At 59.5% G+C, this 57,256-nt stretch carries 54 protein-coding genes and 1 pseudogene (2 of these 55 only partly in view); 29 read left to right on the forward strand and 26 right to left on the reverse strand.

Annotated features, from left to right (window positions below):
- Window positions 1–648, forward strand: the 3' portion of a protein-coding gene (locus IP81_RS04745; protein ID WP_054106836.1) for an amidohydrolase family protein. Its footprint begins 1,101 nt before the window's first position; only the last 648 of its 1,749 coding nucleotides appear in the window; its start codon lies beyond the left edge, outside the window; its stop codon occupies window positions 646–648.
- An 88-nt stretch (window positions 649–736) separates the two neighbouring features.
- Here the strand turns inward: IP81_RS04745 and IP81_RS04750 are convergent, their stop codons facing one another.
- The 3 genes from IP81_RS04750 to IP81_RS04760 all read right to left on the reverse strand — a co-directional run bounded on the left by IP81_RS04750 (window position 737) and on the right by IP81_RS04760 (window position 2,318).
- On the reverse strand, window positions 737–1,240 hold the full coding sequence (locus IP81_RS04750) for a nuclear transport factor 2 family protein (RefSeq protein ID WP_054106837.1): 504 nt from the start codon (window positions 1,238–1,240) through the stop codon (window positions 737–739).
- Window positions 1,241–1,347: 107 nt separating this feature from the next.
- Window positions 1,348–1,839, reverse strand: coding sequence for an Lrp/AsnC family transcriptional regulator (locus IP81_RS04755; RefSeq protein WP_054106838.1), 492 nt, complete (start codon window positions 1,837–1,839; stop codon window positions 1,348–1,350).
- A gap of 5 nt (window positions 1,840–1,844) precedes the next feature.
- Complete coding sequence (locus IP81_RS04760; protein WP_054106839.1) at window positions 1,845–2,318, reverse strand: Lrp/AsnC family transcriptional regulator; 474 nt, start codon at window positions 2,316–2,318, stop codon at window positions 1,845–1,847.
- Between the two features lie 483 nt (window positions 2,319–2,801).
- Between IP81_RS04760 and IP81_RS04765 the strand changes: the two genes are divergently transcribed.
- The 7 genes from IP81_RS04765 to IP81_RS04795 all read left to right on the forward strand — a co-directional run bounded on the left by IP81_RS04765 (window position 2,802) and on the right by IP81_RS04795 (window position 10,684).
- Window positions 2,802–4,286, forward strand: a complete 1,485-nt coding sequence (locus IP81_RS04765; protein WP_054106840.1) for an NAD(P)/FAD-dependent oxidoreductase — start codon at window positions 2,802–2,804, stop codon at window positions 4,284–4,286.
- Window positions 4,283–4,756 carry a nuclear transport factor 2 family protein gene (locus IP81_RS04770; protein ID WP_054106841.1) on the forward strand — a complete coding sequence of 158 codons (474 nt, stop codon included), beginning with the start codon at window positions 4,283–4,285 and terminating at the stop codon, window positions 4,754–4,756. Before IP81_RS04765 ends, IP81_RS04770 begins: the two co-directional genes overlap by 4 nt.
- A gap of 34 nt (window positions 4,757–4,790) precedes the next feature.
- Window positions 4,791–5,357, forward strand: a complete 567-nt coding sequence (locus IP81_RS04775; protein ID WP_054106842.1) for a carboxymuconolactone decarboxylase family protein — start codon at window positions 4,791–4,793, stop codon at window positions 5,355–5,357.
- Window positions 5,354–6,130, forward strand: coding sequence for an SDR family NAD(P)-dependent oxidoreductase (locus tag IP81_RS04780; RefSeq protein WP_054106843.1), 777 nt, complete (start codon window positions 5,354–5,356; stop codon window positions 6,128–6,130). Before IP81_RS04775 ends, IP81_RS04780 begins: the two co-directional genes overlap by 4 nt.
- Window positions 6,131–6,372: 242 nt before the next feature.
- Complete coding sequence (locus IP81_RS04785) at window positions 6,373–8,739, forward strand: TonB-dependent receptor (RefSeq protein WP_054106844.1); 2,367 nt, start codon at window positions 6,373–6,375, stop codon at window positions 8,737–8,739.
- 80 nt (window positions 8,740–8,819) lie between these two features.
- Window positions 8,820–9,560, forward strand: coding sequence for an SDR family NAD(P)-dependent oxidoreductase (locus IP81_RS04790; protein WP_054106845.1), 741 nt, complete (start codon window positions 8,820–8,822; stop codon window positions 9,558–9,560).
- A gap of 38 nt (window positions 9,561–9,598) precedes the next feature.
- Window positions 9,599–10,684, forward strand: coding sequence for a DUF1214 domain-containing protein (locus tag IP81_RS04795; RefSeq protein WP_054106846.1), 1,086 nt, complete (start codon window positions 9,599–9,601; stop codon window positions 10,682–10,684).
- On the opposite strand, the gene IP81_RS04800 is transcribed toward IP81_RS04795, so the two are convergent.
- The 7 genes from IP81_RS04800 to IP81_RS04830 form a co-directional block, all read right to left on the reverse strand.
- A complete protein-coding gene (locus IP81_RS04800) occupies window positions 10,681–11,214 on the reverse strand; it encodes an Lrp/AsnC family transcriptional regulator (protein WP_054106847.1) in 534 nt (177 codons plus the stop codon). The two genes, IP81_RS04795 and IP81_RS04800, sit on opposite strands and share 4 nt — an antisense overlap.
- 13 nt (window positions 11,215–11,227) lie before the next feature.
- Window positions 11,228–11,719, reverse strand: coding sequence for an Lrp/AsnC family transcriptional regulator (locus tag IP81_RS04805; protein WP_054106848.1), 492 nt, complete (start codon window positions 11,717–11,719; stop codon window positions 11,228–11,230).
- Between the two features lie 91 nt (window positions 11,720–11,810).
- Window positions 11,811–12,983, reverse strand: a complete 1,173-nt coding sequence (locus IP81_RS04810) for an acyl-CoA dehydrogenase family protein (protein ID WP_054106849.1) — start codon at window positions 12,981–12,983, stop codon at window positions 11,811–11,813.
- Window positions 12,984–12,989: 6 nt separating this feature from the next.
- Entirely contained in the window at window positions 12,990–13,778 is a 789-nt protein-coding gene (locus IP81_RS04815; RefSeq protein ID WP_054106900.1) for an SDR family NAD(P)-dependent oxidoreductase, read from the reverse strand.
- 118 nt (window positions 13,779–13,896) lie between these two features.
- Complete coding sequence (locus IP81_RS04820; RefSeq protein ID WP_054106850.1) at window positions 13,897–14,712, reverse strand: SDR family NAD(P)-dependent oxidoreductase; 816 nt, start codon at window positions 14,710–14,712, stop codon at window positions 13,897–13,899.
- 13 nt (window positions 14,713–14,725) lie between these two features.
- Window positions 14,726–15,799 (reverse strand): alkene reductase, encoded by a 1,074-nt coding sequence (locus IP81_RS04825; RefSeq protein WP_054106851.1) that lies wholly within the window; start codon window positions 15,797–15,799, stop codon window positions 14,726–14,728.
- 5 nt (window positions 15,800–15,804) lie between these two features.
- Entirely contained in the window at window positions 15,805–16,437 is a 633-nt protein-coding gene (locus tag IP81_RS04830) for a nuclear transport factor 2 family protein (protein ID WP_054106852.1), read from the reverse strand.
- 63 nt (window positions 16,438–16,500) lie between these two features.
- On the opposite strand from IP81_RS04830, the gene IP81_RS04835 reads away from it, so the two are divergent.
- From IP81_RS04835 to IP81_RS04855, 5 genes are all read left to right on the forward strand, one after another.
- Window positions 16,501–16,755: a hypothetical protein gene (locus IP81_RS04835; RefSeq protein ID WP_157573084.1), complete on the forward strand. Its 255-nt coding sequence runs from the start codon at window positions 16,501–16,503 to the stop codon at window positions 16,753–16,755.
- Window positions 16,755–18,455 (forward strand): class I adenylate-forming enzyme family protein, encoded by a 1,701-nt coding sequence (locus IP81_RS04840; RefSeq protein ID WP_054106854.1) that lies wholly within the window; start codon window positions 16,755–16,757, stop codon window positions 18,453–18,455. The genes IP81_RS04835 and IP81_RS04840 overlap by 1 nt, the downstream gene beginning before the upstream one ends.
- A 1-nt stretch (window position 18,456) precedes the next feature.
- Window positions 18,457–19,323: an amidohydrolase family protein gene (locus IP81_RS04845; protein ID WP_054106855.1), complete on the forward strand. Its 867-nt coding sequence runs from the start codon at window positions 18,457–18,459 to the stop codon at window positions 19,321–19,323.
- A 118-nt stretch (window positions 19,324–19,441) separates the two neighbouring features.
- Window positions 19,442–20,524: a Rieske 2Fe-2S domain-containing protein gene (locus IP81_RS04850; RefSeq protein ID WP_054106856.1), complete on the forward strand. Its 1,083-nt coding sequence runs from the start codon at window positions 19,442–19,444 to the stop codon at window positions 20,522–20,524.
- Window positions 20,521–22,038, forward strand: coding sequence for an amidase (locus IP81_RS04855; RefSeq protein ID WP_054106857.1), 1,518 nt, complete (start codon window positions 20,521–20,523; stop codon window positions 22,036–22,038). Before IP81_RS04850 ends, IP81_RS04855 begins: the two co-directional genes overlap by 4 nt.
- A 363-nt stretch (window positions 22,039–22,401) precedes the next feature.
- Here the strand turns inward: IP81_RS04855 and IP81_RS04860 are convergent, their stop codons facing one another.
- The 6 genes from IP81_RS04860 to IP81_RS04885 all read right to left on the reverse strand — a co-directional run bounded on the left by IP81_RS04860 (window position 22,402) and on the right by IP81_RS04885 (window position 30,772).
- A complete protein-coding gene (locus IP81_RS04860) occupies window positions 22,402–23,613 on the reverse strand; it encodes a cytochrome P450 (protein WP_054106858.1) in 1,212 nt (403 codons plus the stop codon).
- A gap of 190 nt (window positions 23,614–23,803) precedes the next feature.
- Window positions 23,804–25,189: an MFS transporter gene (locus IP81_RS04865; protein WP_054106859.1), complete on the reverse strand. Its 1,386-nt coding sequence runs from the start codon at window positions 25,187–25,189 to the stop codon at window positions 23,804–23,806.
- A gap of 66 nt (window positions 25,190–25,255) precedes the next feature.
- Window positions 25,256–26,185, reverse strand: a complete 930-nt coding sequence (locus IP81_RS04870) for a LysR family transcriptional regulator (RefSeq protein ID WP_054106860.1) — start codon at window positions 26,183–26,185, stop codon at window positions 25,256–25,258.
- Between the two features lie 188 nt (window positions 26,186–26,373).
- Window positions 26,374–27,198 (reverse strand): SDR family NAD(P)-dependent oxidoreductase, encoded by an 825-nt coding sequence (locus tag IP81_RS04875; RefSeq protein ID WP_054106861.1) that lies wholly within the window; start codon window positions 27,196–27,198, stop codon window positions 26,374–26,376.
- A 64-nt stretch (window positions 27,199–27,262) separates the two neighbouring features.
- Window positions 27,263–29,641: a TonB-dependent receptor gene (locus IP81_RS04880; RefSeq protein WP_054106862.1), complete on the reverse strand. Its 2,379-nt coding sequence runs from the start codon at window positions 29,639–29,641 to the stop codon at window positions 27,263–27,265.
- An 81-nt stretch (window positions 29,642–29,722) separates the two neighbouring features.
- A complete protein-coding gene (locus tag IP81_RS04885) occupies window positions 29,723–30,772 on the reverse strand; it encodes an aromatic ring-hydroxylating dioxygenase subunit alpha (protein WP_054106863.1) in 1,050 nt (349 codons plus the stop codon).
- A 559-nt stretch (window positions 30,773–31,331) separates the two neighbouring features.
- Here IP81_RS04885 and IP81_RS04890 point away from each other — a divergent pair.
- The 7 genes from IP81_RS04890 to IP81_RS04920 all read left to right on the forward strand — a co-directional run bounded on the left by IP81_RS04890 (window position 31,332) and on the right by IP81_RS04920 (window position 36,944).
- Window positions 31,332–32,333, forward strand: a complete 1,002-nt coding sequence (locus tag IP81_RS04890; protein ID WP_054106864.1) for a thiamine pyrophosphate-dependent dehydrogenase E1 component subunit alpha — start codon at window positions 31,332–31,334, stop codon at window positions 32,331–32,333.
- A gap of 3 nt (window positions 32,334–32,336) precedes the next feature.
- Entirely contained in the window at window positions 32,337–33,317 is a 981-nt protein-coding gene (locus IP81_RS04895) for an alpha-ketoacid dehydrogenase subunit beta (RefSeq protein WP_054106865.1), read from the forward strand.
- On the forward strand, window positions 33,314–33,562 hold the full coding sequence (locus tag IP81_RS04900; RefSeq protein ID WP_054106866.1) for a lipoyl domain-containing protein: 249 nt from the start codon (window positions 33,314–33,316) through the stop codon (window positions 33,560–33,562). The genes IP81_RS04895 and IP81_RS04900 overlap by 4 nt, the downstream gene beginning before the upstream one ends.
- Window positions 33,559–34,002, forward strand: a complete 444-nt coding sequence (locus tag IP81_RS04905; RefSeq protein ID WP_054106867.1) for a VOC family protein — start codon at window positions 33,559–33,561, stop codon at window positions 34,000–34,002. The genes IP81_RS04900 and IP81_RS04905 overlap by 4 nt, the downstream gene beginning before the upstream one ends.
- Before the next feature lie 68 nt (window positions 34,003–34,070).
- The gene (locus tag IP81_RS04910; protein ID WP_054106868.1) at window positions 34,071–34,859 is read left to right on the forward strand and encodes a glucose 1-dehydrogenase; all 789 of its coding nucleotides are present in this window, start codon (window positions 34,071–34,073) and stop codon (window positions 34,857–34,859) included.
- A 36-nt stretch (window positions 34,860–34,895) separates the two neighbouring features.
- A complete protein-coding gene (locus IP81_RS04915) occupies window positions 34,896–35,927 on the forward strand; it encodes a zinc-binding dehydrogenase (protein ID WP_082355981.1) in 1,032 nt (343 codons plus the stop codon).
- Between the two features lie 84 nt (window positions 35,928–36,011).
- Window positions 36,012–36,944, forward strand: coding sequence for a helix-turn-helix domain-containing protein (locus IP81_RS04920; RefSeq protein WP_054106869.1), 933 nt, complete (start codon window positions 36,012–36,014; stop codon window positions 36,942–36,944).
- Window positions 36,945–37,830: 886 nt separating this feature from the next.
- On the opposite strand, the gene IP81_RS20835 is transcribed toward IP81_RS04920, so the two are convergent.
- Window positions 37,831–38,106, reverse strand: coding sequence for a hypothetical protein (locus tag IP81_RS20835; RefSeq protein WP_197274517.1), 276 nt, complete (start codon window positions 38,104–38,106; stop codon window positions 37,831–37,833).
- Window positions 38,107–38,163: 57 nt separating this feature from the next.
- On the opposite strand from IP81_RS20835, the gene IP81_RS04925 reads away from it, so the two are divergent.
- Genes IP81_RS04925 through IP81_RS04950 form a run of 6 tightly spaced genes read left to right on the forward strand, consistent with a single transcriptional unit; the run spans window position 38,164 to window position 43,941 of the window.
- Window positions 38,164–39,342, forward strand: coding sequence for an amidohydrolase family protein (locus tag IP81_RS04925; protein ID WP_197274518.1), 1,179 nt, complete (start codon window positions 38,164–38,166; stop codon window positions 39,340–39,342).
- Complete coding sequence (locus IP81_RS04930) at window positions 39,339–40,559, forward strand: cytochrome P450 (protein WP_054106871.1); 1,221 nt, start codon at window positions 39,339–39,341, stop codon at window positions 40,557–40,559. Before IP81_RS04925 ends, IP81_RS04930 begins: the two co-directional genes overlap by 4 nt.
- On the forward strand, window positions 40,556–41,752 hold the full coding sequence (locus IP81_RS04935) for a cytochrome P450 (RefSeq protein WP_054106872.1): 1,197 nt from the start codon (window positions 40,556–40,558) through the stop codon (window positions 41,750–41,752). The genes IP81_RS04930 and IP81_RS04935 overlap by 4 nt, the downstream gene beginning before the upstream one ends.
- 2 nt (window positions 41,753–41,754) lie before the next feature.
- On the forward strand, window positions 41,755–42,498 hold the full coding sequence (locus IP81_RS04940) for an SDR family NAD(P)-dependent oxidoreductase (protein ID WP_054106873.1): 744 nt from the start codon (window positions 41,755–41,757) through the stop codon (window positions 42,496–42,498).
- A complete protein-coding gene (locus tag IP81_RS04945; protein WP_054106874.1) occupies window positions 42,495–43,196 on the forward strand; it encodes a ThuA domain-containing protein in 702 nt (233 codons plus the stop codon). Before IP81_RS04940 ends, IP81_RS04945 begins: the two co-directional genes overlap by 4 nt.
- Window positions 43,183–43,941: an SDR family NAD(P)-dependent oxidoreductase gene (locus IP81_RS04950; protein WP_054106875.1), complete on the forward strand. Its 759-nt coding sequence runs from the start codon at window positions 43,183–43,185 to the stop codon at window positions 43,939–43,941. Before IP81_RS04945 ends, IP81_RS04950 begins: the two co-directional genes overlap by 14 nt.
- Before the next feature lie 9 nt (window positions 43,942–43,950).
- Here the strand turns inward: IP81_RS04950 and IP81_RS04955 are convergent, their stop codons facing one another.
- Genes IP81_RS04955 through IP81_RS04965 form a run of 3 tightly spaced genes read right to left on the reverse strand, consistent with a single transcriptional unit; the run spans window position 43,951 to window position 46,102 of the window.
- Window positions 43,951–44,943 carry an amidohydrolase family protein gene (locus IP81_RS04955; protein ID WP_054106876.1) on the reverse strand — a complete coding sequence of 331 codons (993 nt, stop codon included), beginning with the start codon at window positions 44,941–44,943 and terminating at the stop codon, window positions 43,951–43,953.
- Window positions 44,940–45,716, reverse strand: a complete 777-nt coding sequence (locus tag IP81_RS04960; protein WP_054106902.1) for an SDR family oxidoreductase — start codon at window positions 45,714–45,716, stop codon at window positions 44,940–44,942. Before IP81_RS04960 ends, IP81_RS04955 begins: the two co-directional genes overlap by 4 nt.
- Window positions 45,713–46,102, reverse strand: coding sequence for a limonene-1,2-epoxide hydrolase family protein (locus tag IP81_RS04965; RefSeq protein WP_082355982.1), 390 nt, complete (start codon window positions 46,100–46,102; stop codon window positions 45,713–45,715). Before IP81_RS04965 ends, IP81_RS04960 begins: the two co-directional genes overlap by 4 nt.
- Before the next feature lie 198 nt (window positions 46,103–46,300).
- Between IP81_RS04965 and IP81_RS04970 the strand changes: the two genes are divergently transcribed.
- Window positions 46,301–46,570: a hypothetical protein gene (locus IP81_RS04970; RefSeq protein WP_054106878.1), complete on the forward strand. Its 270-nt coding sequence runs from the start codon at window positions 46,301–46,303 to the stop codon at window positions 46,568–46,570.
- A gap of 182 nt (window positions 46,571–46,752) precedes the next feature.
- Here IP81_RS04970 and IP81_RS04975 read toward each other — a convergent pair whose 3' ends face one another.
- The 5 genes from IP81_RS04975 to IP81_RS04995 form a co-directional block, all read right to left on the reverse strand.
- Window positions 46,753–47,214 (reverse strand): CoxG family protein, encoded by a 462-nt coding sequence (locus IP81_RS04975; RefSeq protein WP_054106879.1) that lies wholly within the window; start codon window positions 47,212–47,214, stop codon window positions 46,753–46,755.
- A 15-nt stretch (window positions 47,215–47,229) separates the two neighbouring features.
- A complete protein-coding gene (locus IP81_RS04980) occupies window positions 47,230–48,027 on the reverse strand; it encodes a xanthine dehydrogenase family protein subunit M (protein WP_054106903.1) in 798 nt (265 codons plus the stop codon).
- A complete protein-coding gene (locus tag IP81_RS04985) occupies window positions 48,027–50,405 on the reverse strand; it encodes a xanthine dehydrogenase family protein molybdopterin-binding subunit (RefSeq protein WP_197274519.1) in 2,379 nt (792 codons plus the stop codon). Before IP81_RS04985 ends, IP81_RS04980 begins: the two co-directional genes overlap by 1 nt.
- A complete protein-coding gene (locus IP81_RS04990; protein WP_054106880.1) occupies window positions 50,402–50,872 on the reverse strand; it encodes a (2Fe-2S)-binding protein in 471 nt (156 codons plus the stop codon). The genes IP81_RS04985 and IP81_RS04990 overlap by 4 nt, the downstream gene beginning before the upstream one ends.
- 61 nt (window positions 50,873–50,933) lie before the next feature.
- Window positions 50,934–53,255, reverse strand: coding sequence for a TonB-dependent receptor (locus IP81_RS04995; protein ID WP_197274520.1), 2,322 nt, complete (start codon window positions 53,253–53,255; stop codon window positions 50,934–50,936).
- Between the two features lie 279 nt (window positions 53,256–53,534).
- Between IP81_RS04995 and IP81_RS05000 the strand changes: the two genes are divergently transcribed.
- Window positions 53,535–54,008, forward strand: a complete 474-nt coding sequence (locus IP81_RS05000) for a MarR family winged helix-turn-helix transcriptional regulator (RefSeq protein WP_197274521.1) — start codon at window positions 53,535–53,537, stop codon at window positions 54,006–54,008.
- A gap of 39 nt (window positions 54,009–54,047) precedes the next feature.
- Here the strand turns inward: IP81_RS05000 and IP81_RS05005 are convergent.
- Window positions 54,048–55,174, reverse strand: a pseudogene (locus IP81_RS05005) (IS3 family transposase).
- Window positions 55,175–55,528: 354 nt separating this feature from the next.
- Here IP81_RS05005 and IP81_RS05015 point away from each other — a divergent pair.
- A protein-coding gene (locus tag IP81_RS05015) for a hypothetical protein (protein ID WP_157573087.1) crosses the window boundary here: on the forward strand, window positions 55,529–57,256 show its 5' portion. It continues 21 nt past the right edge of the window; 1,728 of the gene's 1,749 nt are visible here — the first part of the coding sequence; its start codon is at window positions 55,529–55,531; its stop codon lies off the right edge, out of view.

Here is a 57,256-nt window from a genome sequence, read left to right on the forward strand (position 1 = left end):
ACGCGGATCTGGGACTGGATGTTCCCGTTTGGCGATCCGCCGCAGTATGAACCCGCTGCCGACCAGAGCATTGGTGCGTTGGCAAAGGCACAAGGGCGAACACCTGAAGAGGTGGCCTATGATGTGCTGATGGAGCGTGATGGCACGGGCATGATATTAAATACGCTGGGCAATTTCCATGATGGCAAGCTGGATGCGCTGCTGGGCCTGATGCGGCGCGAAGATACGGTGATCGGTCTGGGCGATGGCGGCGCGCATTACGCCGCGATTTGTGATGCCAGCTATCCCACCTTCATGCTGACATACTGGGTGCGCGACCGCACCGGAGAGCGCATGACGCTGGCCGAGGCGGTGCATATGCTGAGTGCCAAACCTGCGCGCGTTGTTGGCTTGGCGGATCGCGGGATTTTGCGCGAGGGATACAAGGCCGATATCAATGTGATCGACCTGGACGGACTGACCTTGCACGCGCCGGTGATCCGCCACGACCTGCCCGGCGGCGGGCGCAGGTTGGACCAGAGTGCGACCGGATATGCCGCCACAATCGTGAGCGGACAGATTATTCGCCGCGACGATCAGGCAACGCCTGCACGTCCCGGGCAGGTGGTGCGGGGTATGCAGGTTGCGCCAGCGGTGGAGTTTGCCTAAGGTTTGGTGAGAAGTCCCCCTCCGTCAGCGCTGCGCGCTGCGACCTCCCCGTTTGTGCTTCGCAAAAACGGGGAGGAAATAGGGGGCTTCAGGCTGCTGGGGGTTCGGCCAGAGCTAGGACGGTGATGGTGCCGTCTTCCGCGACCTGTTCGGTCAGCATCGAGGTGACGCAGCTTACGGTTTCGACGATCCACCAGCGGCCATCGCGGCGGGCGTAGACATCCTGGTATTCCACAGCCAGACGCACGATCTGGCGGGGGCCGGTAAGGATGGTGCGGAAGTTGAGCGACCACTTTCCTGTGGCCGTATCCGCGCCGGTCAGCGCGATTTCCCAGTTGGTTGCATGGTGCAGATCATAGACGCCGCCGCTGCAGGCCATCTGTTCATAGATGGCGACGAAGGCATCGCGATCGGTGAATTCGGGGAAGTTTTCATAGGCGATGCGGATGGGGCCGGGGGCGAAGCAATCGCGCACGTCTTCGACATGTTTGAGATCACAGGCGCGCAAATAGCGGGCTTTGAGCGCGCGGATTTCTTCCTTGTCCTCCAACGCGGCAAGGCGTGCGGCAATATCCTTTAACGTGGCGGTCATAACGCTCTCCCGAGTGATTCGTCTTTCACTTGGTATAAACATCCGCAAATCGATAGCAAATGGCGCTATGGCTTTGTGAACGCGCAGAGTGTTATGGCATTTAGGCCTTAATCTTCATCATCAGGCACGACTTCGGGCTTGGTGATCTTGGCCATGCGCGCATTGTATTTGATGGTTTTGACCGCAATCGAGGTTTCGACGTGGTGAACCCCGTTGATCGAAAGGATCTGGTCAGAGGCAAGTTCGACCAGCACATCGAGATCATCGATCAGGCACATGGCGGTGATATTGAACTGGCCCATGGTAATGAGCACCGCATTGACGCCGGGAATATCGGCGATGACTTGTGCCACTTCGCGAACGCGATCAACATCGGCCTGCACGTTGATGAAGGCCAATCTGGCGCGGTGGCCAAGCTGGAAGCCGGTGATGGCGGTGAACGCAATCAGGCCATCTTGTTGCAAGCGTTTGATTCGGCCGCGAACGGTACCTTCGGTGACGCCGAGTTCGGCGGCGATGCGGCGGTTGGATACGCGCGCATCACGCGCGAGCATATCAACAAGTTGCGTGTCGAGCGTATCAAGTTGCGGGGAGGCCATGGCGGTTACGCCTTTCCTTCGATGGGTGCGACATCGAACTGGTATTTGATGATATCGACCACGATGGCGGGCGTTAACGTGCGAATGCCGCGCACGCCCGAGAGTTTATCCAGCAGGAATTCTGACAGATCATCGAAATCGTGAAGAGCCACGAGCATATCGATATCGTAGCCGCCGGTGACCATGTGGGCCGCAACCACTTCAGGCAGAGCGCCAAGTTCGTTGGCGACTTCGGATGCGGGGCGGCCATCGACCGATACTGAAATGCGCAAAAGCACATTGAAACCATGTGCCGAAAAATCGGAAACGGCGACAACGCGCAATTGATCGGCATCTTCCATGCGGCGGATGCGTGTGGACACTGTAGTGGCGGTCAATCCCAGCTTTTCAGCGATTTGCTGATTGTTTGCGCGACCGTTGGCGCGCAGTTCGCGAATAATCGCAACATCTGTTGCATCGAAGCTGAAAACTTGGCTCATTCCACTTGGGACCACTTTGCTGGTTTGGCATGATTGCTGCCGCACCTGCCGTTTGCGCAGCCTATTGCCCCTCGTCAACCGCTATAGGTGGAAATTGTGCCAATGTGCCGGAAGAAAACGCAAAAAAGGTTTGCGCGGTAGCGGGTTTGGTGTCGCGCCGGGTTGAGCAGGTTTCACGCAGAGACGCGGAGAAGAAGTGGAGGCGCAGAGGGGGCGGGGATGACGGCAAAGCTGCCTTTCCATCCTGACTGGGTTGTTTTCTCCATGGCTTGGTTTTGGGAGGCCTTGCGGCCGGAGCCAACGCCTCCGCGTCTCTGCTTTCTGCTCTGCGCCTCTGCGTGAACCTGTTGCGGCAGGCTCTGCTTGGTGGAGGGGATTACGCTTTAATACCTTCGGGTGATGTGCGGAATTGTCCGGCATGCGATCAGGGCGTGACGCACATCGGCCAGCAGATGCCGGGGCGGCCCGAGAGGATAGCGATCCATGACATCATCGACCACGCGCGCTTTGCGCTATGCCATTGTTGGCGCAGGCATGGCGGGCGTTCTGGCCGCGATCAAGCTGAAGGAGCGCGGCGAGGACTTTACGGTTTTTGAAAAGGCGGGCAAAATTGGCGGAACATGGCGCGAGAACCGCTATCCCGGCCTTTCATGCGACGTGCCTGCCCACGCCTATACTTATACGTTCGAACCTTATCCCGAATGGAAGGCCTATTACGCAATCGGGCCTGAAGTTCAGGAATACTTCGAGTTTGTGACCGATAAGTATGGAATCGCGCCGTTTATCCGCTTTCATACCGAAGTGACGGCGCTGGATTGGGATGAGGACGCGAGCCAGTGGACGGTAACGCTGGGCGATGGCAGCGCCGAGGTTTTTGATGTGGTGATCGCCGCATCGGGCGTGCTGCATTATCCCAATGTTCCTGTGATCGAAGGGCTGGAGACGTTCGACGGCCCGGCCTTTCACACCGCGCGCTGGGATGACGATGCGCCGATTGAGGGTGCAAAAGTGGGCCTGATCGGTTCAGGATCGACCGGCATCCAGATTGTGACCGCGATCAACAAGAAGGTTGAAAAGCTGGTCCATTTCCAGCGTTCGCCGCAATGGGTGATGCCGGTGCCGTACTTCCTTTACAGCGAGGAGGAGCGCGAAGCATTTCGCCGCGATCCGGCGCTGATCGACGCGATCCGCTTTGCCGACGAATATATCGGCAATGTGCGGCGGTTTACCGATGCGATTACCGATATCGATGGTCCGCAGATGAAGATGATCGAGGATATTTGCCGCGATCATTTTGAACAATCGATCCGCGATCCCGAACTGAAGGAGAAGCTGCGGCCCAATTATCGCGCGGCGTGCAAGCGGTTGATCTATTCGTGGTGCTATTACGAGGAAGTGCAGCATCCTGCGGTGTTTGTGGAAACCGGCAAGATCGCGCGCGTGGAGCCCAAGGGCGTGCGCATGGCCGATGGCACGTTCCATGAACTGGACACGCTGATCCTTGCCACCGGGTTCCAGGCCGACAAGTTTATCCGCCCCGCCGGTGTTACCGGGCAAGGCGGCATGACGCTGGATGCATTCTGGGCAGAGCGGCCCACCGCGCACTATGCGGTGACGCTGCCGCATTTCCCCAACCTGTTCATGCTGAACGGGCCGACCGGGCCGGTGGGCAACTTCTCGCTGATCGACATTGCCGAGCGGCAGTGGGATTATATCGACCAGTTGATCGACCTGCTGCGCGTGGGCGAGGGGGTGTCGGTGATGCCCACGGTCGAGGCGCATGCAGCGTATGAAGTGCGGCGCGTAGCGGCTGCCAAAACCACGATTTTCGGATCGGGCTGCACAAGCTGGTATCTGGACCGGACCGGTGTGCCGGCAAGCTGGCCGTGGAGCTATGATGCTTTTGCCGATGCGATGGCGCGGCCGGTGCTGGCTGAATATGCGATCAAGGCACCTGTTGCGGCATGATGGATTTGCAGGAGATATCCGACCGGCTGGAGATCCAGGATCTGTTTGCGCGCTACAGCTTTGCCATTGATGAGCGCGATTGGGATGCACTCGATACGATTTTTACGCCCGATGCGCAGATCGACTATACCGAGACGGGCGGGGCGAAGGGATCGCTTGCGCAGATCAAGGCGTGGTTACCAAAGGCGCTGGCACAGTTTCCCAGCTTTCAGCACATGGTGGCAACGACCAAGCTGACTCTGATGGGGGACGAGGCGACGAGCCGCACGATCCTGTTCAACCCGATGGTCCACCGCAATGAAGCCGGTGGTGAAACGACGTTCTTTATCGGATTGTGGTATCGTGACAGACTGTTACGCACAGCCGATGGCTGGCGGATTGCCGAGCGCCATGAGGAAATGGCCTATACCCACAATGTGCCGCCCATCGCGCCCGTGCCAGACATTGGCCCAGACATTGGCGATACCTGAAGAACCATAAGCAAGAAAGCGAGAGGAACTCCTGATGCTCAAGATCACCATTCCGGATGAACAAGCCCACGATCCATTCGGCTTTGCCTCGCGCAATTATGCGACGGGGATCATGGCAGCGGCTGGCGGGTTTTCGCGCGCGGTCTATTGTGAATCGCAATTGTCCTTGCGCGAGTTCGAAGCCGCGCGGATGCGCACGGCGCAGTTGAACGGTTGCGCGATTTGCCAGGACTTTCGCAGCGAACGCGATGCCAAGCCGATGTATTCGGTGAACGGCGAGACACCGGCGCAGATGGTGACCGGCAACGGACCTGCGCCCGACGAGGCGTTTTTCGCAAGCATTGCCGACTGGCAAACGGCAACGGTGTTTTCGGCGCGCGAACGGCTGTCCATCGAATTTGCCGAACGCTTTGCCACAGAGCCCAAAGTGCTAAGCGCGGACGCGGAGTTCTGGGTGCGGATGCATGAGAACTTCAGCGATGGCGAGATTGTTGATCTGGCGCATTGTACGGCGGCATGGATGGGCCTTGGCCGGGTGGCGCATGTGCTGGGCTTTGATAGCGTGTGCCTGTTCCTGCCAGCGCAAGAGGCTGCGGAATGAGCGGGTACGCGCCGCAACCGGGCACCCCCGGAACGCCGGTGGTTATCACTGGCGGGGCTTCCGGCATCGGCCTTGCTAGTGCGCACGCACTGGCGGCGGTGGGGCGTCCGGTTGCGGTGTGGGATATCAACGCGAGCGGGGCCGAGGCGGCGGCCGCGCAAATTGCGGCGCAACACGGGGTGAAAACCATCGGGCTTGGCACCGACTTGCGCGATGCGCAGGCGGTGCTGCCCGCCGCTTTGGCAACGCGCGCGGCGCTGGGCGGCGTGGGCGGGATTGTGCATTGTGCGGGCACGGCAGAGCCAACCGGGATCATCGGCGCGACGCCCGATGTGTTTGATGCCAGCATGGCCTTGCATGTGCGCGCGCTGCTGGGCTTGGCGCAGGCCTTTGCCGATGATCTCAAGGCCAATCCGGGCAGCGCGATTGTGGCGGTTTCATCGATCAATGCCTGGTTCGGCAACGGGATGATCCCGATTTATACCGCCGCCAAGGGTGCCGTGATTTCGTTGGTTCGCGCGATGGCGGATGAACTGGGGTGCGATGGCATCCGCATCAATGCGATCAGCCCGGGCATGATAGATACGCCGATTCTGGGCGAGATGCGCGACGGCATGGTACAGCTTTACGGGCCGCGCACTTTTGCCGGTCGGTTTGGCCAGCCTGAGGAAATCGGCAGGGTGGTGCGGTTCCTGCTATCGGATGAGGCCAGTTACATTACCGCAGCTGAAATCGTGGTGGATGGTGGGCTGCGGCATTCGCAGCGGCCCTGAACCGGCGCTTTGCGCCGCGTATTGCATGATCCCCGTAATGATCCGGAACAAGCCGACAGCGCGGTTGGCCTGGCGATGGGGGCTGCCGTTTTGCGACTGGTGCATTTTTCCCACATTTGCGTAAGTTTTATGGAAAATTGCTACGGTTTAGGCAAACAACTTGTCAATTTCTCTAAGAAACAATATGAAACAGGTGATAATGAAATACGCGATAGCGTAATCACGCTCTGGAGGGAGATGTCATGAGGAATTTGCTTGTTGCCACGGCTACGATCGCGCTGGCCTTTGCAGGTGCATCAGCACACGCACAGGAAGCCGCCCAGGGTTCTGCCGATAACGGATCGGGCATTGGCGAAATTGTCGTCACCGCGCAGAAGCGGTCGGAAAACATCCAGGACGTGCCAATCGCGATTTCTGCCGTGGGCAGCCAGTTTCTGGAATCGCGCGGGATCACTTCGATTGACGCGCTTGGTTCGATTGCGCCGAACGTAAAGTTTGAACGCGCCCCTTCGAACAAGACCATTTCACAGATCGCTATTCGCGGATCTGTGACGATCAATCCGGCGGTGACGTGGGAGCCTGCGGTCGGCCTTTACCTGAACGGTGTTTATATCGCCAAGGCGCAAGGTTCGATCTTTGACGTGGCCGATCTGGAGCGCGTGGAAATCCTGCGTGGTCCGCAAGGCACGCTCTATGGCCGCAACGCATTGGCGGGTGCAGTCAACCTCGTGCCCAAAATGCCGAGCGGCGAATTGGGCTTCCGGGGTGAAGTGTCCTATGGCAACTTTGATCAGCGCCGCGTGCGCGCATCGCTGGATTTGCCATCGTTCGGGCCTTTCTCGCTCAAGCTTTCGGGCCAGATCCAGAAGCGTGACGGGTTTATCAAGCTGACGCCCAACCCGTTCCCGCAAGCCGTTGCGGCTGGTCCCGCTCTGGCCGGGCGCACCAACGATGTGGATGGCAAGAGCGGCATGGTGCAGTTGCGCTTCAAGCCTGAAGGCAGCAACTTTACCGCCGATTACATGTTCGATTATTCGAAGTTTGATCAGCGTCCTGACTATGCGCAATTGGTGCGCGTCAACCGCAATGGCCGGTTTGAGGATATCTTCGACCCCAATTCGCCCGGCTATGCCTTTGGCGGCGCGTTCTTCCCGCTGAACCTGTATGAAAACGCCGCGCGCCAATCGACCGGTTCGCTTGACGCCAATCCGCTGTACGAGCGTTCGCGAACCTATGGCCATGCCTTGACGATGGCGCTTGATCTGGGATCGGCGACGATCAAATCGATCACCGCCTATCGCAATCTGAAGTGGCAGGATTCGCTCGATCTGGACGGATCGCCGTTGCCGGTGGCATTGACGCAGCGCGACACCGATTTCCATAGCTGGAGCCAGGAGCTGCAAGTCAGCGGGAACGCGCTGAGCGACCGTCTGAATTATGTGGCGGGCGTGTTCTACTACAAGGAAAAGGCCGAAACGCTGGGGCCACAAAGCTTCTTTGGTGGCGGGGCTTCCTATCAATCGGATTACGGTTCGAACACCGAGGCCTTTGCCGCGTTCGCGCAGCTTGATTACAAGTTTACCGACGCGCTGACGCTGACGCTGGGCGGACGCTATACCCACGAGCGCAAGGATATCCGCCGCTTCTTCCGCATCAATTTCGATGCAGCCAATGGCGTGTTTGCGCCGTTTGTCGTGGCCAATATCCCTTATGGCGGCGTGCCTGATGCAACTTTCAACAAGTTCAACCCGGCGGTAACGCTGGCCTATCAGGCATCGGAAGGTATCAACGTATACGCGCGCTTTGCCCAAGGCTTCAAATCGGGCGGCTTCAACGGTGAAACCAACGATTTCCGTGCGCCCACCGCGGCATGCCCGACCGGCGCTGTGGAATTGTGCAATCCCTATCGTCCTGAAGAAGTGAACAGCTATGAAATGGGCCTGAAAACCCGTTTTGCCGATGGCCGGGTGATCTTCAACGTGGCCGCGTTCTGGAACGAGCACAAGGACATCCAGCTTTCGGTGTTCACGGCAGGAGCCGGTGCTTCGTCGATTGTCCGGAATGCGGCACAAGCACGCATTCGCGGGATCGAGTTCGAGACCGTGTTGCGTCCGGTTGATGCGTTGACGATCAATGCATCGCTGGCCTTCCTTGATCCCAAGTACAAGCGCTATATCGAAGCGGTGAACGGGGTTGATACCGATGTTTCGGCCAACCGCGCCTTCCCGCACACGCCCAAGACAACTGCTGCGCTGGGTGTGGATTATCGGGTGGCCGAAGGCGATTGGGGCCGCTTCAACGTGGGCGGTGATTTCAACTATGTTTCGGGTTACTTCACGTTCCCCTATGCACTAACCACGCCCAACCGGTCTGCCCAGAACGCCAACAACACGCGTTCACCGGGCCGCAGCATCGTGAACCTGCGGGCAGGGGTGGCCGAAGTGCCATTGGCCGGAGCGAAGGCGGAATTTTCGTTGTGGGTGCGCAACCTGACCAAGGAAAGCGATCCTTCCAACTTCATCGACTTTGGCCCCGGGTTCGGCGGTTTGACGGTGGGGTATTTCCCCGATCCGCGCACTTATGGTCTGACGGCTGCGGTGAAGTTTTGATGACAACGGGCGGGCAGCAATGTCCGCCCCTTTTTTGACATGGTAATCGCAAAAAGCGGCCGGACCCTTGGGAGAATGACATGCTGTTTGAAGGCAAACGCGGGCTGATAACGGGCGCTGCTTCGGGGATTGGCCGGGCGACGGCGATCAAGTTCGCCGCCGAAGGCGCGCAACTGACGATCGGGGATCGCAATCTGGCAGGGTTGGAAGAGACTGCTGCGATGATGGCGATCAAGCCGGTGATCCAAGCCTATGACGCGACCAATTTCGATACGTGCCGTGCGCTGGTGGATACGGCGGCACAGGGCGGTTTGGACTTTGTGTGCAACATTGCCGGGATGCTGAAGTGGGGGCCTTCCGATGCGTTCAGCGCGCAGGATTTTGATCTGCTGATGACGGTCAACGCGACCAGTGTTTATGTGATCTGTCAGGCCGCGATGCCGTACCTGATTGCAAGCCGTGGCGCGATTGTGAACACCGCGTCTACTGCCGCTTTGCAAGGCCAGCCTTATAACATCGCCTATTCGGCATCGAAACATGCCGTGGCGGCGATTACCAAAGGTCTGGCGATTGAATATGCGGCGCAAGGTGTGCGGATCAATGCGATTTGCCCGGGGCTTGTACTGACCCCGATGACGCGCGATACGCCGCCGCCCGAGGGTGTGGATTGGGCGCTGATGATGCGCAATGCGCCCAAGCTGCTGGACGGCGCGTGCGAGCCCGAAGACATCGCCGAGATGTTTGCATTTTTGGCCAGCGATAAATCGCGCAAGGCCACCGGCGCGCTGTTTACAGTGGATGGCGGCCAGATGGCGGGCTGAGTGCCCGATTCCTCAAGCAAACCTCAAGGAGTGATGCGATGCCTGATCCTGCCGGTGATGTGGGGGCGCTTGACCATGTGTGGCGTAATTTCTGCGCGCAATTGGCCGAGGCTGGTGAGGTGCTGGCGCGGCCATCGGCCCCCGCCACGGCGCTGGAGCAGGCAGAGGGGCTGCGCTATCTGAGCCGCCTGGCGCGCACGGCGCTGAACATGCTGGTGGATAGTGCCGATCCGGACTTTCCGCGCTTGTTCATGCTGTGTGATGACAAGATCAAGATTGGCGCGGACAATCCCGACAACATCTACCAGCAATGCCTGGTGCGCGCCGACCAGACATACCGTGTGACAGGCAAGCGCAATTCTGTGCCCTATTTCTCGATCGGCAGCAAAGCCAACCGCTATGCCATTGACGGGACGATGGCATCGACCGGCGAGATCGAGTTTTCCGATATGACATTCGGTCCTGACGGTAGCTTCGAGCTGATCGTCAGCAAGCGGCCGCATCCGGGCAATTGGTTGCCGCTGGCCGATGACAGCACTTTGCTGATCGTGCGCCAGACGTTTGATGACAAAGCGAGGCAAACGCCCGCTGATATCCGCGTTGAGCGGATCGGGGCAGGGCCGCAGGTTCCGGTCCTGTTGACGCCTGCGGTGATCGAACAGCAATTGATGGCAGCAGCGGCATGGACGCGCGGCACGGCCAATACTTTTGCCAATTGGTCAGAATGGTTCAAAACGCAGCCCAACCGGATCTATGACGGCGATCAGAGCGTATTCCAGAAGGCGGGCGGCGATCCCAATATCTGGTACGGGCACTTCTACTATGATCTCAAACCCGGCGAGGCTTTGGTGATTGAATCGCCGGTGCCCGATTGCCGGATGTGGAACGTGCAGATTGATAACTGGTGGATGGAATCACTTGATCACGTGCATCAGAAAGTGTGGTTGAACAATTCGATGGCCAAGCTGGAAAGCGATGGCAGCGTGGTGGCGTTGTGCGCCGATGCCGATCCCGGCTTTGGCAACTGGATCGATTTGGGGGGGCATCGTTCGGGCACCGGCCTGTGGCGCTGGTTTAATGCAGACCGCGTGGTAGTGCCGCAAATGCGGGTGATAAAGCTCTAATCGCTACTTTGCAGTGCAAGGTCTTCGAGTGTGGCGATGGGGCCTACGGCGGCGTTGTATTTGACCGATTGCAGGACCAATTCGCTTTCGGCTTCGCGGATGCCATCAAGCGCTAGGATCTGGTTCATTACTTCGGCAGCGTGATCCAGGCTGGGCAAGATGCACACCGCGACAAGGCGCGGGGTGGCGTTGGCATCATAAAGCGCGCTGACTTGGGGGATGGCAAGCAGCGCCTCGCGCACATGATCGAGCCTGCCATTGGCACAGCGCACGGTGATGAACATCATGTGCGGACCGTTGCCCTGGCTTATGGCTGCTGCATCTGTTGGGCGATCAATGCCGATGATCGGCACAAGTTTGAGCAGGCCTGCGCTTTGCAGCCGTTTGACCCGTCCGCGCACGGTGCCCTCTGTTACGCCAAGGTCAGCTGCGATTTTGCGGAACGACTGCCGCGCATCTTGCGCCAGCATGACGGCGATATCGCGATCAAGCTGATCGGTTGAGGGATATTCGGGCGCTTCTGCGGGCATCAGCGGTTCTCCATCACGTGCCCAGCGGCCCGACGGCAGGGATATAGCGGTAGATGTTGTTGACGAGTTCGACGTCGACATCCTCAACCCCCGGGATATCCGCCGAGGCATTGCGCACCGCTTCGAGCATTTCGCGCGCATTGTGGAAGGCATAGAGGCACGACACGGGATAGCGGCCCGAGGTGATGTGGACCGAGAGCACATCATCGCGTTTGGCCATTTCGCGCGCGACCTCGATTGGCGCGCGGCCTGTCACTTGCAGACGGATGCGTGCGACCATGCGATAGCCGTGGATACGATAATCGGCGACGGCGACCACCCGCATCAGGCCGCCTGCATCCATCGCGCGGATGCGATTGGCCACCAGATTGCCCGAGAGGCCCAGTTCCTCGCCGATGGTGGTGCTTTGTGCGCGGCCATCACGGGTGAGCACTTCGATGATGCGGAGATCGGTTTCATCCAGCGCGGTGGCGCGCAGGCGGCGTTGTGGCTTGTCTTCGCTCAAGTCCGACCCCTCCTTTATACCCCGCGACCGGTACCGCATTCCGCAACCGAGTTACGGGGACTGGCCACCGAGGGCAAGGGGGCGAGGCGTATCATCCCCGTGGTTCGCGCGGCAAGGCCAGACCGCGTTCGGCGATCAGGTTGCGCTGGATCTGGTTGGTGCCGCCATAGATCGTATCGGCGCGCGAATAGAGATAGAGATTGGGCAGAACATCCCATTTATAGGCATCGCCAGCGGCCACTTCGGCAGATTGGCCCAGAATGTCCATCGCCAGTTCGCCCAGCGCGCGGCGCCATGTGGCCCACTGGATTTTGTAGGTGAGGGCCGCGCCATCAATCGCCGAATGATCGGTGTTGGAAAGCATACGCAGCGCGCCGTAGCGCATCAGGTTGAGGCCGGTCTGCGCGCTGGCGATGCGTTGGCGGATGACCGGATCGGCGGATTTGCCGGTGGCCTTTGCCGCCGCGATGATGTCGTCCAGTTCGGTGCGGAAGCCCATTTGCTGGCCCAGCGTTGATACGCCGCGTTCAAATGCGAGCAGGCCCATGGCGATGCGCCAGCCATCGCCCGGAGCACCGATCAGGCTATCTTGCGGGCAGCGGGCATCGGTGAAGAAGGTTTCGTTGAATTCGGCATCGCCATTGATCTGGCGGATGGGGCGCACTTCGATGCCGGGCTGATCGAGCGGCATCATCAGGAATGACAGGCCTTTTGGTCCCTGCGACCCTTCGGTGGTGCGGGTGACGACAAAGATCCAGTCGGAAATGTGGGCAAGGCTGGTCCAGATTTTCTGGCCGTTGACCACCCATTCGCCATTTTCGACGTGGCCCTTGGTGCGCACGCTGGCAAGGTCTGATCCGGCGCCGGGTTCGGAAAAGCCCTGGCAGAAGATTGTGCGTCCCGCTGCGATATCGGGCAGGAAGCGGCGCTTTTGTTCGTCTGTGCCGAAGGTGAGCAGGGTGGGACCTGCCAGTTCGACGCCGATGTGATTGATCCGGCCGGGAATGCCGGCGCGGGCATATTCTTCGGCAAAGATCACCTGCTGGGCGAGCGTTGCGGCGCGGCCACCCCATTCCACCGGCCAGCCGATGCAGCCCCAGCGGTGTGCGCCAAGCTGCTGTTCCCACTCTTTGCGCCGTTCGGGCATGGCGGTGAGTTGGGTGATACCTTTGATATCTTTGAATTCGCCCGCCATCTGGCCCTTGAGCCAATCAGCACATTCAGCACGGAACGCTTCGTCAGACGCGGAAAAACCAAGCTTCATGTGGTGTCAGCCCGGCATATAGAGTTGAGCTGCCTTGCCACCATCAACCGGCAAGGCGGTGCCGGTGATGTAGCTGGCGGCTTCGGACAGCATGAAGACGATGGCTTGCGCCAGTTCATCGGGATCGCCACCGCGCTGCATGGGAATGGCCTGCGTGGTTTGCGCGGCATATTCGGGCGCGCGGCTTTCATAATCCACCGTAGCGGCGGTTTGCACTTGCCCCGGGACAATCGCGTTGACGCGGATGCCCAGCGTTGCACCTTCCATCGCCGCAGCGGCGGTGAAATGCACCAGCGCCGCTTTGGATGCCGAATAGCTGGCCATATTGGGCAGGGCGCGAATGCCGCAAGTGGAGGCAATGTTGACGATCGAGCCGCGCTGGCGACCGGTCATTTCCTGTGCCGTCATCACTTTCATCGCAGCCTTGGTGCCGACGAATACGGCGTCGGCATTGACCGCAAAATCTTTGCGCCAATGTTCCAGCGTGAGCTTGGCGATGGGCGCATAGTGGACCGACATCGCATTGTTGACCAGCATATCGAGCCTGCCGTGACGCGCGGCGATATCTTCGATCAGCGCGGTGAACGCGGCTTCATCAGAGACATCAAGCTGGTGCACTTCGACGCTGCCAACAGCGGCGATTTCAGCGCGCGCGGCTTCGAGTTTGTCTTCACGCCGCGCGCAAATGGCCACGGTGGCACCGCGCAGGGCAAGCAAACGGGCCGTGGCAAGGCCGATGCCATCGCTGCCGCCGGTGACGAGCGCGACTTTACCCAGCATATCCTGACCGGTCATGTTTTGAGCCATTGGCGATTCTCCGAGCGTGTAATTTGAACGCATAAGTGGATGTTTTGCAGAGTATGTAAATGCTATGCGTAAAATGGCAAAGAAAATTATGCGTATATGTGAGTTGTCAGCTAAACCATGAGCCCCCGTTGACATTGACGGTGCTGCCCGTGGCAAAGCTGGCATCGGCGCTGGCAAGGAAAACGACCGCTCCGGCGATCTCGTCTGGCTGGGCGAGCCGCTTCATCACGCTATCGGCGGCAACGGCGGCCTTCACTTCATCGGGCAGCGGCGCATAGATCGGGGTTTCGGTTGCGCCGGGGTTGACTGCATTGACGCGGATGCCGCGCGGGGCCAATTCGCGCGCCATGGCACGGGTAAGGCCGAGCACGGCGGCTTTAGCCGCGACATAAGGCACAGGACCATTGCCTGCCAGAGCGGCGGTGGAACCGATGTTGATGATGGCTCCACCTTGACCGGAAGCATCAGGGCCTTGGCGTGTCATGATGCGCAAGGCGGCGCGGCTGCACCGGAACGTGCCATCGAGCGTCACGGACAGGACGCGCGACCAGCCTTCATCATGACAGTGGATCGTCTGATCGGCATGGGTGGTTGGATCGCCGCTGGCTTGTGCGGCCTTGCCTGCATAGTATTCGGCCATGCCATCGCCCGGCGCGCTGCCGATCCCTGCGTTGTTGACGAGGATATCGACGCCGCCCAGCCGCGCCTCGACTTGCGCAAAAGCCGCATCGACCGAGGCGGTATCGGACACATCGCAGGCCACGCCGATATGCGGGGCGGCAAGCACGGCAGCGGCGCTTTGCTCTGATAGATCGAGCACGGCCACGGTCGCCCCTTCGGCGGCGAGACGCCGTGCGATGGCGGCACCAATCCCTTGTGCTCCGCCGGTGACAACCGCCCTTTTGCCCTGAAGCCGGTTCATATGTCTGATCTCCTTAGCTTGCGGGCGGATAATCGGTGTAGCCGCGCGCATCATCGCCGTGGCCGGTATAGAAGGTGGTGCGGTCTGCCTTGGCAAGCGGCGTGCCATTGCGGAAGCGTTCGACCAGATCGGGGTTGCCGATAAAGCCATAGCCGAAAGCGGCTGCGTCTGCTTTGCCATCGGCGATCAGAGTTTGCGCCTTGTCCAGCGTGAGGCCGCAGTTTTCGATTACCGGCCCGGACCAGTTGGCGCGGACCAGATCGAGCGCATCGAAGCCCTGGTTGGGGATGTGGATGAGGTGGCAATAGGCCAGCCCCATGCCATCAATCGCGCGCAGCAAAGTGGCGTAAGTTTCTGCCGGATCGGCATCGTTCATGCCATTGAAGGTGACGCCGGGGCAAATGCGCAAGCCGACGCGGCCCGGCCCGATAGCCTCGGCCATTGCCGCCAGCACTTCCACTACAAAGCGCACGCGGTTTTCAACCGTGCCGCCATAAGCATCGCTGCGCTGGTTGGAATTGGAGGACAGAAACTGCATGGGCAGATAGCCCGAGGCGCAATGGAGTTCGACCCCGTCAATCCCGGCTTGGCGGGCATTGCGCGCGGCGGTGGCATATTCGGCGATAACGCCTGCGATTTCGTGCGTTTCCAATGCGCGCGGGGTTTCGGTAGGTACCGGAACGCCATCGGGGCCGGGGATCGGATCGGGGCTGGCAATGGCGCTGGGTGCGATGGTGGGCGCATCGGCGGCCTTGTTGGCGCGCACCGAGGCGCGGCCAACGTGCATCAGTTGCATCACGATCTGCCCGCCGCGTTCATGCACGGCATCGGCAACCTTGCGCCAGCCTGCGATTTGCACCGGCGAATGGATGCCCGGTGTGCGCCAGTATCCTTTGCCAGCGGGACAGGGCTCGGTGCCTTCGGTGACGATCAATCCGGCAGAGGCGCGCTGGCGGTAGTATTCGACCATGTGATTGGTCGGCTCGTCATCGGGGCCTGCGCGATCACGCGTCATCGGGGCCATGACGATGCGGTTAGCAAGGGTGAGGTCCCCCAGACGGACGGGGCTAAAGATATCATTGGCCATGACGGTCAACTGCGCACGCGGGGGCGGGGCAGGGGGGCACCCTTGCGCATGGTTTCGATGAACTTTTCAAGCGGGGCGGGTGGTTCTACCGGGCCATCATGGGGTTGGCCGTGGCGTGCCCAATAGGTTTTCCAGCTTGGGAACAGATCGTGGAAGCTGCCGTGATAGGGCGCAACACCCGGCCAGCGCATCTTGCGATCCCCCACCGGCGGTTTGTTAAGATCGGACGCGTACCAATAGAGCGGCAGGCGGCGGCGGAAATACCAGCGGCCATCAATGCGTTCGTACTGATCGAAATACATCATTTGCATAATGACCCATTCGGGGCCGCATTCATGTTCGTTCTTGGAATAGACAACGCCCTGGGCGTGATCGGCATCATCAAAATCGATGATGTGGCCGCCGATGTGGTGGCTGGTGCCATCAAACTGCATCGAATGGGTTTCATCAAACCAGTCACGCAGCGCCTTGCGGCCAGACTTTCCACCGCCAACGCGCACGTCTTCGGGAAACAGGTTCACCCATGCATCGCCATCGCGCATATCGAGCGCGAGGGAATACTTCGCAGGAAGCTGGCGGATAGCATCGAGCGATTCAAGGCGATCAATCCGTGCGAGTAATGTGGCGTTATCAGTCACCAAATGCCCCCTGTATTTGCCGGTATGAAGGTTTGATGCGTATATTATCCATGCTTTGCGCTATTGCATACAGAAATATTTACGCAAATAAAATTCCAGGGGCTGTGCTATCATGGCCGCCCTTCCGGTTTTGCCGGTATGGGGAAGGGCGCATCTTGGGTGTTGGTAGGTTTCGATCTACGCATGAGAAATGTGCGCATGTTTGCTTCAAGAAAAGCCAAAAATTGCCCGATGCGCAAAAAACTTGGCTTTGAAATTCGCAAAAGTGGTTATATGATGCTTGTAAATAATGCGATGCACCGGTTTGGGAGTGTTTGATGTCCGATTTACAGGGCGTGGCGTTGCGCGATCCCGTACTGGCCGATCCCGTACTGGCACGCGTTGCAGGGCCGGGCTCTCCGTTCGAGATCGGGGTGCGCGATGGTTTGCGCCAATTCGTGCAGGCCCCGTCCGATCTGAACCTGATGATCGAAGCCGCGCGCCGGTTTGGGGACCGGACGTGTGTGGTCGATTTTGACAGCGCGGGCACCGAGCGGCGTTTGAGCTTTGGCCAGTTTTTCGCATGGCGCGATCAACTGGTGCCGATGCTGCATGTGCAGCGCGGGGAGCGGGTGGCGATTGCGATGCGCAACCGTGCGGAATGGCTGGTGGCGTTTCTGGCGGTGATGAAGGCGGGCGGCGTGGCCGTGCTGGTCAACAGCCGTGGTTCGGGGCCGGAACTATTGGCGATGCTGGAAGATGTCGACCCCGCCGTGGTGCTGTGTGATGGCGAGCGGGCGAGCGCGATTCGCGATGCCGGATATGCGGGCCGCGTGCTTGACCTGACCACGCCTTTTGCGCCTGACGAGATTGAGCGCCGTGTCAGCGAATATGCGGCGGAGGTTGCCGTGGCACAGGCCGATGACCCTTGTGCCATCCTGTTTACATCGGGCACGACCGGGCGGGTGAAGGGGGCGGTACTTTCGCATCGCAACATGATTACCGGTCTGATGACCACGCAGATGTCTGGCATGGTGGTGCTGGCCAATATGGCCGCGCAAATGGGGATGAGCGAGCAGGACCTGATTGCGCGGATGCCGCAACAGGCAGGGCTGCTGGTCTATCCGCTGTTTCACGTTTCGGGGCTGGGGGCGGGTTTCCTCTCGCCGTTCATGGCCGGATCGAAAGTGGTGATCATGCGGCGCTGGGACGCCGAAGAGGCCGCGCGACTGATCGCGGCTGAACAGATCAGCATGTTCAGCGCCGTGCCGACGATGCTGTGGGACATTCTGCATCGTGCAAGTACCGAAGGGACAAGCCTTGCCAGCTTGCGCAATATCGGCAGCGGCGGACAGGCGCTGCCGGTCAATCTGGTGGAAGCCGTACATGCGCTGTGTCCACAGGCGCAGATCGGCACCGGTTATGGCATGACCGAATGCTCGGGCGCGATTGCGCAGGCGGTGGGGCCGGAATTCATGAAACGGCCAGCCGCTGCCGGGCGCGTCTTGCCGATGGTGGAAGTGCGCATCGAAGGGGCCGATGGCGCGATCCTGCCGCTTGGCCAAGCCGGTGAGATCGTGGTGCGCGGCGCGCAAGTGATGAGCGGGTACTGGAACCGCGCGGAGGAGACCGCCGCCGTGCTGACCGCCGATGGCTGGTTGCGCACAGGCGACGTCGGCTATGTTGACGAGGATGGCTATGTGTTCATCGTCGACCGCAAGAAGGACATGGTCATTTCGGGCGGGGAGAACATCTATTGCGCCGAAGTGGAGCGTGCGCTTGGCATGATGCTGGGGCTGACCGAATGCGCCGCCTTTGGCCTGCCCGATGAGCGGATGGGTGAGCGGCTGGTAGCGGTGGTCGTAGTCAGCGGCTTGACCGAGGCGGACATCATCGAGGGCGTGGCGACGCAACTGGCGCGGTACAAAGCGCCGACCCGGGTTGTCATCAGCGAAACAACGCTGCCGCGCAATGCGCTGGGCAAGGTCGACAAGATCGCCCTGCGCGCGTTGTGGCCGCAGCTTTCAGGAGAGAATTGATATGGCCATGCCAAGTGACATCGGCATCATTGATTGCATGTTGGGCATTCCCGATGCCGAAGACCGCGCAGAATGGTTCGCGCCGTTCCGTCCGCTGATCAAGGACCAGCAGACGCTGAGCCAGTTTGCCATGCCCGCGCAGTATATGTTCAAGGATATCCCGCAATCGGGCGCGCAAGATGATTACATCGCCTGGACCGTGGCGCAGATGGACAAGCACAATGTCGAGCGCGCGCTGGTGGGGTGGAACGACAACGATACCTCGCGCCGGGCCAAGGAATTGTACGGCGACAGGTTTTTCTTCGATCTGCCGGTTGATCCCAATCACGGGGTTGAGGGCATCCGGCGGATCAAGCGCATCCATGCCGAAGTGGGGTTGAGCGCCGTCAGCGTGTTTCCTGCCGGAACCCTGCCGCAAGTGGCGATCAATCACAAATACATGTTCCCGCTTTATGCAGCCTGCGAAGAAATGGGCCTGCCGATCCTGCTGAACGTAGGGATTCCCGGCCCGCGCATTCCGATGGAAACGCAGAAGGTGGAGCACCTTGACGAGGTGTGCTGGTTCTTCCCCGAGCTGAAAGTGGTGATGCGCCACGGGGCCGAGCCGTGGGAAGCGCTGGCGGTGAAGCTGATGCTGAAGTGGCCGAACCTGTATTATTCGACCAGCGCCTTTGCGCCCAAGCATTACCCCAAGGCGATCATCGATTACGCCAACACGCGCGGGGCCGACAAGATCATCTACGCGGGGTACTTCCCGATGGGCCTCAGCCTCGACCGGATCATGGCGGATATGAGCCAAGTGCCGTTCAAGGACGAGGTGTGGCCCAAGTTCCTGCGTGAGAACGCGATCAAGGTGTTCGGGCTTTAGACGAGATCGGGGCTGGGAAGTCTGCCCCGCAGGTAAAGCAAAATCCGGGCGGGAAAGACAACCCAAACCGCCCGGTCGCGTCCCGCACTTTGCAGGCGCTTGAATTGGGAGACCGGCGATGAGTGCCAATGATCAGAAAACGGCAACCGATGCGCGCACCGCGCCTGTGGCGGTGTGGCAGATCCTCGATAAGCTGAAGGGGCAGGACCTGAAAGACTGGCGCACTGCGCCGGTCGAAGGCCGCGCCTCTGTGGCCGAGCGGAATCTGGATATCGGCATTCCGTTCGGCTGGTATCCGGTGGAACTGGGCGCGAACCTTGCCGTGGGCGAGGTGAAGCCGATGCGCTATTTCAGCACCGAGCTGGCGATGTGGCGCGGTGAGGACGGGCAAGTCCGCGTGATCGATGCCTATTGCAAGCATCTGGGCGCACACATGGGCCATGGTGGCAGAGTGCATGGTAACCTGCTGGAGTGCCCGTTCCACGCATGGCGTTATGATGGCGAGGAAGGTGTGGTCAAGGAGATCCCCTATTCGCGATCTATCCCGCCACAAGTGAAGCGCAAATGCACCCGCACCTGGAGCGTGACCGAGGCCAACCGCTGGATCTGGGTGTGGTATCACCCCGAAGACGCCGCGCCGCTGTTTGACGTGGTGCATCTGCCCGAAGCGACCGACCCTGAATGGACCGACTACGACGTGTTCGAATGGAACGTCTATGGCTCGGTCCAGAACATGGCCGAAAACGGCGTGGACGTGGCGCATTTCAAGTATATCCACGGCACCGCCAACGTGCCGCTGGGCGATCTGCGCTGGGGTGACTGGGGGCGCGGCGCGGATGTGAAGGCCAAGATGGGCACGCCGTGGGGTGAGGTCGATGGCCAGATCAGCTATGACACGATGGGGCCGGGGCAGAGCTGGACGCGCTTTACCGGCATATCCGAAACGCTGCTGGTGGCCTGCATCACGCCGGTTGAACTGGACCATGTGCATGTGCGCTTCTGCTTTACGCAGCCGCGCGCGCAGGCCGAGGGCGAGCGTGCCGGGGTGGCCCGCGCGATCATCCGCGATATCTGCAAGCAGTTCGATCAGGACAAGATCATCTGGGACCGCCAGAAATACGAGCCCAACGCCTATATCTGTGAAGGCGATGGCCCGATTGCCCAGTTCCGCAAATATTACGCAAGGTATTATGTGAAATGACGACGACACGGCGCGAGGCCATTGCCGGCGGGATTGCCCTTGCGGCCACCGTGGGACTCCCGATCGCAGCGACAGCAAAGGCACAAGCAATGGACGATGTTCTGGATACCCACGATTGTCTGGGGCTGGCAGGCCTTGTGGCCAAGCGCAAGGTATCGGCGGCCGAACTGCTGGAGGCGGCGATTGTCCGCACCGAGGCGCAGAACCCGAAGTTCAATTTCATTGCGCAAAAGCACTATGACTATGCGAGGGCGGCGATTGTGGCGGGATTGCCGCAAGGGCCGTTCACGGGCGTGCCTTGGCTGCTCAAGGACCTGAACACGTACATCGCGGGTGAAGTGACCGGGAACGGCAGCCGCTTTTATGCAGGGCAAAAGGCCAGCGTTACGTCCGAGCTGGTCAAGCGGATCGAGCGCGCCGGGTTTGTCATTTTCGGGAAGACTACGACGCCCGAATTCGGGCTGACCGGATCGACCGAAAGCGTGGCGACCGGCGCGACGCGCAATCCGTGGAACCCGGAACGGGTGGCGGGAGGATCATCGGGCGGTGCGGCGGCAGCCGTGGCGGCGGGCGTGATCCCGGCGGCCCATGCCACCGATGGCGGCGGATCGATACGCATTCCGGCATCGGCCTGCGGACTGTTCGGGCTGAAGCCTTCGCGCGGGCGCGTGCCGATGGGGCCGTTGCGCACTGAAGGCTGGGGCGGCATGTCGGTGCATCACGCAGTGAGCCGCACGGTGCGCGATTCCGCAGCGATCCTTGATGCGACGCATGGACCGGAACTTGGCTCCCGCTATAGTGCGCCGACGCCCGAGCGGACGTTTCTGGCCGAAGTGGGCCGCGATCCGGGCAAGTTGCGTATTGCGTTGATGCTTTCGCCGTTCTCGGGCGCGCCGGTTGATCCCGAGGTGCTTGCCGCCACGCGCGCGGCGGCAAAGCTGCTGGAGGGCCTTGGTCATCATGTGGAAGAGGCTGCACCCAAGATCGATTTTGGCAGCATTGCGGCGGCAAGCTTTGCCTTGATGGCATCATCGGTGGCCGCCGACTGCGAGGACCGCGCCAAGGCGCTGGGCATTACGCTGGGGCCCGATGTGGTGGAGCGCACGACGATGGAGTTTATCTCCATCGGGCAGGGCATGACCGGCAGAGACTTTGCGCGCGGCAATAATGCCTATCAGGCTGCCGCCGTGGCGATTGCGCAGTTCATGGAAAAGTTCGACGTGATCTTGTCGCCCACATTATCGGCACCGCCGCTGCCACTGGGCCGGATCGGGCTGAATACCGGGCGCAGCATGGCCGAATGGGGGCGCGAGGTGGGCACATTCACCGCGTTTGCCGGGATAGCCAATGGCACCGGACAGCCAGCCATGTCACTACCGCTGGGCATGTCTGCCGACGGGTTGCCCATCGGCATTATGGCCACAGGCCGTTATGGCGAGGAAGGGCTGCTGTTCCGGCTGGCCGGACAAGTGGAGCGCGCCGCGCCGTGGATCGGGCGGCGGCCAAGGCTTTGAGATCTCATATCGGAGAGGCATTATGCCGGCGTGCACTTTGGAACTGCAGCCGCGCAATCCTCGTGCCTTTGGTGATCGCCTTGGTCGCCTTATCGAGCGCGCTAAAGCATAATTCCAGCACCGGCTCCCCAAGGTGCAGGCTTTGACCCAGCGTGCGGAAATTTGGAAATATGTTCGGCAATTTCGTCGGGGGATGATGGGATGACCAAACTCCATCTCCCAATCCGACCCAGGTCCTTTGCGAAAACCTTCGCAAAGAAATGCAGCGCGCTTGGGAGACGATAGCACAAAATCATGGCCTGGTTGTCAAAGCCGGTGCGCTCCGGGAAGCAAAGTTGAGACATGGTTTGAATTTCGTAGGGCCTACTTCCGGATGAGTTCCACCGGCAACTGGTCGTAGGAAGAGAGGGAATTGTTGACCTCGCGCACCGGTTCTCCCGCAGCGCGGATTTCCGAAACCTTTTCGGCCAACATGCCCAGCAGGATTTCAGCCTCCATTCGCGCAACCATCTGGCCTGCGCAGCCGTGAATACCGTGTCCGAAGCCCATGTGCCCAGCAGTGCGGCGTGTGATATCGAACTTCGCCGGATCAGGGTATCGTGCCGGATCGCGATTTGCACCGGCAAAGCAAAGGCCTATACGGTCGCCCGCTCGCAGCGCGATATTGCCGAGCGTGACGTCGCGCGTGGCTACGCGGTGCAGAGTCTGGACCGAGACACGGTGCCGCATCACCTCTTCGAAGGCATCTCGGGCAAGCGTGCGGTCTTCGCTCAGGAGCGTCCATTGGGCCGGGTTGTCGACGAAATTCTTGAAGCCGTTAATAAGAGTGTAGGTCGTGGAATCTACTGCGGCCCCGAGGAAAATGCGCACGAGCATTCCCGCCTGGATTTCGTCAATATCACCTGAATCCACCGAGGCATAGATCTGCGCACCGAGGCCGTCGGGCGAAAGTGCCTCACGGCGCATCATCTGCTCAACCCATTCAAAGGAGCCGGCTTCGCGCGCTTTAGCCACAGCGCGTTCGAAGCCGGGCGTGACCGGCCCGAAAGTGGCGAGGATTACCGCGCCATAATGCCACATGTTCTCCCGCCCTTCTTTGGGCAGGCCAACTGCATCACCGATCGCGTTGAGAATGAAGGGTCGGACGAGATCTTGTGCAATGTCGATCTTGCCCCGTGCAACCGCAGCTTCGACCAGCGGGCGAGCGGTATCTTCGAACGACGCGCGCAGCTTTTTGAGTGCAACGGGCGAAAGCAGACGCACAATGATCGAACGGAAGGCGCCGTGATCAGGGGGATCATTTTCCAGCAGCAATCCCGGCTCACGCAGTAGTTCTCGTTCCTCAAGGCCAAGGTGGCCGACCCCTTTTGCCGACGAGAAGTCCTGCCAGGACGCAAATCCCTGCTTCACCAGATCGTAGTCGACCGTGAAGTAGTTGCCGGTTTTCGGGAGGAAGACGGTGCCCCCCATATCCCGAATACTTTCGTAAACCGGATAGGGATCGGACATGACTTCTTCAGAGAGGATGTCCACTTCCAACGTGGGCGCGGCAATACAGGACTTTATTTCAGCCATCGACTTTCCCGATCTCGGTTTGCAGGCAATTGCCCTCAGTAAAGCGCCAGCCTTCAGGCCTTGCACTTGACCCCGCTTTGTTGATGCTTAAAAACTAGGGGAAGCTAGTTGAGCGGGCAATCCGTGCACATGCAAGACCGTTATGGCACTTGCGCCTACACCCTCTTCGGATAGCGTGCGTCCCGCCGCGTCATGTCGGACCGGGTGACATGTATTTCATGTCACGGATCACGGTTCGTGCAGCGAGAGCATAATGGAGCGCGCTCCATGCCATGAAAAAGCCCGCGCAAGCGAGTGCATAGCGCAGACCGTTGGATGAGGCGGCGTCGCAGGCTACTTGTACGGTCATGGCGGACACGCCGCCCGGCGCGTGGAGGCAGGTGACAACATAATCCGCGCCGAAAATGTGCGAGGCAAACTGGTCGCTGGCAACGCCCAGCAGAGTCGGCCCGAAACTGCTGCCGATGATCCCGAGCAACATGGCCATCAATCCGACGACTGAGGCGCGCATGCGCGGGCCGACCATGTTCTGGATCATGGCATAGCTGGGCCCCATGTAGAACGCGCTCGCTATGCCGCCTGCGAGTAGCGACATACCGGTGACAGGCAACGATTCGGTTAGGAATGCAATGGGGAAAGCGACGGCCGCAATCGCGCTGCCAATTGCAGGCACCCAAGCATACCAGCGCATGTCGAAACGCCGTGCAAAGTCGGCACCCAGCCCGCCCATCAGGATCCCGATTACCCCGGAAAAAAGCGTGATGATGCCGAACAGAAAACCCGCCTGTGCCAGCGGCAGCCCGTGCGCGCGAATGAAGAACGGCACTTGGAACGGCATGACGATGTTGATCGCCAGAGCAACCAGGGCACTCCCGGCCAAGATGTGTCGGAAAGCGCGCAGCGGCATGGTCATGCGAAGGACATCGAGCAGGCTGGGTGGCGGCGTGCTTTCAGGCTTGGCACCATCGGCCAGCCCGCGCGGCGGTTCGCGCAGAAGCACGTAGATCGCGAGCGATACCATGGCTCCGGGAATGGCCGAGGCGAAAAAGACCATCCGCCAGCCCCAATTGGCCGCAATCCATCCGCCCATGCTGCTGCCGACGAAATAGCCGATCGGTGCGCCCAACCCGATCATCGTCATGATAGACGCGCGGCGGCTGGCGCGGAAATGGTCTGACAACAGTGACGATGCCGGCGCCATGTAGGCTGCTTCACCCGCCCCGACAGCCGTGCGCAGAATGAACAGCTGGCCGAAATTGGCAGCAAGGCCGCAAAGCGCCGATGCTGCTGAAAAGAACGCGACCGAACAGGTCAGAATCCTCACGCGACTGGCCCTCTCGGCCAGTCTGGCAATCGGCAAAGTCAAAGCCGAGTAGATGATGCCGAAGGCCAATCCTTGCAGCAAACCGATCTGGCTGTCGCTGAAACCGAGGTCGCGCCGCATCGGCTCGACAATGGCGTAGAGAAGTGTGCGGTCGGCATAGTTGAGGATCGAAGCAACAACCATGATGACGACGAGCCGGGTGCGATAGCCTCGGCTTAGCAGCTTTGCGGATTCGTCTGCGATGTTCAGCATTCCGGCCTGCTCCCCGATCCGTTTCTTTATGCCCGCAGCAACGGCAATTAGCCCCTGCCCCGACAGCTACATTTCGCTGACCACAGTCCGTATCTGCTGGCGCAGCCACATGTTCATCGGCTCGCTATCAAATCGCTTGTGCCAGTATTGGCTGATTGCCATGCGCGGAAGGGCGAAAGCGGTCTTGACCATGCGGACATTTGGGATCGGCATGATCTTCCCAAGCTGGCTCGGCAGCGTGGCGACCATCGTTTCATTCTGGGCTACGATTTGCGGTATCGCCAGGACATGGGGGCTTCGTACCGCCACAGTGCGGCTTATCGCCTGGCTGTCTAACCATGGTTGTACAAACTGGGTTCCATCAGCCGGCATGTAGCCGATGTGCTGGAGCCGGGAATACTCTTCGGCCGTGATCGGATCTGAGACGTCAGCGTTGACGTGAACCATGACTTGCAGCTCTTCATCATAGAGCTTTTGCTGCATCATCTCGCCAAAAGGTGGCGGCGTTTCCTTTATGGCCAGACTGGCCGCGCCATGCTCCATCGCTGATCGGAAATTGGCATCGCTTGCAGGTACTGTCCGGACCGAGCAATGCGGCGTAGCGGCCATCAGAAGGCGCATAAGACGCGGTAAGATGATGGCTTCGGCCATGTCATCGAGGCAAAGAATAATGGGCCGCGTAAGGCGGGCGGGATCGAAACTCAGGTCCGGCAGCAAGCGTTCACGAACCAGCGAGACAATTGCACCTACTGCGTCAGCGAGTTGAAGTGCCTTGGCGGTTGGCAGCATGCGGTTGTTGGTCTTGACGAAAAGATGATCATCAAACTGAAGGCGTAGCCGCGAAAGCGAGCGGCTCACCGCACTTTGCGTCAATCCCATTTGGCGCGCTGTCTCACCAACGCTGTTTGTTTCAAGCAGGCTTTCAAGAACGAGTATAAGATTGAGATCAATATCCCGTACCGGATCGTTGATGCCGTTGGTGAATGAGCCACTCATGATTTGCGGGCGCCGCGATCTGGTTTGGCAGCCCCCTTCAGCAAGGCGTTGTTATGACGGTGTTCCATGATCCCTTGCCTTCCCCGATTGTCATTGCGAACAAAACTAACCAGTATTTGGCGCAATCGGAAGAACCGGTCTAGCGTGACTCTTTCCTCTGACGGCGTTGCACCTTTTGACCGGTGCATTTAACCGATGCCTGTCCATGATTTGGCGCGTTCAAAGGCCGCCAACAGGTTTTGATGCCTGAGATCAAGTGCACTCGAAAGTTCCGGATGGGTCAGAATGTATAGGTGATTGTGCTCGATCGCATCAATCACCTGAAGGGCAATCTGCGCTGGCGTCCGGATTACTTCGGGCGGAAAGATATTGGCAATATCGATGTCTGCCAAGGCGCCTGTGCCCTGCCGATTGCGCAAGCTGGATTTGATCTCGGAATGGACCGGACCGGGGCACAGCACCGTTGCGCCAACTTGTGCATCACTTGCCTGAAGCTCCAGATGCAGAGCTTCGGTCATCGCAATGACAGCTGCCTTTGCCGCCGAATAACTACCCAGCTTCGCCACGGACCAAAGCCCGGCAAGCGATGCCGTGTTGACGATCTGCCCGCCGCGCGGCGCGGCCAGAAGATGCGGGAGGAAAGCCTCGATCCCGTGGATCACACCCCACAGATTAACACCGATCATCCACTGCCAGTCATCGTGAGTCAGGTCTTGGATCGCCGCAACCGGGCCAACGCCGGCATTGTTGCACAAAATGTTGACGGTTCCGTACTTGGCCATCACATCTGCAGCAAGTTGCAGCATGGCCTTGCGGTTGGATACATCGGCGACCATCGGGACCGCTCCGGTTGCCGCTGCAGCTTTACACAGGCGTTCCTCGTCATTGGACACGATAACCACATGTGCTCCCCGCAGCACAAGGGCTTGCGCAATACCTTGACCGATGCCCGAAGAACCGCCGGTGACGACGGCAACAGCGCCCTCGAAATTCTGGAAACCTTTCGATCCCACACGATTCCCCCGGTCCGGCAAAACAGTGTTGCGGGCAGGATTGCCCCTGCCCGCAACAACCCGATCAGAACCCTTTTCTGACGGTGATTGCCCATTCGCGAGGGCGTGCCGGAGTGGCCGAAACAAAGCCGTTCGCGATATCGAATATCCCTGCATAATAATACTTGTTGAACAGGTTGCGAACCTCAAACGTAAAGCCGAGGTCACTATCGGAATTGTTGAGCGTTACCCGCCCGTTGGCCAGAAAATAACCGTCAATACGGTTGCGCGGAAGATTGTTGGCCCGGCTGAATATCTCCGATTGGTAGGCCCCGTCAAAGCGCGGAGAAAGTTCCCAGTCCCCGCCCAAAGGCAGGTCGTACTGTATGCCAAAACTGTACTTCCATTCCGGCGTGTTGACCGGTTGGTCATTCAGGGTGATCCCGCTGACGATCGCCAGCGCGCTCAGGCTCTTGTACTGGAAATCGACATAGCTCACGGCCCCGTCGATGGTCAGACCATCAACCGGTCGCAGGGTCGCTTCCACTTCGAAACCCTTGATATCAGCCGTGCCGGAGTTGGCTGGTACAAAGCAGGGCTGGATCGGCGCAAGGTTCGGCGGACACGTGTTGAGCGTGACAATCAAGTCTTTGTACTTGGAGTAGAACGCCGACGCGTTGAGCCGCAACTTCCGATCAAAGAGGTCAGACTTGAAACCGAGTTCCCATGATGTCAGCGTTTCGGGATCAAACGAAACCACTTGTGCAGAGCTCTGCGGACGCGGGTTGACCCCGCCGCCCTTGAAGCCGGTCGAGAACTGCGCGTAAGTCATGAATTCATCAGACCAGCGATAATCGATGGCCACGCGATAATCGACGTTGTCGCCGCTGAAAGTCGATGTCTGGCCATTCGTGCCTGACACCAGCGGGCTGAAGCTGCCATCTTTCTGGAAGCGGAAGAAGGTGTAGTCCTTCCTTTCGTTGGTGTAGCGGATGCCGCCAGTAATATTCAGCTTGTCACTGGCATGCCATGTGCCCTGGGCGAAAACAGCCTCTGTGCTGGCATCGACTGGCTCATTGATCGCGGTGAATCCAAGCGGTACCGGTGCGAAACCAACCTGGGTGGTCACGCTCGTGGTCGACTTCTGATCCTGATAAAACCCGCCAACGGTATACTCGAACGCATTGTCGGCACCAATGGAACCATTCAGCCTGAGTTCCTGGCTGACTGACCAAAAATCGAGGTCATTTAGCGTAGTGGCAAAGCCGAGCGGTGACCCATCGTCATCGCTGCCAAAACTCGTGGTATAGCCACGATAAGCCGTAATCGATTTGACTGACATCGTGTCCGACAACTCATAAGTCAGGTTCAGCGATGCACCGCCACCCTTGTATTTCACGCGGTTGGGCACATTGAGTTCGGTCACCGCAAACGGCCCCAGCGCTCTGGCCGGGCTGTTGAAGGTTGCGTAAGTGTAATATCCGCCTTCGGGCACGACGAAGTTCTGGAAATTGAACGTTGATGGCAGATCCGACACCCGCGCAAAATTGCCGGTGAAATTGAGATCGGTCAAAACCCCCGGCGCGCCGGTTCTGTTCTCGCTGGTGAAATCACCCGAGAGAACCACGTCAAGGCCAGGCGTACCCTCCCAGCGCAGTGAGCCGCGCACCGCTTGGTAATTGACCTCGCCCTGCTTGTCGATCACGCAGTCGCTACCGGCAGACAGCACCCGGGGAACGCCACTGGTGGGGAATGCGCATCCGTAATCGATGCGATCAACATAACCGTCCTGGCGCTTGGTCACGCCCGCGAGACGCATCGCCAGATTTTCGGCCAATCGGGCATCAAAACTACCTCGCAAGTCAAGCCGGTTGCGCTGGCCGTAAGTGGCCGAAATGTAGCCGGTGTTGCTGCCCTGTGGCAGAAGGGAATAGAGCTTGATGGCACCGCCGATCGAGTTTTTGCCGGCCAGTGTCCCCTGAGGCCCACGCAGGATCTCCACACGGTCCAGATCAAGCAGATCGACGATCGAACCTGTCAGCGTGGCATAATAGACATCGTCGACGTAAAATCCGACACCCGGCTCCAGCGCCGGATTGAAATCGAACTGCCCAACACCACGAATGGACGCCGCAAGCGAGGGACCAAAACTTGCTCCCTGGTTATTGAGCGTTACGTTAGGCGCTTGCTGCGCAATTTCGGTAACGCTGGTTTGGCCTCGGGCCTCCAGCGATGCCGCACTGAATGCGCTGATCGCAAGCGGTGTATCCTGCAAGTTCTGCGAGCGAAACTGCGCAGTTACGATGATCTCGTCGACGCTTTCAACATCGTTTGCGGATTGCGGAACTGCCTGAGTGGCTGGATTTGCCGCCTGATTTTGGGCCATCGCAGGGGCGGCGACGATGGCTGCGGACATTACCGCCAGACTGGTGCCGCTGCGCAGCTTAGAAAACAGGTATACCATTCAATTCCTCCCATTTTGTCATTAACTTAGGATGACCATTCTTATAAAAGTCCGTCCGGCGGCTTGGGCCGCGCCGTTCGCCTATTCAGTCGCCCGGCATTCTGCCTGAATCAGTTGGTCCAACAGGCGGCGTGCACGGATGGCACCTGCGTCCTCGGCCAAAATCAGCGGCTGCTTGGCCCAGAATTCATTCGTGCCCATGCGCTGCTGCACGGATTCGATCATGGGACGATCTTCTTCCTCGAACGCCTGTCGAACTGCAGCATTGACGACATCGTGCATCGCATTCGCCGGCCCGGGCACGCTGAGCCCCCAAAAGTAATGGGTCGTGTGCTCGGTTTCTGGCGTGGCAAAATGGGCCTGCAGGGAGAAGAAACCGTCCTGCCGAGGCTTGCCTGCCAAGGTTGCGCCCGTATCGAGACGTAGCAGCGCCGGGGCATCCCAACGCATATCCATCCAATGATCGACCTTGGCATCACCGGGTTGGAGAAACGGCACCAGTTGCGGCGGACATTCTATCCCGTTGCAGGTCCAGCAGGAGTGGACGGTGCGCCCCTCCTGCACGACGCTATGCTTGCCCTGCAACGTGGCCCCGGCGCCGATGGTGCCAACATGAACATAGTCCAGATGGCTCAGGTCCATCAGGTTATCAGTTTCAAGCTGGTAATTGGCCTTGACGTGTGTGTAGCCAAAGAAGCTGGACCGGCCTGGATCGGAGAAGAACGAAAAATCCGGAATGCCGGCAGGATCGACGCGGTCTGCATCGCCCATCCATATCCAGATCATCGCGTCACGTTCGATGACAGGGAAGGACCGGACGCAGGCTCGGGTCCGGTTGATTTCGGTGAACCGGGGATCGACACATTCCCCTGAACCGGCAAAGCGCAGCCCATGATAGCCGCAAACCACCGTGTCTCCATCCAGCTTGCCAGACGATAGCGGCGCGAACCGGTGCGGGCATTCGTCAAGAAGCGCCCGCACTTCGCCGTCCGACGTGCGGAACAGGACCACAGGCGTATCAAGCAAAGTGATCGGCTTCAGCGCGGCATCTACCGTCTCGCTCCACGCAGCCATGTACCAGGCATCGAGGAGGTATATGCCCCTGTGTGTTGCCCCATCAGACTTTTGCATTCTTCAACTCTCCCAGGCTCCGGTTGTCCGAAGCGTCCGTGTTCGTGCTTGCGCTTCCGACAGCTCTTGTGGTGGCGGCTCGCGGAAAGCATTCCGAGAATGCGTAGCGCCACCAGAGCCCCCGCAATTTGGCATGGCTCGCAGTCTAGATTTCTAATCGGACGGTCAGCTCTTTAACCTAGCGTGAAAGCTATTTGGTCGCCTTGGGCTCCGCAAGTAAGCGGGATGCAACACGGTTATGCGCCAACTGCATAAATGGCACTGCAGACAGTGCCGGGACTTTGTAACCTTGTTCGCGCAGTGGCGGAATTGCGTGCCTATTGGGCTCTGCGATCAATCGCCCCGAACCCTGTCGACGCCTTTGGTCAAGTGGGTGGCTTCGCAATTATGCAAATTAAGGTCCCGCAGAATCCAAGTATGCGGGCGCTCAATTGCATAGACGTCATTTTACCGGGTGGCGCAGCGCTTGCCGGTACGAAAGGCCCCGAACGGGCCACGTTCATGCCTTCTCCCGGCAAAGGTTGGGTGATGGTTTGGGCAAAAAGACAAAGGGCGAAAGATGGCGGAAGCGAATGTATCGCACAACCAAGCGGACTATCTGGCGCTGCTGCGTCGTATGCTGCTGATCCGCCGCTCTGAAGAGCGGCTTTCGGCACTGTGCCGGGAAGGCAAGTTTCCCGGCGCCGTGCATCTCTACATCGGCCAGGAAGCCAGCGGTGTGGGTGCATGTTCGGTCATCGAGGATCGTGACTGGATCACCAGCACCCATCGCGGGCACGGACACTTCCTTGCCAAGGGCGGCGAGCTTAAGCGTATGTACGCCGAGATCTGGGGTAAACGCGAGGGTATCTGCAAGGGCATGGGCGGGTCCATGCACGTTGCTGATTTTTCCAAAGGTATCCTGGGTGCGAACGGCATCGTCGGAGGCGGATTTGCCATCGCCACCGGCGCGGCGTTTGGTGCAAAGCTGCGGGGTGACGGGCGTGTGGCGATGTGCTTCTTCGGAGATGGCGCCGCAAACCAGGGTACGTTCATGGAAAGCATGAATGTCAGCTCGGCATGGCAATTGCCGACCATCTTTCTCTGCGAAAACAACGGCGTGTCCGAGTTCACGATTTCGTCGACCGTCACCGGGGGCAAACTCGTCGACCGCGCCAAAGCCTTCATGCCGACCGTGATCGTTGACGGGAACGACGTTCTGGCGGTTCAGGCCGCTGTCCGCGAAGCGGTCGAGCGGGCAAGGACTGGCGGTGGGCCGTCTTATGTGGAAACCACCACCTACCGCATCCAGGGACACCTTGAAGCCGAAGATGCCTTTCTTGGCGGCGGGACGTATCGTAGTGCAGAAGAAATTTCCGCTTGGCAGCAGGCAAACCGGGATCCGATCCTGCGTTTTCAGGCGTTCCTGACCGGCGAGGGGATTGCTGATGCTGCGGATCTTGCTGCGGTCGAACAGTCCGTACTCGAAGAGGTGGAAGAGGCGGTCGCCTTTGCCGAAGCAGGCGAAGATGCTGATCCCGAACTTGCCTTTTCGCTCATGTTTGAAAATCAGGAGGCCTGAGCCATGCCACGCAGACGCTATATCCAGGCAATTAACGACGCGCTGTTCGAAGAGATGGAGCGCAATGAAAATGTGATCGTCATCGGTGAAGATGTCGAACTGGCCATTTTCGGCGATACGCGCGGACTTTATGACCGGTTCGGTCCGAACCGCATCCGCAATACGCCCATCTGTGAAGCGACGATGACGGGCATGGCGCTGGGTGCCACGGCCGCGGGCTTCCATGTCGTTTTGCACATGATGTTCGCGAACTTCGTCTATACCGGGTTTGATGCCATCGCCAATCAGATCGCCAAGATGCGGTTGATGACCGGCGGGCAGATCGCGCTGCCCATCACCATTATCGCAGGTTACGGCGGCGGGGGATCAAATGCTGCGCAGCATAGCGACAGTGCGCACCCTGCGCTCATGAATCTTGGCGGGATCAACGTTGCCATGCCGTCCAACTCGGCAGATGCCAAAGGTCTGCTCAAGACTGCCATCCGCAGCAATAACCCGAGCTTCCTGCTCGAGGCGAGTGCCCGGGGGGGACAGATGGGTGATGTTCCCGATGGTGACCATCTGGTCCCGTTCGGCAAGGCTGCCATTGCGCGAGAAGGCAGCGACGTGACGATCGTGACCGTCGGTTCGATGGTCAAACCCAGTCTGGATGCGGCCAAAGCTCTCTCAGAAGAAGGAATCGAGGCCGAAGTTATCGATTTGCGCACCGTCGTTCCGATCGATGAAGCCGCAATTCTGGCTTCGTTGGCCAAGACCGGCCGCCTTGTGGTGGTGGACGAAAGCAGAGACCGTTGCGGCGCTGGCGGGTACATCGCAGCAATTGCAGCGGACAAGGGCTTTGCCAGCCTCAAGGCGCCGGTGAAACGCGTGAACATTCCTAACGTCGCGATTCCGTTTGCACCGATCGCGGAAGCAGCCGTCCTGCCTGATGCGAACAAGATTGCTGTCGCCGTACGCGGGATTGTCTCGAAGGTGGCTGCATGAGGATCACGCTCAAGCTTATCCGGGTCGGCATGAATATGTCGGAGGCAACTATCGTCGAATGGTTCAAGCAGCCGGGCGAACGCTTCGAGGTTGATGATGCACTTTACGCGATAGAGACGGAAAAGGTCACGCAGGAAGTGCAGGCAACTGCGCCCGGCACGATGATCGAGATTCTCGTTCCGGCAGGGGAGGATATCGAGGTTGGCACGCCTGTCTGTGTCGTTGACGCAGAGGTGGCGCGGTGAACAAAGGCCGCGTGCTGAGCGTGGGACATACGGGCATTACGGTGTCCGACATGGCCCGCGCCATCCGGTTCTTTGGCGATGCCCTTGGCGGCACGGTTACTGCTCCGGTGCGCCACGATGACCCTGTATTCGAGCGGATCACCGGGATGGAGGGTGCGCAGATCACGATCGCATATGTCGATCTGCCCGGACACAAACTGGAATTGCTGGAATATGCGCGGCCGCTTGATCGCCGTGGTTCAACCGCAAGGCCCTGCGATCCCGGCCATCTTCACATCATGCTGCTGGTCGAAGGCATCGATGATCTCCTGCAAACCCTTGCCGGGCACGGCTTCAAGCCGGTCGGCCCGGTCCAGCACGTTGATGAAGCCGGTGGGTTCAAGGTCATCTACACTTACGGGTTCGACGGGATCGTCGTGGAACTGATGGATTTCAGCTGATTAGCCGGCAGATCTCCTGACGAGCACCCGTCGCAACACAGTATAACAGTCAGGAATAGGCGAAAACCATGGGAAAGAGACTGGAAGGGCGCGTCGCGCTGATCACTGGGGGCGGCGGCGGACTTGGTGGCGCGGCGGCACGCGCTCTGTCGCAGGAGGGCGCAATAGTTGTGGTAACCGATATTGCCCATGCCGCCGCTAGCTCCGTCGCGGAAGCGGTAGGCGGTCATGCCCATGCCCAAGACGTGACGGATGAGGCACAATGGGCTGCAATCCTCGCAGACGTGATTGGCAAATTCGGGAAAGTCGACGTCTTGCTGAATGCTGCAGGCATCGAGGGTGATCTTGCCCAGGCAGGGTTGGATACCAGTTTGGCCGAATGGCGGCGCGTTCTTGGAATCAATCTCGACGGGACATTTCTGGGGTGCCGCACGGTCATGCCGTACATGCTGGAGCGCAAGAGTGGCTCCATCATTAACATTGCGTCGATCGTTTCGATGATGGGATCGCCCAGCGCAATGGCCTACGGCGCAAGCAAGGCGGCTGTGCAGCAATTGACCCAGTCGTTCGCGCTGATTGGCGCGAAGGACGGGGGCCGCGTTCGCTGCAACTCGGTGCATCCCGGCCTCATCAAGACGCAGATGACAGACCGCATCTTTGCATCGTTTGCGCGCAATTCCGGCGGAACCGAAGCCGAAGCCGAGCAGGCGCTGTGTGCTGCGGTCCCATTCGGACAGCGCGGCACGCCCGATGACGTGGCGGCAATGATCGTGTTCCTTGCGTCCGACGAGAGTCGGTACGTCACCGGAAGCGAGTTCAAGGTTGATGGGGGATGGCTGATCACCAACGCAGGTTGATGCATCGTCCGCACGTGCTCGGAAGGAACAGACCACATGAGAGCAGCCGTTTTTGACGGGATCGGTCATCCGCTGCGGATTTCGGATGTGGCCATGCCGCAGCCCGGACCGGGAGAGGTCCTGATCGAGATCGAGCGTTGCGGCGTTTGCGGCAGCGATCTGCACATGACAGAAGATCCGGTGTTCTGCGTCCCTTCTGGCGCGATCCTCGGCCACGAAATGGCCGGGCGCATCATCGAACGCGGCAAAGGCGCCGAACGCTTTGCGATCGGTGACCGGGTTTCCGTTCTGCCCATCAGCAGTTGCGGAACATGCGCATCATGCCTTGCCGGTGAGCCGGCGTGGTGCGCCGGAATGGCGCTTCATGGCGGCGGCTTTGCGCAATATTTCGCGGTGTCTGAGCGGCAATGTATCGCCTTGCCCTCCACGCTTTCGGCCGAAGACGGTGCGCTGGTCGAGCCGCTTGCCGTCGGCCTCCATGGCGTGGTCATGGCCGCAATGGAGAAAGGTGCGCGCGTCTTGGTGGTTGGGGCAGGTCCGATCGGTCTTGCCACGATCTATTGGGCGCGAAAAATGGGAGCCGGTCGCATTGCCGTGACAGCCCGGACCCGCCAGCGCGAGGACATGGCTCTGGGCATGGGGGCCGACCTGTTTATTGATCCACAGGCTGCAGATGATCCGGCACAGGTTTCAGCAATTATGGGCGGCTTGCCGGACATCGTGTTCGAATGCGTCGGCCAGCCCGGACTGATCGATCGTTGCATCAAGCTGGTGCGCCCGCGCGGGACGGTCGTGGTACTGGGGCTTTGCACCAAGATGGACCAGATCGATCCGTTTTTCGCGATCTCGAAAGAAGTCCGTATCCAGATGGCAGTATTCTATGGCATCGCAGACTTTGAAAATTCGGCGCGGGCGCTTGATGCAGGAGACCTGTCGCCGCGTGCGATGATAACGGATTCGGTGGGATTGAGCGATTTGCCCGAGGCGTTCGAGGCGTTGCGTCAGCGTACCACCCAGTGCAAGATCATGGTCATGCCGCAATCCATGGAAAAAGCGTCTGCGCTATGACCGTTATGTAAATGGCGCATTTGGCCGCGTTAATAGGGCTGTGCTAGATCGGGGGAACAACGAAAACGAAACTGGAGCAGGAGAATGGATGCGGCGGGCGCGCAATTTCTGTCGACCAGATCACTCAAAACCCAGTACAGACTGAAATTCTGGAACGAAATCACCGGAACAGCCTATCACGGGACGAGGATTTTTTCGGATGTTGAGGATTTCAACGCTGATCTCTGGCGCTGGAATCTGCGCGATCTGGTTCTGATCCGGCCGCGGTCTCCCAGAGCCAGAATCGAACGCCTGCCCCCGACCCTAGGCTCGTCGGAATGCAAGCTCGTGTTGCACATCCAGCACCGCGGCCGGACCCAGATCGACCAGTTGGAAAGGCATGCATTGCTGGAGCCCGGCGACATGGAGTTCAACATCGGCGATTCCAAATACTGCTTGGACGTCTCCGATTCAAACGACATTCTGTCGGTCGAGCTGCCCTTGCAGCCCTTGCGTGTACGCATCCCCGACATTGAGGATCTTGCCTGTCGAACGTTCAGCGGCAGAGCCAGCGCTGTGCGACTTCTGCACAACTATATCCTGTCGCTGTGGCAAATCGGGCGCAGCGGGCAAGTGGGCGCGGCCTGGTGCGACGGTGCCGTAGCGGCGTTCTACGCGCTTCTCGAATCAGCAATCTTTACCGCAGGCGCTGAGGATAAGGAAGACATGCTACTGAAGAAGCTGCGGTCCATTGCCGACACACGCTTCACCGATCCTGACCTTACGACATCGTCATTAGCCCACGCTGCAGGCGTAACGCCCAGAAGTGTGCAATCATCCTTTGCCCGGTTAAACTGCACACCATCGGGCTATATCGCCGATGCACGTTTGCAGCAGGCGGCTGAATGGCTGCGCATTGATACAGAGCGCAGCATTACGGACATCGCCATTTCCGCCGGTTTCAATGATATCGCTTACTTTTCGCGCTGCTTCCGGAAGCGTTTCGGCCTTTCGGCGCGCGAGTGGCGCAAGGCTTAGGTCGCGAACGCCAAGGACGATGACGGCCCTATAAAAGATAAACGTTATTGTAGATATGTTCCCGCTTCTGCCGAGGTGGGAACAGCGCCCGCCAACAATGGAAACAGGCTAAGGCGCGGAAATCTGCCGATCAGCGGCAGCCGTTCCCATGTTCCCGACGTTCTCATAGTTCTAGGAGATACCCCCAAGCAAAGCGCCTCTCTCGCGCGACTGGCCGAGGCGATTTATGCGCCCGAAATCTTGCGCTGTGCGGACTCGTACAATTCAGCCCACTTGGAACGTTACTCAAAGTGCCTGAAAAGATTGGTGCACTCGACATGAAAGCGATGGGCGCTCAAATTACTGGGAAATTTTGGTGCAAAGGGCTGCTTAAGCCACAAAATGAACCCAAATGGCAGAGAATAGCGAGAGACCGGAGGGGCATCTGTCGATCCAACTTCGGTCGATTGTTCGCATCAGAGCGAACGTCAGTTCCCGCTGAAATCTGCTGCCAGCGTCAGTTTCATTCCGGCAGAAAGCGCCTTGATCCCGACCGTTCTCTAAAACGGTCGGACCAATCGATTCCTGCCGTTGGTTCATTGGGCGACGGGCCCGCCGACCCCTTGCGAGCCTGCGCCACACTCGGTCAGATTTTCTGTATGGTCCAAAAGCGTGATGGCGTCGTCAACAGCAACACCGACATATTGAACGGTGTTCTGAATGTTCGAGTGGCTCAGCAAGATCAAAGACGCTCTGCGTTTAACGGCCTACTTGTATGATAGCGATGCCACGAGCGGAAGCCGCTCTCCGAATAGGGTGTTCACTTCGCGTTCGCGCAAAAGTGCTGGACCTACGAACCGATCACCCAGCAGTGAATGTCGCGATCGGGATGCGCATTCGGCCCATGCTAAGCAATAGGGTCGCCCAAGATTCTGTTGGCGACTTTCGTGTCGCCGCATCCGAACACGATTTCGGCGATAGCTGGCATTGCATATATATTGATATCGATATAAAGTGCCAGTCTTCTTCGACGTAGGCGACTGGTCCGATGAACGATGTTAAAGACAACAGACACGGCTTCCTGATCGAAAACTGTCGTGTTTTTGATGCTGTGAGCGGTGAGGCGGTCAAGACGGCGATCGCTTTCAACGATCGGATAATCGGGACTAGGCAGGCTGCCCATGACTGGGCCGCCAGCCAAGCCGAGGTTAACCGTATCGATGGTTCGGGCATGACAGTAATGCCCGGCTTGATCGATGCACATTGCCATATCAGCTTCGACGAACCCTATTCCAACGACGAGCTGTTCTTTCACCGGCGCGAGGGTCTTGCGGCAATCGTTGCTGGGCATAATGCGCAGAAGCTTCTGCGCGCCGGAGTGACGGGATTTTTCGATGCGGACACGATCTTCAATGTGTCGCTCGATCTGCGCGATGCGATCGAGGGTGGGGTCATACCCGGGCCGCGTATGACCTGCGGCGGGAACGCGCTGTTCACTTCGGTCGGCGGAACTGCGGGAATGCTGGTGCCGGACGAGGGCCGCATCGGTTATCTGAAAGTCACGCGCACCCGCGACGAAATTGTGACCGAAGTGCGGCAGCAAGCCAAGCGCGGCGTCGACTGGATCAAGATCCACGTGACCGGCCTCATCCCGCGCCAGCGTGAGGAAGGCGAAATTCAGGTCTGGACGTTAGACGAGTTACGCGTTGCCGCAGATACCGCTCACGACCTGGGTTTGCCGATCGTCGGCCATTGCAGGAATGCATCCAGCACGCGGGATGCGGCGCGGGCCGGTTTCGACATGATCCTGCATGCGACCTATATGGACGAGGAAGCCTTGGAGGCGGTGATCCAGCGCAAGGTGCCGATCGTACCGACGCTGACCTTCCAGGCCGTGCTAGCGGATCATGGGGACAAGGTCGGGGCAAGCCCGTACCTGCAAAAGCTGTTCGCCAAGGAAATTGCCGAGAGCAGCGTACAATTGCGCCGCGCTTACGATGCCGGGGTCCCCCTGTTGTGCGGCACCGAAAGCGGCTTTTCGATCACGCCCTATGGCGAATGGCATTGGCGCGAATTGCAGGTGTTCGTCGACAATCTGGGGCTGACACCGGCGCAAGCGCTGATTTGCGCCACGCGTGAGAGCGCACGCGCGCTGCGTCTGGAGGGGAAGGTCGGTACGCTGGAGCCGGGCCGGATCGCCGATGTGATTTTAGTACGCGGCGATCCTCTTGCCGACGTTACCCTTCTGGGGAAGCCCGGCGCCATCGCGCGTGTTTTCGTCGGCGGACGTTCGCTCGACATTGACACACCGCTGCCGAGCCGACTGCCGCTGCCGTCTTGGCGCGTATCCAATTACTCGGCCATCCCTGCGACCCGCGCGGCGACGCTTGGTCATGGCGAGGAGCTTAAGCAGCAATGACCGAACATGAGGTCATGTCGTTCGACGGTTGCGTTCATGCGCTTAAGCAACTGGATTTGCGCCAGTCGCTTTATGACGAAGCGTCGCTGATGATGGAGCATGTTCTGGTCAACCTGCATGGCAGCGCGCATCGTGCGCGCCGCAATGTCGAGGCGACCGTGTTCCGCAAGGACGTGTTTCTGCACTATGAGAAGTCGGTTTTGCCCCAGACGCTGGAGGAAACCCTGGCTCCGTTTCGCGCTGCGGGGCGCGGCGACATGGTCGATATCGGTTACCGTATCATGATGAACCTGACCGTCGATTTCGCCGGGATCGACCGGCCACTGCGCACCCCTGAGGAAACCGGGGAACTGCTGCGGCTGCTGATGGAATTCAGTCTGGCACCGGCGCTGGGGCAATCACGTCCGGAAGACATAGAGCCAAAGAAAGCGCGCATTCGAGCGGCAATGGAGGCCTTCGACAGGCAGTTTTTGGCCCCCTCGTTGGCGCGTCGACAGGCACTATGGGCAGAGTGTCAGGCAGGACGCCTTTCTGCCGACGCTTTGGACAAAGACGTGCTGATGGCGCTGGTCATGGGGCAGGACAAGCTGCAGATGTCTCCGGAAGAGTTTGTCCAGGAAGGCATATTCTACCTGATGGCAGGGGCCCACACGACCATCCATTCGCTGTCACATGCCATCCATGAAATTCTCGAATGGATCGACGGGCATCCCGAAGACCGTGAAACCTTGCGTACCGATCCTTACTTCATCCAGCGATGCGTCTATGAAAGCGTACGGCTTCACCCTTCCAGTCCGGTCGCCAAGCGACGCGCGCTTTGTCCTGTCACATTGCATGACGAGATTGTCGCGCAGCCTGATGATCAGATCGTCATCAATCTGCGCGCGGCCAACCGCAGTTCTGAACTTTTTGGCGATAATGCCGATCGGTTCGATCCGCATCGCGAAATCGCCAAGGGACCGTTCCGTTATGGTCTGTCGATGGGCCATGGCATGCATGCCTGCCTTGGCCGTAATCTGGCGATCGGCGTCGATCCGCGCGACGGGCAAAGCTCGGCCGATCACCAATACGGCACCGTTCCGCTGATCGTCGAAGCCTTGCTAAAATGCGGCATTCAGCGTGATCCTTCGGATAGCCCTCAAAAGGATGAAACGATCACGCGCATAACCTGGGCACGCTATCCTGTGCTGTTCCTTTCGCAGGATGCTATTCTGTGAGCCGGACTTTTGAACTCGAAAGTTTCAGGGATTGCGAAGCGGCCCTTCGCAACATCAACCTGAAACAGGCCCTTTATGATGCTGGAAAAGTAGTGATGGACGGCGTGCTGCTGACGCTGCACGGCGCAGCGCATAGCGAGCGGCGCGCCGTCGAAGTGCGCGTATTCAGGCGCAATTTCTTTCGCCACTATGAAAAGACGGTGTTTCCCGCGACGCTGGCGGAAACGCTGCGGCCGTTTGTCGCGGCGGGTCGGGCCGACCTGATCGAACTGGGATATCGGGCGACTGCCAATCTGACAGCCGACTTTGCCGGCATCGATCGACCCGAAAGAACCGTCGAGGAAACCGAGCTGCTGATCCGTCTGGTCAAGAAATTCAGCGAAGGTGCAACGATGGTGCACTCGACGCGCGACAAGGTCGAGCTGGAAGGCGAAGTTCTCGATGCCCTTGCCGTTTTCGACAAGCGGTTCAATCAGCCTTCGGTCGCACGCAGGCGCGAATTGCTCGCCGATCCCCAGACGCCATCAGAGGCTCTGCCCCGCGACGTGCTGACGGTGATCCTGCAGGCGGGAGACGAGTTGGACATGGATGGCGCGGCCCTCAATCGGGAAATGGCGTTTTACATGCAGGCAGGCGCGCATTCGACCGCCAATGCCGTGGTCCATAGCGTGCACGAAATCCTGTTGTGGGCAAATGACGATGCGGAGCGCTGGGCGCGTCTGGCCGATCCCGTGTTCGTGCAGCGTTGCGTGCACGAAAGCCTGCGCCTGCATCCAGCCAGTCCGCAGGCATGGCGATCCGGGACTTGCCCGATGCATGTTGCGGGCGCAGGCGAGATCGCGGCGGGGGACAAGGTCGTCCTCGACTTGTTCACGGCCAATCGCGACCGCGACCTGTTCGGAGAAGGTGCGGACCGGTTCGATCCCGATCGCACCATGCCCGCCAATATGCTCCCTTCGGGACTGACGTTCGGCATCGGCCTGCACACCTGCCTTGGCCGCGAACTGGACGGGGGTGTCCCGGTCAAGCCCGGAAGCGATCCCGCAACGCATCAGTATGGCATCGTCGCGTTGTTGGTCATTGCGCTGCTGGAACTGGGGGCGCGGCTGAATCCCGCAGATCCACCAACCCCCGACCCCAAGACGAGCCGCCCCAACTGGGGTCGCTATCCGATCATTTTCACAAAGGTCTGACTATGGGCAAGATAGCCATTATCACTGGCGGCGCGAACGGTATCGGCGCGGCAATCGGACGCGCACTTGCCAGCAACGGGTATCGCATCGGCGTGCTCGATCGCGTTGCTGCCGAAGTATCGCAGTTTTGCGATACGCTGCCCGGATCGGTGCCAATGGTGTGCGACGTCACCGACGAAGCCGCTGTCGCCGCAGCCTTCGATGCTATCGATTTTGTGCCCGACCTCGTGGTCAACAATGCCGGTATCGTCCGCTTCGGATTGTTGGCCGAGCAAAGCGCAAGCGATTTCCGTGCGGTCATCGAAGTCAACCTGATCGGCGCCTATATCGTGACGCGGCAGGCCGTATTGCGCATGATGGCCCGGCAATCGGGACACGTCATATCGTTGACGTCGATCAATGCCTACAGCCCCGGTCCGGGGGCAGGCGCCTATCCAGCGAGCAAATGCGGAGTCAAGCAACTCATGCGACAATTCGCGCTGGAGTATGGCGAAGCTGGCCTGCGCTTCAACAGCATTGCGCCAGGCTTCATTGACGGCGGCATGTCGACCCCCATTTATGCTGACCCAAAGGTGCGCGCGGCGCGGGCAGGGGGGGTGCCGCTGGGGCGGCTGGGAACGCCCGAGGACATCGCTCATGCGGTGCTCTATCTGGATTCCGACGGTGGCAGTTACGTCAATGGACATGATCTGGTGGTCGATGGCGGCGTAACGCATGCCGTCCTCAAGAGCCTGCCGCGCGGATGAGCACCACACCCACAGCTGTGCTGTTCAGCGGCGGTTATAACCATCCATTTGCGGAAACCTCGCCGGTGCTGGCGTCATTCGCCAGAGCAGAGGGATGGACCGTCGCTATCGAGACCGACCTCAACGCTGCTCTGGTCGCGCTCGGATCGTCGCGATTGCTGATCGTCAATGCGCTCTGCTGGTCGATGACGCAGCACGAAAAGTACGCCCCGGATCGCGAAATCTGGGCGCGCGAGATGAGTGACGATCAAATTGCGGCTCTTGACGCTTTCGTTTGCGAAGGAGGCAGCCTGCTGGTCATGCACACCGGAACGATCTGCTGGGACACGCAACCGGGATGGCGAAGGATCATGGGCGGCGGTTGGCAATGGGGCCTGTCGCAACATCCACCGCTCGGCCCGGCGATGGTCGCCATGACGGCAGCGGGCCTAGCATTTTGCCCCGGTGCGGAGGACTTTTCGATCGTTGATGAAGTCTATCACAATCTGGGTCTGCAGACAGATTGCGACGTCCTTGCTACTTGCGAAATTTCCGAGGGACCACAACCGATCGCGTGGATGCGCAGACATGGGCAGGGCCGCGTTTGCGTCGATGCCCTGGGCCATGATGCCGATGCGCTGCTCACGCCGGGCCACAGCCTGCTGATACGGTCGATGCTGCAATGGTTGCAGGAAGGGGCATCACATGCGCGCGATTGAGGGCATGAGTATCCTGATCACAGGCGGCGGATCGGGGCTGGGTGAAGCCACCGCCCGTTACCTGGCGGCGCGCGGGGCCAAAGTGACGATCACCGGTCGGCGCCTCGAAATGGTTTCCGCAGTGGCGCAAGCCATCGGCTGCGCCTGGGTGGCCGGTGATGTCACCGTATCCTCAGACCGGCAGCGCATGATCGATGCTGCACTGGCCCATGGCGACGGCAGGCTGGACGCGCTGGTCAACAACGCTGGCAATATGCTGCGTGGGCCGATCGAGCAGCTCGACGAGGCAGCATTGCTGGGGATTTTCCATAGCAATGTCGTTGGTGCGATGATGCTGACTGGGCTTGCCTCGCGCCATCTCGAATGCACCAAAGGAGCAGTGATCTTCGTCGGGTCGAGCCATACTCGCCGCGCATTTCCCGGCGCATCGCCTTATGCCGCGACCAAGGCGGCGGTTCAGACCCTGACGCAAGTGCTGGCCGCAGAACTGGGCGACCGCGGGATCCGCGTCAATTGCGTGATCCCGGGCGGCGTATTGACCGAGCTGAATGTGCGCGCCGGGTTCTTGACTGCCGAGGCCGCCGCCGAGCGGCTTGAAAAGATGCTGCCGATGCAGGTCATCAACCGGATCGGCGTGGGCGAGGATATCGCCGAAGCCATCGACTATTTGATCCGCGCCGACTGGACGACGGGCGCCGTACTGGATGTTGATGGCGGGCTCGGGCTGGGTGTGACCAACGCCTGAAGACAAGCCTCAGGCGCGCAACAAACGCCGCGCGTTGTCGGCAAGGGGCGCGTCGCAGATGGGAGCCACGAATGTCTCAGGTGCATCCCATCCGGCAAAGTTGGTGCCGTAGACCAGCCGCTCGGTTCCGACCCGCTCGACCAGGAGATCCAGCGCGCGGTCGTCGTGCATGTGGACGTCGTACCATATGCGCCCGAGTTGTTCAGCAAAAGCACCGTCGCGCTTAAGGTGATCGGGCGCCCACGTCCGCTTTTGCACCGCATGATGCAGCCGACCCCACAGCAGCGCGACGGCGCCCCCGCCATGGCTGATGCAGATATCAAGTTCCGGATGGCGATGAAGTACGCCGCCGAAAAGCAGTGTCGCGACCGCAACCGTCTCTTGGGCTGTGAACCCCGCCATGATATCGAGTTCGTATTTCTTGAGCGCTGGACTGCCCGGCGGGCCGTCGATGCCGTCAGGCGCTGGATGGATGAACAGCGGCACGTTCAATGCGACAACGGCCTCGTAAAACGCGTCCATGGCCGGATCGTCCAAGCCGTGCGGCATGTTCGTGCCCATGTAGGCCGCCATCATGCCAAGTTCGCGCACGCCCCGCCTCAGTTCCGCGATTGCGGCGGGAATATCCTGCATCGGCAGCGCGACGGCAGCGCCTAGTCGATCGGGAAAGTCCGCAACGACCTTGGCCAGGACATCATTGTGCCGACGGCAGAATGAGATCGCCTCGGCAGGCGGGATATAGTGAAAATAGGTCAGCGGGTTGGGCGACAACAGCTGCCAGTCAATGCTCGATCGATCCATTGCCGCGATCCGCACGGCGGGGTCCATGAAGGCACTGCCACGATAGCGCACACCGCGCAGGTGATAGCCGCCTATGCGAAAGACAGGCGTGCCATCGGCTTCGGCATAAAGCTCCGGCCCGAAGCTGCCTGCTGTTCCAAATGTGCCTTCCAGAACTGCATGTGCATGGATGTCGACGACGGTCGCGGCCTTGAGTGTCATGCGTAGCCTTGCACTGCGCCGCCATCCACCTGAATGGCGGTTCCGGTTATGTAACTCGCGGCTTGCGACCCTAGGAAAACGACAAGGTTAGCAATCTCGTCCGCTTCGCCCATCCGGCCCAGCGGGACTTGCGCGGTAATCGCGACAGCTAGATCAGCGGCTTGCGATCCTGTGTCTTTAGCCTGCTTTTCAAGCAACGACCGGACGCGGTCTGTTCGGGTCCAGCCCGGGCAGACCGTGTTTACGAGGATATTGTCGGGGGCCACTTGTGCAGCAAGGGTCTTGGCCCAGCCAAGCACCGCGAGGCGCACGGAATTGGACAAGGTCAGCCCCGCGATCGGCTGCTTCACTCCGTAAGACGAGATATTGATGATACGTCCCCATTGACGAGCGCGCATCGACGGCAGGACAGCACGCGTCGCTCTGACCGCGGACATCAGCGTCAGGTTGACGGCGGCTTCCCAATCGTCATCCGAGAGATTGTCGAACAGCCCTGCCGGCGGCCCGCCGCTGTTGTTCACCAGGATATCGACCGATCCGAAATGCGCGAGCGCCTGCGTCACAACCCGATCGATATCTGCAGGCTCCGACGCATCCGCTACGATCGCCAGACATCCCGGCATGGCGGCGGCAGCAGCTTCAAGCGCTTCGCGACCGCGCGCGCAGATCGTCACACGGGCGCCTTCAGCGTGAAAACCCAAGGCCGATGCGAGCCCGATCCCTTGACTTCCAGCCATCACCAGCACCGATTTGCCCTCGAGCTCCAGTCTCATGCCGGTTTTGCCTGCGGCCATTGCGCCTGATAGGATGCCAGATCGAAATAATCACGCCATTGGCAGATGAGGCCATTTTCGACCACGAACGCGCCCATGACCGGCAGCGTTACGGCAGTTCCCCTGACAACGAACCGGTCGATCCGTTCGGTCAGCACTGTCGCGCCGCTGGCCGCGATCGACAGAAGCTCCCAACTGCATGCCTCTATCGCGTCGAGCGATTTAAGATAGGCGGCCACCGCCGACTTGCCGTGAAGCGGCTCCATCGGGACATTGTGGTAATGGATATTGTCGGCGAGCAGTGCGCAGATTTCGTCCATATCGAGCCGGTCCCAGGCGCGGCAGAAGGCGAGCACAACGTCAATTGGGTAGTGTTGCTCCGTCATCGATTACCGACCCTGCCCTATGTCTTGCCGTCTGACGCAGCTTGACAGCTTCGCCACAACTTGTGAAGTATTGATTTCGATATATCTCGTTGAGAGGTTGGAATGGGCGTTCTGTCACGCTGCAATGATACGGGTTCGATCGTACCGGCAGCGGTCCCCGCATGACGCGAGAGGACGAGTGTGCCGAGATGCTGGAAGGTGGGCCTGAACACCCCGGAACCGATGCTGGGCATCATCTATGGCGACAGCGTTCTGCCGGATGGCGCAGTTCTCGACTTGCGCGACGCCGGTACACCCAGAATCGAGGGGGAAATCCTGCTCCGGATCGGTCAGGTGCCCTATCCGGAATGCGAGAACGCAACCCTGCTCGCCTCGATCGCTTTGATACAGGTGGCGATGGAAATCGCAGACTGCCGGATTACCAACTGGGCCGCGCCGATCGATCACTGGGTCGCGGACAACGCCTGATGTGGCTGGAAAGTGCCTGCAAGCGTTAGCTTTGCGCCAGACAGGTTCGATCTGGCAAAGGTGCGGATGCAACTGACGGGCAACGGGAGCCCAATCGCTGAGGGCCGAGGCGGCAACTGCATGGGCGGGGCGCTGCAAGATTGCTGGGCAGGCCATAGTGCAACCATCGGTTACACAGCGCGTCACAGTGGGTCTTGCGACTGTGGCTCCAAAATCAGGGTCGCGAACCGGCCGAAGAAGTCGTCAGCCATGGTTCGTGCCGTGCCTTCGATCAACCGTGCGCCCATCTGCGCCAGCTTACCGCCGATCTGCGTGGCCGCGACATAGGTCAAGCGGGTTTCGTCGCCTTCAGGCACGAGCGTCACATCGGCATGACCCTTTGCAAAGCCCGCAACGCCCCCTTGCCCCTCGAACCGCATCTTGCAGCCGGCCGGCGCGTCGATATCCTCTTGTGTCAGCTTGCCCGAAAAGCGCGCGGTTACCGGCCCGATCTTGGCTGCGACCGTGCCGCTGTACTCGGTCTCCGAAAGCTTCTCCAATCGCTCGCAACCCTTGAGCGAGGCGCGGAGCAGTTCCGGATCGTTGAGCGCCTCCCATGCGCGCGCTTGCGAACACGGGATCAGATAGCTTCCACGAATTTCCATGATACAATCCTCGGTCTATCGGCCCAATGCCGCAAACGCGCGCGCCGCGATTATCCGAGTCATATGCATCCGATAGTCGGCCGAGCCGTGCAGATCCCCGGTGAAGCAATCTGCATCTAGCGGCACGTCGGCAAGGTCATTTCCGGTGCCGCCTGCATCGAGACACGCTTCGCCTGCATGCCAGCGAAACACGCCAAAGCCTGCGCCGGTCACCGCGATACGCGAACCTTCCGGTAACGAGGCAACGCATACCCCGACCAGTGCGAAGCGGGACGCCGGATTGCGGAATTTCTCGTAATGAGCGCGGTCGCAGCGGGGGAACGAGACCGCGGTGATGATTTCGCCCGCCTTCAGCGCGGTGGCGAACATGCCGGTGAAGAACGCATCTGCCTCAATCACGCGTTGCGTCGTGATGATCCGCGCGCCAAGTGCAAGCAAAGCCGCTGGATAGCAGGCAGCGGGATCGTTGTTCGCAACAGATCCGCCGATCGTTCCACGATGACGCACCTGCACATCACCGATACCGCCAGCCAGAGCCGCCACTGAGGGCAACAGCGCCAGAACCTGCGGATCGGATGCGACCTGTGCGTGGGTCTGTGCCGCACCAATAACCAGGCGCTCATCTGCCAACGTGACGCCCTTGAGCGCTGCAATCCCGCCCAGGCTGATAACGTGGGAAGGAGCAGCCAGCCGCGCACGCAGCACAGGCAGCATGGTCTGGCCACCGGCAAGCAGCGATGCCTCGGGATGCTCGGCCAGCAATGCCGAGGCATCCTCGATCCGATCCGGGCGGAGATAATCGAAGGCGTACATCAGCTGCTCATCCGCGCTTGGCACAGCCGCCAGATCGTCTCCGGAGCGGCCGGCATATCGATATGCGTGACGCCGAGCGCGTTGCAGATCGCATTGATGACAGCGGGCGGCGCACCGATCGCGCCTGCTTCACCACACCCCTTCATCCCCAGCGGATTGGAAGGGGACGGCGTCGGGGTGAATACCAATTTGTAGTTCGGAAGCGAGACGGCACGCGGCATACCGTAATCCATGAACGATGCCGTCAGCAGTTGCGCGGTATCGGGATCATGGCGCGCATTCTCCCACAGCGCCTGTCCGATGCCCTGCGTAACCCCGCCATGGACCTGTCCCTCCACGATCATCGGGTTGGCGACCGTGCCGAAATCGTCGGCTGCACTGAACGCGACGACGTCGGTTGTCCCGGTTTCCGGGTCGATCTCCACCTCGCAGACATAGACCCCCGACGGATATGTGAAATTGGGCGGATCGAAGAAGCTTGTTGCCACCAGCCCCGGCTCGATCTGGTCGGTGGGGAAACCCGCGGCGGTGTGCGCGGCGTAGGCCATTTCGGCAAAGGCCACTGTGCGGTTCGTCGCGCTGCTCGAGAAAATGCCATCGCTGAACGCAACCGTCTCAAGATCGACATCAATCAGATGGGCGACGATCGCCTTGCCCTTGGCGATGATGCTATCGCAAGCCCGCAGAGTCGCACTCATCCCGACCGAAGCGCGTGAACCGTATGTCCCTGTGCCAGCCTGAATACGATCGGTGTCGCCCTGCACGACACTGATCTTTTCGATCGGAACGCCGAAGCGGTCGGCGGCAACCTGGGCAAAGGTCGTCTGGTGTCCTTGGCCATGCGAATGGGCACCGGTCAGAACTTCGACGGTACCCATCGGATGCACGCGCACTTCGGCGGATTCCCACATACCTGCGCCGCCGCCGAGTGCTGCAAGCTTGGCCGATGGGCCGATGCCGCATGCCTCGACATAGGCGGCAATACCGATGCCCCGCAGTCGCCCGCGCGCGGCTGCCTCCACCTGACGCGCCGGGAAGCCGGCATAGTCGGCCAGCGCCAATGCTTCGTTCAGCGATCGCGTGTAGTCGCCACTGTCGTATTCATAGACGACCGGGGTCTGGTACGGAAAATCGGTGATGAAGTTTCGCCGCCGGATTTCTGCCTGGTCCAGACCGATTCGCTCGGCCGCAACATTGACGATCCGCTCGACGACATAGGCAGCCTCTGGCCGACCCGCGCCTCGATAGGCGTCGACCGGACAAGTGTTGGTATAGATCGCCCGGACGCGGCAATGGATCGCCGGAATAACATACTGGCCCGAGAGCATCGTGGCATACATGTATGTAGGCACAAGCGCGCCGCTGCTCGACAGATAGGCACCGATATTGGCCAGCGTATCGACCCGCAGCGCCAGAAATCGCCCGTCACTATCGAGCGCCAGTTCGGCCGTTGTCAGATGATCCCGGCCATGCGCGTCGGTCAGAAAGGATTCGGTGCGTTCGGCGGTCCATTTGACCGGCCGGTCGACCAGCTTGGCCGCAAATGCGATGGCCAGTTCTTCAGGATAATTGTGCGCCTTGGAGCCGAACCCGCCGCCGACATCGGGCGAAACGATCCGCAGCTTATGTTCGGCGGCCAAGCCATAATAGCCGGCGATGAAAGCGCGCATCCCGATCGGATTCTGGTGTGCCATGTAGAGCGTCAGTTGCTCGTCCACCGCGTTCCACACGGCATTGGCAGCGCGCGGCTCGATCGCGTTCGGAATCAATCGGTTGTTGCGCAGCGTCAGGCTGACGACGTGAGCCGCCGATGCGAATGCGTCAGTCACGGCAGCGGCATTGCCGATATCCCAGTCGAACGCGCGATTGCCGGGAATATCGGCATGTATCTGGACGGTCGTATCGCGCAGCGCGTCGGCGCAATCGGCAGTTACGTCCAGTTCCTCATAGTCAACCAGCACGGCTTCTGCCGCATCGCGCGCCAGATCCCGGGTATCGGCGACCACGATCGCGACCGGCTCTCCGACATATCGGACGACGTCCTGCGCGAGCATGGGCCTTACGCCCATCTTCATCGGCGCGCCGTCCGTCGAATGAATCATCCAGCCACATGGTAGAGGCGGTAGTCCAGCGGCGGCGACATCGGCTCCGGTCACGATACGGATCACTCCGGGCCGGCCGAGCGCATCCGCCGTATCGATGCTCGCGAGGCGCGCATGGGCATAGGGGGAGCGGACAAAAGCCGCATAACTCTGGTCGGGTAGGATGATATCGTCGACGTAACGACCTTTGCCGCGCACGAGCCGCGCATCTTCGACGCGGCCGACCGAGCGCCCGAAGCTCGTTCCCGCCATGATGGCCGGCGCTTCGGGAGTCATACGTGCGCCATCGCGTCGGCACCGGCTAGAATGGCGCTGACGATATTCTGATAGCCGGTGCAGCGGCACAGATTGCCGTCGAGTTCCTCTCGCACGGTGGGCTCATCAAGTTGGCCATGCCGCGCCACCATATCGAGCGCCAGCATGATCATGCCGGGTGTGCAATAACCGCATTGCAATCCATGATGCTGACGAAACGCCTCTTGCATCGGGTGCAGCGCGGCATCGCTGCCCAATCCCTCTATCGTGGTAACCTCGCAACCGTCGGCTTCTGCGGCCAGCATCGCACAACTCTTGATCGCCTTTCCGTCGACATGGACGGTACAAGCGCCGCATTGACTGGTGTCACAGCCGATGTGCGAGCCGGTTAGCCGCAAATGGTCACGCAGCGCATGGATCAACAGCGCCCGACCGGGCAGATCGAGTTCTGCCTCTTTCCCGTTCACCCGCAACGTAACTTGTACCATCGCTTCCTCTTTCCAATACAATGGCACGCCTTGGCGTTGCGCTACGTATCCGCCATCATCCCTAGAATTTGAATTCCAGTTCTACCCCGTAGGTGGTCGGTGGATTGATCGTACCGAATGTGAACAAGGCAAAAGTTGGGACTGGTGCGTTGCTTGCCGCAGTGCGCCCGAAGGTCGTACCAGCATCAAGCACATGCTGGAAGTAGTCCACACCCGTCAGGTTGCGACCAAACGCCGAAATCTTAAATTTTTCAGCCTTGTAGGTAATCGACGCGTTTACGTTCGCATATCCGTCGATCAGACCGGGGTTAACAGCATGCGTGTTGATCGTATTTGCCACGATCGAATAGTCGCTCTTGTAGTCAACGTCTGCATTGACGATGATCGAAGCCGTATCGGACACCGGAAACTCATAGTTCGTGCCAAAGGCGACAGTCCATTTCGGGGCACGCCGCAGTTGAAAGCCAGACTTGTCAATCGGACCAAGCGCGCCGGCATTCGGCCCATCGAGGAATGGTGCCTGATCGAAATAGCTGTCATAGGCCGCAAGGAGGTGACCGACGTTCAGGCTAAGCGTCAGACCATTGGTAGGGATCGCTTTGATCTCGGCCTCTAGCCCCTTGAGCGTTGCGCTCGCAGCGTTCTGGACGACAGTGACCGTTGCCCCTGCCGGATCCGGGAACACAACATCTTCCTGCTTGTTGCCGTATTTCGCATGAAACGCTGAAAGGTTGACCTGAAGGCGGCGGTCAAGGAACTCGCTCTTTAGACCAATTTCAAAGTTCTTGACGTTCTCTGGATCATATGGCCCGAGCGTCAGGACGCTGCTGCCTCGGCCATTGAAGCCTCCTGAACGGAACCCTTCAGCATAAGAGCCATAAAGCAGGATATCGTCATTGGCGTGATAGCTCAGGCCGACCTTGGGCGTAAACTTGCTCCAGTTTTTTCTTCCTGTAGCGGTACCGCCGCCAGGAATGGCATTGCTGAATCCGGGCGCAGCGCGTCGCACGTCGCTACAATCACCATAGGACACCAGGTAAGTCCGCGCATCGATAGCGCCTTGGGCCAAGCCGCCGCAAGCTTGCTTCTCGTCCCGGAGGTATCGCCCACCCGCCGTCAGCGTAAGATTTTGAACGACCTCCCAATCGACTTGGGCGAAGGCTGCATAGCTCTTTGCCCTTTGCTGATAGTCGGTCCCTCCGATCTCGCCGCCGAAAAAATAAGTCCGCTGGTTTACGGAATAGTCGCTACTGAAGTAATAAACACCGGCAACCACCTTGGCAGCGCCCAGATCGCCTTGGTAGCGTAGTTCGGTGGAGAACTGATTGATCGTCTGTGGGCGCTCGGTGTTGAACAGCGTTGCTGCGACCCCGTCAAATTCCTGGATCGCATTTTCTTTGGTGTCACGATAATTGATCACCGCGAAAATCTGATGATCATCAGCAATATCGAACTGCGCATTGGCCGTAATGCTATGCGTGGTTAGCGATGCCTTCTGCTCTAGCGAAGTGGTTGGCCTGCGATGATAATCGCTATCGGTTGCAGGACGCCCCAACCCGCCAAGCGCACCGAACAATTGATTTGCTTCCGTCAATGCAGTGACTGGCCGTGTTGGCGTGCGATCGCGGATATAGTCGTAGGACAGATTGATGAGTCCCGACGCACCAAAATCGAACTCTACTTGCGGGCTGATCATGAGAAGATCATTATCACCTTCCCGCTTGCCGCGCGTGACGTTCTGAAAATAGCCACCACCATCGAGCCGTACGAATGCAATTTTTGCTCTGATCGCGTCATTGGCAAACGCGGGCAGGTTGAGCACACCCTTCAGATCGAACTGGTTGAAGCGGCCATAAGTTGCGCTGAACTTTCCGCCAAACTCTCCGGTTGGCTTGGCGCGCTGAACATGCAGCAGGCCGCCGATAGTATTGCGGCCAAACAGCGTGCCCTGTGGGCCACGCAGGACTTCAATTGTAGCCGCGTCGTAAACCGTCAAGAGCGCGCCAGTGGTCGAAGCGAGATAGACTCCGTCCAGGAAAACGCCGACCGGCGGATCGAATGATTTTTCGACATCGTTGAGCTGGATGCCACGGATAGAGATTGCAGCTGTCCCGTTACCTAGCACAGGATCCACAATCAGATTGGGGGCGATGCTCCCGAGATCGAGCAAATCGCGCGAGAAGCGCTGCTCGATAAGCTTCGCGTTCAATGCCGTAATCGGGATGGATACATCCTGCACGTTTTCCGCGCGCTTGTTGGCGGTCACGATGATGTCCTGCAATCCGCTGCTGGCATTCTCGGACTGCGCCTCTTGCGCGACCGCACCTCCGGACATTGCGACAAGCGCCGCACCCACCAAGCCCGATCTAATCTGAACCGACATGATTTTTGCCATCCTCACCCCCCTAAGTCGCGGCTATTTAGCACGCTTGAATGCACAGATATATCGTAATCAATATATATCGCAAGTTTTATCTATTGATTATTTTTAAGGGATAATCCTTGCTCCTTGGCAAGTTAGATTGACATAAATTCGGTGAAGGCGAAGGCGGTTTGCGAGAAGATGTACGACAAGGAAATTTGACCCCGCGCTTCTGCGGTGTTTGTGCTGCACGCAAAGATGCGTAAATGAAGAGACGTCAAATTGATGAAAGGAAAGGCAATGGCTGATGGCAAAGATGGGGACAAAGCGCTTGCTTTTCCGCCGGTCTATGAACGCCTGTCTTTCCGTATCCACAAGGTTAACGCCCAGCTGGCCCGTTTGTGCAACCCCCTGTTCCGCCAATATGGCCTCGACCTGATCAGTTCGCGAATTCTGGTGCTGATGCTGGAACTGGGGCCGATTCGCGCAGGCGCGCTTGTCGAGCATATGGTGCTGCCGCAATCGACAATTTCTCATCAAATCCAGCGTCTCGAAAAGCTGGGTTATCTCAGCCGCGATCGCCGCGATTCGGACCAGCGCGTTGTCACCGTCGCGCTGACGCCGACAGGTCGGCTGGTCGCAGAAGCCTGCGAAAAGTTGAGCATGGACGTTTATGCCATGATGGTGAGCGAGATGGACCCCGCGATCCTCGCCCTGATAACCACCGAGTTCGACAAGATGCTGTCGCGGCTATCCGGAACGGACAATATCTGAACTGGACTTGTAACGGTTTCGCGCCGGTCACCTATCTCATTATGCCACCTTGGCCTCGAATGCGAGCGGACTGATGCCGCCCGGATATGAATGACGTCGTCGGGTGTTGTAGAATCCGTTGATGTACTGGAAGATGGCGGCCTCTGCCTAACGCCTGGTTGGCCAGTTCTGACGCCAGATCAGTTCAGCCTTCAGCGATTTGAAGAACGTCTCGACGGAGGCGTTGTCGTAACAGTTTCCTTTACCGCTCATTGATGGACGCAGGCCGTGGGCCTGCAGCTTTTTCTGATAAGCATAGGAACAATATTGGCTGCCACGATCTGAGTGGAAAAGGCAGCCTGGCTACGGATTACGGAGGCGAACCGCCATATCGAGTGGCCTGATTGCCAGATGCTTCTTCATCCTGTCACTGACCGCCCGACCCACTACGCGGCGGCTATGTAGATCGAGGATGACGGCGAGGTAGAGCCATCCTTCGGACGTCCAGACATAGGTGATGTCACCTGCCCCCTTTTGGTTGGGCGATGCAGCAACAAAATCGCCGTCCAGCCAGTTGGCTGCGACGCCCAAACGGTGGTGGCTGTCAGTCGTAACCTTTTGCCTGCGGGTGCGCACTGGCTTAATCCCGTTGGCACGCCTCAGCCGTCCGACACGGCGCTCGCCGAAAGCGAGGCCTGCCTCTTTGAGCTCCATCGTCATGCGAGGACGGCCATAGCTACCAAGGCTCAGGCTGTACTATTCCCGGATATGTGCCAGCACAGACATATCCGTGCGCGCACGTTGGCTGATCGGTCGTGTGCGCCATGAGCGATAGTCGCGCGGACTGACCCGCATCACCCGGCAGATCATCTCCACCGGCCAGACATGGCGCCAGGTCTCCACGAACGCGAACCTCACGGCCGCTGGCTCGCGAAGAACTGCGTGGCCTTTTTTAAGATATCCCTCTCCTCCTTAAGTACGCGGTTCTCAAGGCGAAGGCGTTCGTTCTTGCGGGCTAAATCTGCCTGCGGCGCTGAGGTCAAATCTGTTGGCCGATACTGTGCAAGCCACTTCCCCAGCGTCGACTTGCCGATCCCCAAATCCGATGACACCCGCTCACGCGGCAACCCACTGGTCAGCGCGATGCGCACCGCCCCCCGCTTGAACTCTTCTGAATGCTTGATCATCTCTTCGGTCTCCTGTTGCGAGCTCTAAACGCTCAGGTAACCGGCATAAAACCGTTACAAGTCCAGGTCAGCAATCCGCCACGCAGCAAATGCGGGATCGCCTCTACAATCTGCCGATAATCCCAAACCGGCAATCGTCCCGTATGCCTGCGCGCTGGCAGCAGGGGTGCCGGAATTTCGCGGTCTGCGTCCATCAAATCGCTGTGCAAAAGCAGGACAGCTCTGGCATACTGCCGCCGGACGATGTCGGTCCATATGTGTCGTTCCGTCATCTTCTCGCAACCACGACTGAATCACATCCCATTGATATTTCGCACCTTCTTTTTCTGCCAGCCGCTACGGGAGAAACATAACATGCTGTCTCGCCGATTGATGATGGCCAGTGGTGCAGCAGCACTGGTTGCGCCCGGTGCTCTCTCGCCCGGCCCTGAGTCTGCGCCATCGCGAGCGCAAGCGCAAACCCGGCGTGGCACAATCCCGCGTGATCCCGCCATGGCTGCTGCCGCGCCGCCTGTGGGGCTGGACGATACTATCTTCACTGCCGATGATCCCGAAGCTTTGTGGCAAAGGGCGGGGCTGCACACAGTGCGGGTGTTCCTGCGCAAGGGACCATGGGCGGTGATCTGGTATCTCCAAGCGGCATCCCCGGTGGATGGCAAACCATTTGATGTGGTGGTGGTAGAACGGCAACGCTGGACCAATTTGGCGGCAGAGACTCCTGCGATCAGCTATCAGGCGAGTGTATTTAACCGCAGCTTCCCGATCTACGGCCATGGCGACTTCCAGCGCTGGGTGATCGCATCGCGCACCTGGCCTGTCTCCGACCGTGAATTGAACCGCTGGCAAGCCGAGGGCCTGTTGCTGCCGTGGGGCATCGGGCCAAAGCTGCAAGCACCATCGCAATGGGCCTATATGGACCCGATTCCGAACTATACTCCGCTGGCCAAAGGCGGGCTGACGCCGGCCATGGGGATGACGGGATTGCGCGATGACGTGGGGCCGATTGTCCACCGGCAGGCGCGCTACATCATGGAACGCAGCGCAGAGATGCGGCGCATCAGTATGAATTACGGGCTGAGCGCGGCATCAATCCCGTGGCATGTGCGCGGGGCCGATGGATTGCCACTGCTGCTGGATACACCCAATATACCATTGAAAGTGCAGCAATATTACCAGAATTATCCCGAAGAAAAAGTCATCAGTGTCAGCCCCGGGATGCCGGTGGCATGGGATATTGATAACGCGCATCGCCCGTGCCCATCGTTCATTCCGGCTTTGCTATCCGAATTGCATCCGTTTTTCGTTGAGGAACAGGTGTTTTCTGCGTGCACCGCGCTGAATACCGTTGGCCCCGATTATCGCGGCACCAGCGGCAAATTGATCGATCAGGGGCAGGGCCGCGATTGGGCGTGGTCAATGCGCGATCTGCTGTTGGCATATGCTTTGCTCCGATCCATGCCGACGCTTGATTGGTTGCCAGCGGCAGAGCGTTTTGATGCGATCCTCTCTGCCAATCTGGACCGCGCGGTTAGGGCACTCGCGGTGCCGGGGATGGGGCAATTGGGAATGTTCTGGGAAGGCGATGCCAGCGATAACTCGCCCAATCCGACATTCTGGGCATCGATCCAGGCGCAGCAGCGGCCCGGCGTTTATTCCGGATCGATCGCCAATTATATTGCCTATACGCTGGATTGGGGGCGGCGATTGCATCGCGATCCGCGTTGGTCCCAATTGCAAATCGCCTTTGCAGAGAGGTTTCAGGCGCGGCGCTTTCTGGCAAGCGGGGCTTATTGCTTCCTCAATTTGCCAGCGCGGTTGGAAGGGCGTTGGCTCAGCGATTGGCAGCAAATGGCGCAGACCGTTGGCCTGCCTGCGGATATTGCGCGGCAACCTTGGTATAGTTTTGATAAACCGGTGAATGATCCGCGCGTTTATGAATATGCCACCGAGTATCCCGCGACCTTCTATAATGGCCTGAAATTGGCACAGGCAACGGGGGCCACAAATGCCGATGTGGATACTGCGATTGTGCTGCTAGAGGCCCAGATGGGCAGGGGCGGTGCGGAAAGCTGGCCTGCCTTT

The sequence above is a fragment of the Novosphingobium sp. AAP83 genome, assembly GCF_001295795.1.
GTDB lineage: Bacteria > Pseudomonadota > Alphaproteobacteria > Sphingomonadales > Sphingomonadaceae > Novosphingobium.

Bases quoted from the DNA above. Each gene is read 5' to 3' on its own strand.
- IP81_RS04965 (WP_082355982.1), bottom strand. From the start codon at position 46,102: ATGACGGAGCAACACTACCCAATTGACGTTGTGCTCGCCTTCTGCCGC.
- IP81_RS04815 (WP_054106900.1), bottom strand. From the start codon at position 13,778: ATGACCGGTCAGGATATGCTGGGTAAAGTCGCGCTCGTCACCGGCGGC.
- IP81_RS05000 (WP_197274521.1), top strand. From the start codon at position 53,535: ATGGCTGATGGCAAAGATGGGGACAAAGCGCTTGCTTTTCCGCCGGTC.
- IP81_RS04795 (WP_054106846.1), top strand. From the start codon at position 9,599: ATGCCTGATCCTGCCGGTGATGTGGGGGCGCTTGACCATGTGTGGCGT.
- IP81_RS04915 (WP_082355981.1), top strand. From the start codon at position 34,896: ATGAGAGCAGCCGTTTTTGACGGGATCGGTCATCCGCTGCGGATTTCG.
- IP81_RS04990 (WP_054106880.1), bottom strand. From the start codon at position 50,872: ATGGTACAAGTTACGTTGCGGGTGAACGGGAAAGAGGCAGAACTCGAT.
- IP81_RS04980 (WP_054106903.1), bottom strand. From the start codon at position 48,027: ATGTACGCCTTCGATTATCTCCGCCCGGATCGGATCGAGGATGCCTCG.
- IP81_RS04930 (WP_054106871.1), top strand. From the start codon at position 39,339: ATGACCGAACATGAGGTCATGTCGTTCGACGGTTGCGTTCATGCGCTT.
- IP81_RS04855 (WP_054106857.1), top strand. From the start codon at position 20,521: ATGACGACGACACGGCGCGAGGCCATTGCCGGCGGGATTGCCCTTGCG.
- IP81_RS04975 (WP_054106879.1), bottom strand. From the start codon at position 47,214: ATGGAAATTCGTGGAAGCTATCTGATCCCGTGTTCGCAAGCGCGCGCA.
- IP81_RS04945 (WP_054106874.1), top strand. From the start codon at position 42,495: ATGAGCACCACACCCACAGCTGTGCTGTTCAGCGGCGGTTATAACCAT.
- IP81_RS04850 (WP_054106856.1), top strand. From the start codon at position 19,442: ATGAGTGCCAATGATCAGAAAACGGCAACCGATGCGCGCACCGCGCCT.
- IP81_RS04790 (WP_054106845.1), top strand. From the start codon at position 8,820: ATGCTGTTTGAAGGCAAACGCGGGCTGATAACGGGCGCTGCTTCGGGG.
- IP81_RS04775 (WP_054106842.1), top strand. From the start codon at position 4,791: ATGCTCAAGATCACCATTCCGGATGAACAAGCCCACGATCCATTCGGC.
- IP81_RS20835 (WP_197274517.1), bottom strand. From the start codon at position 38,106: ATGGGCAGCCTGCCTAGTCCCGATTATCCGATCGTTGAAAGCGATCGC.
- IP81_RS04765 (WP_054106840.1), top strand. From the start codon at position 2,802: ATGACATCATCGACCACGCGCGCTTTGCGCTATGCCATTGTTGGCGCA.
- IP81_RS04780 (WP_054106843.1), top strand. From the start codon at position 5,354: ATGAGCGGGTACGCGCCGCAACCGGGCACCCCCGGAACGCCGGTGGTT.
- IP81_RS04890 (WP_054106864.1), top strand. From the start codon at position 31,332: ATGGCGGAAGCGAATGTATCGCACAACCAAGCGGACTATCTGGCGCTG.
- IP81_RS04880 (WP_054106862.1), bottom strand. From the start codon at position 29,641: ATGGTATACCTGTTTTCTAAGCTGCGCAGCGGCACCAGTCTGGCGGTA.
- IP81_RS04820 (WP_054106850.1), bottom strand. From the start codon at position 14,712: ATGAACCGGCTTCAGGGCAAAAGGGCGGTTGTCACCGGCGGAGCACAA.
- IP81_RS04860 (WP_054106858.1), bottom strand. From the start codon at position 23,613: ATGGCTGAAATAAAGTCCTGTATTGCCGCGCCCACGTTGGAAGTGGAC.
- IP81_RS04960 (WP_054106902.1), bottom strand. From the start codon at position 45,716: ATGAGACTGGAGCTCGAGGGCAAATCGGTGCTGGTGATGGCTGGAAGT.
- IP81_RS04865 (WP_054106859.1), bottom strand. From the start codon at position 25,189: ATGCTGAACATCGCAGACGAATCCGCAAAGCTGCTAAGCCGAGGCTAT.
- IP81_RS04825 (WP_054106851.1), bottom strand. From the start codon at position 15,799: ATGGCCAATGATATCTTTAGCCCCGTCCGTCTGGGGGACCTCACCCTT.
- IP81_RS04900 (WP_054106866.1), top strand. From the start codon at position 33,314: ATGAGGATCACGCTCAAGCTTATCCGGGTCGGCATGAATATGTCGGAG.
- IP81_RS04870 (WP_054106860.1), bottom strand. From the start codon at position 26,185: ATGAGTGGCTCATTCACCAACGGCATCAACGATCCGGTACGGGATATT.
- IP81_RS04910 (WP_054106868.1), top strand. From the start codon at position 34,071: ATGGGAAAGAGACTGGAAGGGCGCGTCGCGCTGATCACTGGGGGCGGC.
- IP81_RS04755 (WP_054106838.1), bottom strand. From the start codon at position 1,839: ATGGCCTCCCCGCAACTTGATACGCTCGACACGCAACTTGTTGATATG.
- IP81_RS04785 (WP_054106844.1), top strand. From the start codon at position 6,373: ATGAGGAATTTGCTTGTTGCCACGGCTACGATCGCGCTGGCCTTTGCA.
- IP81_RS04760 (WP_054106839.1), bottom strand. From the start codon at position 2,318: ATGAGCCAAGTTTTCAGCTTCGATGCAACAGATGTTGCGATTATTCGC.
- IP81_RS04750 (WP_054106837.1), bottom strand. From the start codon at position 1,240: ATGACCGCCACGTTAAAGGATATTGCCGCACGCCTTGCCGCGTTGGAG.
- IP81_RS04920 (WP_054106869.1), top strand. From the start codon at position 36,012: ATGGATGCGGCGGGCGCGCAATTTCTGTCGACCAGATCACTCAAAACC.
- IP81_RS04770 (WP_054106841.1), top strand. From the start codon at position 4,283: ATGATGGATTTGCAGGAGATATCCGACCGGCTGGAGATCCAGGATCTG.
- IP81_RS04885 (WP_054106863.1), bottom strand. From the start codon at position 30,772: ATGCAAAAGTCTGATGGGGCAACACACAGGGGCATATACCTCCTCGAT.
- IP81_RS04925 (WP_197274518.1), top strand. From the start codon at position 38,164: ATGCCCGGCTTGATCGATGCACATTGCCATATCAGCTTCGACGAACCC.
- IP81_RS04940 (WP_054106873.1), top strand. From the start codon at position 41,755: ATGGGCAAGATAGCCATTATCACTGGCGGCGCGAACGGTATCGGCGCG.
- IP81_RS04955 (WP_054106876.1), bottom strand. From the start codon at position 44,943: ATGACACTCAAGGCCGCGACCGTCGTCGACATCCATGCACATGCAGTT.
- IP81_RS04995 (WP_197274520.1), bottom strand. From the start codon at position 53,255: ATGTCGGTTCAGATTAGATCGGGCTTGGTGGGTGCGGCGCTTGTCGCA.
- IP81_RS04985 (WP_197274519.1), bottom strand. From the start codon at position 50,405: ATGACTCCCGAAGCGCCGGCCATCATGGCGGGAACGAGCTTCGGGCGC.
- IP81_RS04810 (WP_054106849.1), bottom strand. From the start codon at position 12,983: ATGAAGCTTGGTTTTTCCGCGTCTGACGAAGCGTTCCGTGCTGAATGT.
- IP81_RS04845 (WP_054106855.1), top strand. From the start codon at position 18,457: ATGGCCATGCCAAGTGACATCGGCATCATTGATTGCATGTTGGGCATT.
- IP81_RS04895 (WP_054106865.1), top strand. From the start codon at position 32,337: ATGCCACGCAGACGCTATATCCAGGCAATTAACGACGCGCTGTTCGAA.
- IP81_RS04800 (WP_054106847.1), bottom strand. From the start codon at position 11,214: ATGCCCGCAGAAGCGCCCGAATATCCCTCAACCGATCAGCTTGATCGC.
- IP81_RS04950 (WP_054106875.1), top strand. From the start codon at position 43,183: ATGCGCGCGATTGAGGGCATGAGTATCCTGATCACAGGCGGCGGATCG.
- IP81_RS04840 (WP_054106854.1), top strand. From the start codon at position 16,755: ATGTCCGATTTACAGGGCGTGGCGTTGCGCGATCCCGTACTGGCCGAT.